Annotated in this window: 54 protein-coding genes and 2 tRNA genes (2 of these 56 running past the window's edge); 31 read left to right on the forward strand and 25 right to left on the reverse strand. The window is 74.1% G+C overall.

The genetic code is table 11. From position 1 onward, the window contains the following. Positions 1-54 (reverse strand) — tRNA-Leu (locus ACI8AP_RS01190) (it extends 27 nt beyond the left edge of the window). Between the two features lie 88 nt (positions 55-142). Between ACI8AP_RS01190 and ACI8AP_RS01195 the strand changes: the two genes are divergently transcribed. Next, the gene (locus ACI8AP_RS01195) at positions 143-436 is read left to right on the forward strand and encodes a DUF3618 domain-containing protein (RefSeq protein ID WP_456587497.1); all 294 of its coding nucleotides are present in this window, start codon (positions 143-145) and stop codon (positions 434-436) included. Positions 437-514: 78 nt separating this feature from the next. Here ACI8AP_RS01195 and ACI8AP_RS01200 read toward each other — a convergent pair whose 3' ends face one another. Further along, complete coding sequence (locus ACI8AP_RS01200) at positions 515-1,138, reverse strand: TetR/AcrR family transcriptional regulator (protein ID WP_456587498.1); 624 nt, start codon at positions 1,136-1,138, stop codon at positions 515-517. A gap of 127 nt (positions 1,139-1,265) precedes the next feature. Between ACI8AP_RS01200 and ACI8AP_RS01205 the strand changes: the two genes are divergently transcribed. After that, entirely contained in the window at positions 1,266-2,375 is a 1,110-nt protein-coding gene (locus tag ACI8AP_RS01205; RefSeq protein ID WP_456587499.1) for an EAL domain-containing protein, read from the forward strand. Between the two features lie 12 nt (positions 2,376-2,387). Here the strand turns inward: ACI8AP_RS01205 and ACI8AP_RS01210 are convergent, their stop codons facing one another. Further along, complete coding sequence (locus ACI8AP_RS01210) at positions 2,388-2,993, reverse strand: histidine phosphatase family protein (protein ID WP_456587500.1); 606 nt, start codon at positions 2,991-2,993, stop codon at positions 2,388-2,390. Positions 2,994-3,054: 61 nt separating this feature from the next. Here ACI8AP_RS01210 and ACI8AP_RS01215 point away from each other — a divergent pair, with 61 nt between their 5' ends. From ACI8AP_RS01215 to ACI8AP_RS01230, 4 genes are all read left to right on the forward strand, one after another. Next, the gene (locus ACI8AP_RS01215; protein ID WP_456587501.1) at positions 3,055-3,909 is read left to right on the forward strand and encodes an aldo/keto reductase; all 855 of its coding nucleotides are present in this window, start codon (positions 3,055-3,057) and stop codon (positions 3,907-3,909) included. Positions 3,910-4,037: 128 nt separating this feature from the next. Next, positions 4,038-5,201, forward strand: coding sequence for an acyl-CoA dehydrogenase family protein (locus ACI8AP_RS01220; protein WP_456587502.1), 1,164 nt, complete (start codon positions 4,038-4,040; stop codon positions 5,199-5,201). Continuing rightward, a complete protein-coding gene (locus ACI8AP_RS01225) occupies positions 5,194-5,877 on the forward strand; it encodes a PaaI family thioesterase (RefSeq protein WP_456587503.1) in 684 nt (227 codons plus the stop codon). The genes ACI8AP_RS01220 and ACI8AP_RS01225 overlap by 8 nt, the downstream gene beginning before the upstream one ends. 65 nt (positions 5,878-5,942) lie before the next feature. Beyond that, positions 5,943-7,418: an AAA family ATPase gene (locus ACI8AP_RS01230; RefSeq protein ID WP_456587504.1), complete on the forward strand. Its 1,476-nt coding sequence runs from the start codon at positions 5,943-5,945 to the stop codon at positions 7,416-7,418. Between the two features lies 1 nt (position 7,419). Here ACI8AP_RS01230 and ACI8AP_RS01235 read toward each other — a convergent pair whose 3' ends face one another. From ACI8AP_RS01235 to ACI8AP_RS01250, 4 genes are all read right to left on the reverse strand, one after another. Beyond that, on the reverse strand, positions 7,420-8,538 hold the full coding sequence (locus tag ACI8AP_RS01235; protein ID WP_456587505.1) for an NAD-dependent epimerase/dehydratase family protein: 1,119 nt from the start codon (positions 8,536-8,538) through the stop codon (positions 7,420-7,422). Between the two features lie 48 nt (positions 8,539-8,586). Then, the gene (locus ACI8AP_RS01240; RefSeq protein ID WP_456587506.1) at positions 8,587-9,951 is read right to left on the reverse strand and encodes an MFS transporter; all 1,365 of its coding nucleotides are present in this window, start codon (positions 9,949-9,951) and stop codon (positions 8,587-8,589) included. A gap of 91 nt (positions 9,952-10,042) precedes the next feature. Beyond that, a complete protein-coding gene (locus ACI8AP_RS01245; RefSeq protein ID WP_456587507.1) occupies positions 10,043-10,279 on the reverse strand; it encodes a hypothetical protein in 237 nt (78 codons plus the stop codon). A 129-nt stretch (positions 10,280-10,408) separates the two neighbouring features. Further along, entirely contained in the window at positions 10,409-11,236 is an 828-nt protein-coding gene (locus ACI8AP_RS01250; RefSeq protein ID WP_456587508.1) for an alpha/beta fold hydrolase, read from the reverse strand. Positions 11,237-11,320: 84 nt separating this feature from the next. On the opposite strand from ACI8AP_RS01250, the gene idi reads away from it, so the two are divergent. From idi to ACI8AP_RS01265, 3 genes are all read left to right on the forward strand, one after another. Further along, the gene (idi, locus tag ACI8AP_RS01255) at positions 11,321-11,860 is read left to right on the forward strand and encodes an isopentenyl-diphosphate Delta-isomerase (RefSeq protein ID WP_456587509.1); all 540 of its coding nucleotides are present in this window, start codon (positions 11,321-11,323) and stop codon (positions 11,858-11,860) included. 113 nt (positions 11,861-11,973) lie between these two features. Beyond that, positions 11,974-12,747 carry an SDR family NAD(P)-dependent oxidoreductase gene (locus ACI8AP_RS01260; protein ID WP_456587510.1) on the forward strand — a complete coding sequence of 258 codons (774 nt, stop codon included), beginning with the start codon at positions 11,974-11,976 and terminating at the stop codon, positions 12,745-12,747. Between the two features lie 21 nt (positions 12,748-12,768). Beyond that, positions 12,769-13,032: a hypothetical protein gene (locus tag ACI8AP_RS01265; RefSeq protein WP_456587511.1), complete on the forward strand. Its 264-nt coding sequence runs from the start codon at positions 12,769-12,771 to the stop codon at positions 13,030-13,032. A gap of 9 nt (positions 13,033-13,041) precedes the next feature. Here ACI8AP_RS01265 and ACI8AP_RS01270 read toward each other — a convergent pair whose 3' ends face one another. From ACI8AP_RS01270 to ACI8AP_RS01280, 3 genes are read right to left on the reverse strand one after another with little or no spacing between them, the layout of a single operon-like run. Further along, on the reverse strand, positions 13,042-15,408 hold the full coding sequence (locus ACI8AP_RS01270; RefSeq protein ID WP_456587512.1) for a SpoIIE family protein phosphatase: 2,367 nt from the start codon (positions 15,406-15,408) through the stop codon (positions 13,042-13,044). Continuing rightward, entirely contained in the window at positions 15,405-16,040 is a 636-nt protein-coding gene (locus ACI8AP_RS01275; protein WP_456587513.1) for a biliverdin-producing heme oxygenase, read from the reverse strand. The genes ACI8AP_RS01270 and ACI8AP_RS01275 overlap by 4 nt, the downstream gene beginning before the upstream one ends. A gap of 28 nt (positions 16,041-16,068) precedes the next feature. Next, positions 16,069-17,199, reverse strand: a complete 1,131-nt coding sequence (locus ACI8AP_RS01280) for a PucR family transcriptional regulator (protein ID WP_456587514.1) — start codon at positions 17,197-17,199, stop codon at positions 16,069-16,071. Positions 17,200-17,330: 131 nt separating this feature from the next. Here ACI8AP_RS01280 and ACI8AP_RS01285 point away from each other — a divergent pair, with 131 nt between their 5' ends. Then, entirely contained in the window at positions 17,331-18,260 is a 930-nt protein-coding gene (locus ACI8AP_RS01285) for a proline dehydrogenase family protein (RefSeq protein ID WP_456587515.1), read from the forward strand. 43 nt (positions 18,261-18,303) lie between these two features. Next, positions 18,304-19,929 carry an L-glutamate gamma-semialdehyde dehydrogenase gene (gene pruA, locus ACI8AP_RS01290; protein ID WP_456587516.1) on the forward strand — a complete coding sequence of 542 codons (1,626 nt, stop codon included), beginning with the start codon at positions 18,304-18,306 and terminating at the stop codon, positions 19,927-19,929. A gap of 95 nt (positions 19,930-20,024) precedes the next feature. Here the strand turns inward: pruA and ACI8AP_RS01295 are convergent, their stop codons facing one another. After that, complete coding sequence (locus ACI8AP_RS01295) at positions 20,025-21,035, reverse strand: hypothetical protein (RefSeq protein WP_456587517.1); 1,011 nt, start codon at positions 21,033-21,035, stop codon at positions 20,025-20,027. Between the two features lie 126 nt (positions 21,036-21,161). Next, positions 21,162-21,710, reverse strand: coding sequence for a DUF488 domain-containing protein (locus tag ACI8AP_RS01300; protein WP_456587518.1), 549 nt, complete (start codon positions 21,708-21,710; stop codon positions 21,162-21,164). 101 nt (positions 21,711-21,811) lie between these two features. Here ACI8AP_RS01300 and ACI8AP_RS01305 point away from each other — a divergent pair, with 101 nt between their 5' ends. Continuing rightward, on the forward strand, positions 21,812-22,963 hold the full coding sequence (locus ACI8AP_RS01305) for an MFS transporter (protein ID WP_456587519.1): 1,152 nt from the start codon (positions 21,812-21,814) through the stop codon (positions 22,961-22,963). Between the two features lie 2 nt (positions 22,964-22,965). Here the strand turns inward: ACI8AP_RS01305 and ACI8AP_RS01310 are convergent, their stop codons facing one another. From ACI8AP_RS01310 to ACI8AP_RS01325, 4 genes are all read right to left on the reverse strand, one after another. Further along, positions 22,966-23,301: a hypothetical protein gene (locus tag ACI8AP_RS01310; RefSeq protein WP_456587565.1), complete on the reverse strand. Its 336-nt coding sequence runs from the start codon at positions 23,299-23,301 to the stop codon at positions 22,966-22,968. Positions 23,302-23,440: 139 nt separating this feature from the next. Next, positions 23,441-24,283, reverse strand: coding sequence for an ABC transporter permease (locus ACI8AP_RS01315; RefSeq protein WP_456587520.1), 843 nt, complete (start codon positions 24,281-24,283; stop codon positions 23,441-23,443). Next, positions 24,280-25,206 carry an ABC transporter ATP-binding protein gene (locus ACI8AP_RS01320; protein WP_456587521.1) on the reverse strand — a complete coding sequence of 309 codons (927 nt, stop codon included), beginning with the start codon at positions 25,204-25,206 and terminating at the stop codon, positions 24,280-24,282. The genes ACI8AP_RS01315 and ACI8AP_RS01320 overlap by 4 nt, the downstream gene beginning before the upstream one ends. A 111-nt stretch (positions 25,207-25,317) precedes the next feature. Then, entirely contained in the window at positions 25,318-26,427 is a 1,110-nt protein-coding gene (locus ACI8AP_RS01325) for an NAD(P)-binding domain-containing protein (protein WP_456587522.1), read from the reverse strand. A gap of 141 nt (positions 26,428-26,568) precedes the next feature. Here ACI8AP_RS01325 and ACI8AP_RS01330 point away from each other — a divergent pair, with 141 nt between their 5' ends. From ACI8AP_RS01330 to ACI8AP_RS01355, 6 genes are all read left to right on the forward strand, one after another. Further along, positions 26,569-27,873, forward strand: a complete 1,305-nt coding sequence (locus ACI8AP_RS01330) for a hypothetical protein (protein WP_456587523.1) — start codon at positions 26,569-26,571, stop codon at positions 27,871-27,873. Positions 27,874-28,207: 334 nt separating this feature from the next. Then, positions 28,208-29,002, forward strand: a complete 795-nt coding sequence (locus tag ACI8AP_RS01335) for an ABC transporter ATP-binding protein (RefSeq protein WP_456587524.1) — start codon at positions 28,208-28,210, stop codon at positions 29,000-29,002. Continuing rightward, positions 28,999-29,868 (forward strand): ABC transporter ATP-binding protein, encoded by an 870-nt coding sequence (locus ACI8AP_RS01340; RefSeq protein WP_456587566.1) that lies wholly within the window; start codon positions 28,999-29,001, stop codon positions 29,866-29,868. The genes ACI8AP_RS01335 and ACI8AP_RS01340 overlap by 4 nt, the downstream gene beginning before the upstream one ends. Further along, complete coding sequence (locus ACI8AP_RS01345; RefSeq protein WP_456587525.1) at positions 29,865-30,755, forward strand: branched-chain amino acid ABC transporter permease; 891 nt, start codon at positions 29,865-29,867, stop codon at positions 30,753-30,755. Before ACI8AP_RS01340 ends, ACI8AP_RS01345 begins: the two co-directional genes overlap by 4 nt. Further along, positions 30,748-31,986 (forward strand): branched-chain amino acid ABC transporter permease, encoded by a 1,239-nt coding sequence (locus ACI8AP_RS01350; RefSeq protein ID WP_456587526.1) that lies wholly within the window; start codon positions 30,748-30,750, stop codon positions 31,984-31,986. Before ACI8AP_RS01345 ends, ACI8AP_RS01350 begins: the two co-directional genes overlap by 8 nt. Further along, a complete protein-coding gene (locus ACI8AP_RS01355; protein ID WP_456587527.1) occupies positions 31,983-33,230 on the forward strand; it encodes an ABC transporter substrate-binding protein in 1,248 nt (415 codons plus the stop codon). Before ACI8AP_RS01350 ends, ACI8AP_RS01355 begins: the two co-directional genes overlap by 4 nt. 54 nt (positions 33,231-33,284) lie before the next feature. Here ACI8AP_RS01355 and ACI8AP_RS01360 read toward each other — a convergent pair whose 3' ends face one another. Continuing rightward, entirely contained in the window at positions 33,285-34,442 is a 1,158-nt protein-coding gene (locus tag ACI8AP_RS01360; RefSeq protein ID WP_456587528.1) for an MFS transporter, read from the reverse strand. 159 nt (positions 34,443-34,601) lie between these two features. On the opposite strand from ACI8AP_RS01360, the gene ACI8AP_RS01365 reads away from it, so the two are divergent. Continuing rightward, positions 34,602-36,752: an acyltransferase family protein gene (locus ACI8AP_RS01365; RefSeq protein ID WP_456587529.1), complete on the forward strand. Its 2,151-nt coding sequence runs from the start codon at positions 34,602-34,604 to the stop codon at positions 36,750-36,752. A 140-nt stretch (positions 36,753-36,892) separates the two neighbouring features. Here ACI8AP_RS01365 and ACI8AP_RS01370 read toward each other — a convergent pair. Next, a tRNA-Lys gene (locus ACI8AP_RS01370) sits at positions 36,893-36,965 on the reverse strand. Positions 36,966-37,149: 184 nt separating this feature from the next. Here ACI8AP_RS01370 and ACI8AP_RS01375 point away from each other — a divergent pair. The 4 genes from ACI8AP_RS01375 (at position 37,150) to ACI8AP_RS01390 (ending at position 40,241) form a co-directional block, all read left to right on the forward strand. After that, positions 37,150-38,322: a L,D-transpeptidase gene (locus tag ACI8AP_RS01375; protein WP_456587530.1), complete on the forward strand. Its 1,173-nt coding sequence runs from the start codon at positions 37,150-37,152 to the stop codon at positions 38,320-38,322. A 66-nt stretch (positions 38,323-38,388) separates the two neighbouring features. Next, entirely contained in the window at positions 38,389-38,790 is a 402-nt protein-coding gene (locus ACI8AP_RS01380) for a hypothetical protein (RefSeq protein WP_456587531.1), read from the forward strand. Positions 38,791-38,859: 69 nt separating this feature from the next. Then, positions 38,860-39,933 (forward strand): exo-alpha-sialidase, encoded by a 1,074-nt coding sequence (locus tag ACI8AP_RS01385; protein ID WP_456587532.1) that lies wholly within the window; start codon positions 38,860-38,862, stop codon positions 39,931-39,933. Between the two features lie 11 nt (positions 39,934-39,944). Next, positions 39,945-40,241: a MoaD/ThiS family protein gene (locus ACI8AP_RS01390; protein WP_456587533.1), complete on the forward strand. Its 297-nt coding sequence runs from the start codon at positions 39,945-39,947 to the stop codon at positions 40,239-40,241. Positions 40,242-40,295: 54 nt separating this feature from the next. Here ACI8AP_RS01390 and ACI8AP_RS01395 read toward each other — a convergent pair whose 3' ends face one another. Continuing rightward, entirely contained in the window at positions 40,296-40,538 is a 243-nt protein-coding gene (locus ACI8AP_RS01395) for a hypothetical protein (protein WP_456587534.1), read from the reverse strand. 176 nt (positions 40,539-40,714) lie between these two features. After that, complete coding sequence (locus ACI8AP_RS01400; RefSeq protein ID WP_456587535.1) at positions 40,715-42,505, reverse strand: AMP-dependent synthetase/ligase; 1,791 nt, start codon at positions 42,503-42,505, stop codon at positions 40,715-40,717. A 128-nt stretch (positions 42,506-42,633) separates the two neighbouring features. Here ACI8AP_RS01400 and ACI8AP_RS01405 point away from each other — a divergent pair, with 128 nt between their 5' ends. From ACI8AP_RS01405 to ACI8AP_RS01435, 7 genes are all read left to right on the forward strand, one after another. Continuing rightward, the gene (locus ACI8AP_RS01405) at positions 42,634-43,776 is read left to right on the forward strand and encodes an acyl-CoA dehydrogenase family protein (protein WP_456587536.1); all 1,143 of its coding nucleotides are present in this window, start codon (positions 42,634-42,636) and stop codon (positions 43,774-43,776) included. Between the two features lie 53 nt (positions 43,777-43,829). After that, a complete protein-coding gene (locus tag ACI8AP_RS01410) occupies positions 43,830-45,044 on the forward strand; it encodes an acetyl-CoA C-acetyltransferase (RefSeq protein ID WP_456587537.1) in 1,215 nt (404 codons plus the stop codon). Positions 45,045-45,057: 13 nt separating this feature from the next. Next, the gene (locus ACI8AP_RS01415; RefSeq protein ID WP_456587538.1) at positions 45,058-47,208 is read left to right on the forward strand and encodes a 3-hydroxyacyl-CoA dehydrogenase NAD-binding domain-containing protein; all 2,151 of its coding nucleotides are present in this window, start codon (positions 45,058-45,060) and stop codon (positions 47,206-47,208) included. A gap of 67 nt (positions 47,209-47,275) precedes the next feature. Then, entirely contained in the window at positions 47,276-47,923 is a 648-nt protein-coding gene (locus ACI8AP_RS01420) for a TetR/AcrR family transcriptional regulator (protein ID WP_456587539.1), read from the forward strand. An 86-nt stretch (positions 47,924-48,009) separates the two neighbouring features. After that, positions 48,010-48,645: a trimeric intracellular cation channel family protein gene (locus tag ACI8AP_RS01425; RefSeq protein ID WP_456587540.1), complete on the forward strand. Its 636-nt coding sequence runs from the start codon at positions 48,010-48,012 to the stop codon at positions 48,643-48,645. Positions 48,646-48,764: 119 nt separating this feature from the next. Beyond that, on the forward strand, positions 48,765-50,081 hold the full coding sequence (locus tag ACI8AP_RS01430; protein ID WP_456587541.1) for a methyl-accepting chemotaxis protein: 1,317 nt from the start codon (positions 48,765-48,767) through the stop codon (positions 50,079-50,081). A gap of 204 nt (positions 50,082-50,285) precedes the next feature. Further along, positions 50,286-50,525: a hypothetical protein gene (locus tag ACI8AP_RS01435; RefSeq protein ID WP_456587542.1), complete on the forward strand. Its 240-nt coding sequence runs from the start codon at positions 50,286-50,288 to the stop codon at positions 50,523-50,525. Positions 50,526-50,538: 13 nt separating this feature from the next. Here ACI8AP_RS01435 and ACI8AP_RS01440 read toward each other — a convergent pair whose 3' ends face one another. The 3 genes from ACI8AP_RS01440 to ACI8AP_RS01450 form a co-directional block, all read right to left on the reverse strand. Next, complete coding sequence (locus ACI8AP_RS01440; RefSeq protein ID WP_456587543.1) at positions 50,539-52,047, reverse strand: alanine/glycine:cation symporter family protein; 1,509 nt, start codon at positions 52,045-52,047, stop codon at positions 50,539-50,541. After that, the gene (locus ACI8AP_RS01445) at positions 52,047-52,484 is read right to left on the reverse strand and encodes a universal stress protein (RefSeq protein WP_456587544.1); all 438 of its coding nucleotides are present in this window, start codon (positions 52,482-52,484) and stop codon (positions 52,047-52,049) included. The genes ACI8AP_RS01440 and ACI8AP_RS01445 overlap by 1 nt, the downstream gene beginning before the upstream one ends. A gap of 93 nt (positions 52,485-52,577) precedes the next feature. Then, the gene (locus ACI8AP_RS01450; RefSeq protein WP_456587545.1) at positions 52,578-53,822 is read right to left on the reverse strand and encodes an AI-2E family transporter; all 1,245 of its coding nucleotides are present in this window, start codon (positions 53,820-53,822) and stop codon (positions 52,578-52,580) included. A 222-nt stretch (positions 53,823-54,044) separates the two neighbouring features. Here ACI8AP_RS01450 and ACI8AP_RS01455 point away from each other — a divergent pair, with 222 nt between their 5' ends. Continuing rightward, positions 54,045-54,200, forward strand: a complete 156-nt coding sequence (locus ACI8AP_RS01455; RefSeq protein WP_236829151.1) for a hypothetical protein — start codon at positions 54,045-54,047, stop codon at positions 54,198-54,200. Positions 54,201-54,266: 66 nt separating this feature from the next. Here the strand turns inward: ACI8AP_RS01455 and ACI8AP_RS01460 are convergent, their stop codons facing one another. Together ACI8AP_RS01460 and ACI8AP_RS01465 are read right to left on the reverse strand one after the other, a co-directional pair. Beyond that, complete coding sequence (locus ACI8AP_RS01460; protein ID WP_456587546.1) at positions 54,267-55,754, reverse strand: mannitol dehydrogenase family protein; 1,488 nt, start codon at positions 55,752-55,754, stop codon at positions 54,267-54,269. 120 nt (positions 55,755-55,874) lie between these two features. After that, positions 55,875-56,200 carry the 3' portion of an aldo/keto reductase family protein gene (locus ACI8AP_RS01465; protein ID WP_456587547.1) on the reverse strand. The gene runs 688 nt beyond the window's last position, so 326 of the gene's 1,014 nt are visible here — the last part of the coding sequence; the start codon falls outside the window, past its right edge; it ends in the stop codon at positions 55,875-55,877.

Raw genomic sequence — 56,200 nt, forward strand, 5'->3', positions numbered from 1 at the left:
GCCCGAAGGCACCAGATCCTAAGTCTGGCGTGGCTGCCGTTACACCACTCCCGCGTGCTTCCGGAGTCTAGGAGCACCTGTGCGGGTGCTCCGGGAGGACCGTCGCCGCGCTGACCTGCGCCGCGTCTGGCAGGCTGTCGCCGTGCCCCGCGACCCACGACAGATCCAGCTCGAGATCGATGCGGCCCGCGAGTCGCTGGCCGCCACCCTGGACCAGATCGCCTACCGCAGCAGCCCCACGCGCCTGAAGGCCCAGGGCAAGGACGCCGTGCAGCGCTTCCTGCAGACGCCCGCCGGTCAGGCCACGATGGGCGCCGTCGGGCTCCTGGTCACGCTGGTGGTGGTGCAGAAGGTCCGGCACCGCAAGGCCGCGGCGCCGGCCAAGCGGAACCGTCGGCCCGTCGTGGAGAAGAAGGTCCAGTACCGCACGCGCTGATCGCCGTCCGACACGACGAGACCGGCCCGTCCCCCAGGGGGACGGGCCGGTCTCGTGGTTCTCGGGTGCTCGGCCGGGTCAGGCGCTGGTCGCCCGGTGGCGCACCAGGGGCAGGACGACGGTCTCCAGCACCTCGTCGACGAAGGCCTCGTCGACCGGGCGGTGGGTGAGCAGCCAGCGCTGCACGAGGAGCGCGCTGACGGTCTCGGCGGCGACCGAGGTGCGGAACGACGGGTCGAGCTCGCCGCGCGCCTCGGCGTTCTGCCACACCTGCTCGAAGGACTGCTGCCACACGGCCAGCGGACCCTTCTCGAACGCCTCGGCCAGCGCCGGGTGACGCGGCACGGTCGACAGCAGGGAGAGGGTGGCCGCGCCCGTCGGGCCGTTCACGACGCCGACGAGGGAGTGCATGATCTCGCGCAGGTCGCCCTCGAGGGAGCCGGTGTCGGGGCTGTGCGCCTCGGCGCGGTTGAGGTCGGAGATCGTGTCGACGACCAGGTCCTGCTTGGTGCGCCACCGTCGGTAGATCGTCGCCTTGCCCACGCCGGCCTCCGCGGCGACCGCATCCATGGTCAGCGCGCCGTAACCCACGTCGGCGAGCAGGCGGAGGATCGCCGCGCGGATCACGCCGTCCCGGCTGGGATCGCGCGGCCGGCCGCCACGACTCGGACGAGCGGCTTCTGCGGTGGGGAGAGCGGCCATGGGCGAAACCTTAGACATTCAAGTTGTGAACTAGCTGGGAGTCCCCTGCGAGTACCCCCGGAAGAGCGTTCCGATACCGCCGCGCGCCTGTCCCGTGTGCCCGTGCGCGTGAGTCACCCTGTCCTCCGTGGGAACCATCTGCGGCGGCGTCTGCGGGTGCCGCCAGAACTGGGAGGTGCCCGGGCGGGCGGGTCGTGCGCTGCTGGCGACGTCGATCGGGCACGTGCTGCCGCACGTGGCCCGCACCGCCAAGGCGCTGGGCCTCACCGTCTACTCCGCGCCCCAGCTGGTCGACGTCGTCGACGACCGGGGTGGACGGGGTCTGGAGCGGCTGTTCCAGAAGCTGGCGCGGGAGCTGACCGCCGCCGAGACCGAGGCGGTGCGGGTCGCCACCGACCCGCCGGACGACGGCGCCGCGCTGACCGCCCGGCTGCTGACCGCGCCCACGCTGGCCGTGGAGCTGGCGCGCCGCGGCGTCACGGTCGAGGTCGGCGTCCTGGCCGAGGCCGAGTTCTGGTCGGTGTACCAGCCGATCGTCTCGCTGGCCGACCGCTCCGTCGTCGCGCACGAGGCGCTGCTGCGCGGGCTGGTCGACGGCCGTGAGGTCGGCGGCGGGGACCTGTTCTTCGTGGCCGAGTCCGCCGGCTGGCTGCACCGGCTGGACCGCATCGGCCGGGAGTCCGCCATCGCCGGCGCAGTGCCGTGGCTGGGCGAGGACGACCTGTTCATCAACTTCAACCCAGCCTCGATCTACCGGCCGCAGGTCTGCCTGGCCAGCACCGAGCAGGTCGCGCACGACGCCGGCATCGCGCCGACCCAGCTGGTCTTCGAGGTGGTCGAGTCGCACGCCATCGCCGACCGCGGGCACCTGGTCTCGGTGCTGGAGCACTACCGCTCGCTGGGGTGGCGCGTCGCGCTCGACGACGTCGGCGCCGGCTGGAACAGCCTGTCGCTCCTCGCCGCGGTCCGGCCCGACGTGGTGAAGCTGGACAAGGGGCTGGTGCAGGAGCTGCCCGACGACGGTGCCCGCACGGTGCTGAAGGCGGTGACCGACCTGGCCCACCAGCTGGGGGCGGTGGTCGTGGCCGAGGGGATCGAGACCGAGCGGCTGGCCGAGGAGGTGACCGCGCTGGGGGCCGACATGGGCCAGGGCTGGCTGTTCGGCCGGCCGGTACGCCCCGAGCCGCCCGCCGAGGAGCCCGAGGGTCGCTGGCAGCCGGTGGCGCGGACCCGCTGACGCCGTCGCCGGTCAGCCCAGGGCCCAGCCGGTGAGCACCGGCCGGCCGTGCTCGTGCCCCAGGACGCCGTACCGGCCGGCGGGCAGCGCGAACAGCGCCCCGGCCTCGGGCGCCAGCCCGAGCCAGCGGGCCGTCAGCACCCGCAGCACGTGGCCGTGGGCGACGAGCGCGACGTCGCCGTCGGGAAGGCGGTCACGGACCCGGTCGAGGACCCGGTCGACCCGGGCGCCGACGTCGGCCAGCGTCTCGCCGGGGACGTCGGCGTCGACCGTGCCGTCCCGCCAGATCGACCACTCCCGGCCCAGCTCCTCGCTGATCTCGGCAGTGGTGCGGCCCTCGTAGCCGCCGTAGTCGAGCTCGACGAGGTCGCCGTCCACCGCTGTGGCGGTCAGGCCGGCCAGCTCGGCGGTCCGCCGGGCCCGCTGGAGCGGGCTGACCCGCACCTCGGCGAAGCTGCGTCGGCCCAGCGCCGCGCGCAGGGAGCGGGCCTGCTCCTCGCCCTCGGGCAGCAGCGGCAGGTCGGTGGCCCCGGTGTGCTGGCCGCTGCGGCTCCACTCGGTCTGCCCGTGCCGCAGCACCACGAGCTCTCCCAGCCGTCCACCGACGATCTCGCCCACGTCGTCCATCGAACACGCCCGTCCGGGAACACGCGCGGTGGCTGCCGCGCTGGCTCCCGGCATGACCACCGCACAGCTCAGCGACACGTTCAGCATCGGCGGAGACCTCCCCGTCCACCGGCTCGGCTACGGCGCCATGCAGCTGCCCGGCCCCGGCGTGTGGGGCGAGCCGGCCGACCGGGCCGCCGCCGTCCGCGTCGTGCAGGCCGCCGTCGAGCAGGGCGTGGACTTCATCGACACCGCCGACTCCTACGGCCCCGAGGTCAGCGAGCAGATCATCGCCGAGGCGCTGCACCCCTACCCTGAGGGCCTGGTCATCGCGACGAAGGCCGGGCTGACCCGCCAGGGCCCGGGCATCTGGACGCCGGTCGGCCGGCCCGCCTACCTCAAGCAGCAGGTCGAGCTCTCCCTGCGGCACCTGAAGGTCGACCGCATCGACCTCATCCAGCTGCACCGCATCGACGCCGAGGTGCCGCTGGCCGACCAGCTCGGCGCCTTCGCAGAGCTCAAGGAGCAGGGCAAGGTCCGGCACATCGGCGTCTCCGAGGTGTCGGTGGATGAGCTGGAGGCGGCGCGCGGGATCACCGAGATCGTCAGCGTGCAGAACCTGTACAACCTGACCACCCGCCAGAGCCAGGACGTCCTGGACTACGCCACCGCCGAGGGCATCGCCTTCATCCCGTGGTTCCCGATCGCCACGGGTGACCTGGCCGCCCCGGACAGCCCGGTGGCGGACATCGCCCGCGAGCTCGACGCCACTCCCTCGCAGGTGGCGCTGGCCTGGCTGCTGCAGAAGTCGCCGGTCATCCTGCCGATCCCGGGCACCAAGTCGGTCGACCACCTCACCGAGAACCTCGGTGCGGCTCGGCTGACCCTGTCCGACGAGGACATGGCCCGCCTGGACGCGCTGGCCTGAGCCGCCGCCCGCCCGGGCATAGGAAGCTCTACCCGCGTTCAGCCACCCCCGGATGCAGGTAGAGCTTCCTATGCCTCACCGGCGCGGCGGGACCCCCGGCGCGCCGGAGGGCTGAGGCACGCGTCACCATGGCCTGCGTGGACGCCGAGGACTTCCGCCAGGTCAAGGACGCCGTTCGACAGCTGATCCGCGAATCGGTGCTGCCCCGCGAGGAGCAGATCGAGGACGAGGACCGCATCCCCGACGACCTGCGGGCGCAGGCCGCGGAGATGGGTCTGTTCGGGTACGCGCTGCCCGAGGACTACGGCGGGCTCGGCGTCACGATGAGCGAGGACGTCGAGCTCGCGATGGAGTTCGGCTACACGACGCCCGCCTTCCGCTCCCTCTTCGGCACGAACAACGGCATCTCCGGCCAGGTGATCGCGAAGTTCGGCAGCGAGGAGCAGAAGAAGAAGTACCTGCCGCGCCTGTCGGCCGGTGAGCTCATCGGCTCCTTCGCGCTCACCGAGGCCGAGGCCGGCTCCGACCCCTCGGCACTGCGCACCAGCGCCCGCCGGGACGGCGACGAGTGGGTCATCAACGGCAGCAAGCGCTACATCACCAACGCGCCGATCGCCGACCTGTTCGTCGTCTTCGCCCGCACCGACCCGGAGCAGAAGGGCGGCCGGGGCATCTCCAGCTTCGTCGTCGAGACGACGACGCCGGGCGTCACCGTCGGCCCCAAGGACGCGAAGATGGGCCAGGCCGGCGCCTGGACCAGCGAGGTGTTCTTCGACGACGTGCGGGTGCCCGCCGACGCGCTGATCGGCGAGGAGGGCCGCGGCTACGCGAAGGCCCTCACCGTGCTCTCCCGCGGCCGGCTGCACATCGCCGCACTCTGCGTCGGCATGGCGCAGCGGGTGCTCGACGAGTCGGTCGCCTACGCCGCCACCGCCAAGCAGGGCGGGGCGCCGATCGGCCGCTTCCAGCTGGTCCAGGCGATGCTCGCCGACATGCACGCCGAGCTGCTCGCCGGCCGCAGCATGGTGCGCGACGTCGCCGCCCGCTACGACTCCGGCGAGGACACCTCCGTCGGCCCGTCGTCGGCCAAGCTCTTCTGCACCGAGATGGTGGGCCGCGCCGTCGACAAGGCCGTGCAGGTGCATGGCGGCATGGGCTACCTGCGGACGACGCCGGTGGAGCGCTTCTACCGCGACGCCCGGCTGTTCCGGCTCTACGAGGGCACCAGCGAGGTGCAGCGGGTCATCATCGGCGGCGCGCTGCTGCGTGAGGCCGGCATGGCACGTGGCTAGGCCCGAGCTCACCGACGACGAGCGCGGGGTCCGTCGCGAGGCGGCGGCGGAGCTCGGTGAGGCCCTGCGCGAGCTGGTCGACGCCGCCGTCCGCACCGAGGCGCCGGTCGACCGGCTGAGCGAGGCGACCCGGGCCGCGCGCGAGCTGACCGCGCTGCTGTCGGAGGACCTGCGCGAGGTGCACGAGATCGCTTCGGTGGACGACCCGGAGACCGGCCAGCGGTGGTACAGCCCGGTGTACGGGCCGGGCAGCCCGGTCGCGCCGCCGATGGTCGTCGAGGACCTCCCGGACGAGGGCCGCTGCGTCGGCCGGGTCACGATCGGCAAGAAGCTCGAGGGCCCGCCCGGGCTCGTGCACGGCGGGGTGGTGGCCACGCTCCTGGACCACGTGCTGGCGCGCTCCGCGCGCGGCGCCGGTCACGGCGGGCTGACGGCGACCCTCTCCGTCACCTACCGCCGGCCCGTGCACCTGGGCGTGCCGCTGGTGGTGATCGGTCAGCTGGTCTCGGTCGACGGCCGGCGGGCCACCGCGACCGCCCGGCTGGTGGCCGAGGACGACCCGGCGACGACGCTGGCCGAGGGGGAGGCGCTGCTGGTCGCCCTGCGCGCGGAGCGGGCCTCGGAGGTGTTCGCGCGCACCGGCCGCGACGTAGGTGCCTGGACCAACCGCAGCTGAAACGGGTTCGGGAACCGCCCGGTACCCGGTAGCGTCCGCCCTCCACCGATGCACCAGGAGGGCACGTGCGGCGCACGTACGTCAGCTACAGCGGCTCCTACCAGCCGCTCACCGCGGCGGCTGTCGCGGCTCCCGACGGGCTGCGGCCGGAGCTGGCCGACGTCGGCCGGCTCGCCCGGCGCGGCGTGCGGGCGCTGGTCGGCGCCGCCCGCGCGGGGGAGCGGCCGCGGCTGTCCCGGGTGCTGGCTGCGCACCTGGGCGACGCGGCCGAGGGGCTGGACGTGGTGGAGGAGACCTGGCCCGGCTACGAGCACGTCAACGTCCAGGCCGGGGTCGACGCCTGGCTGACCGGGGCGGGGCGGACGCACGAGCTGGTCGGGGTGGCCGGGTTCCAGCACACCCAGTTCGGCCTCGGCGACCTGCTCGGTCCCGACGGCGAGCACCCGCACGGACCCCGGCCGGGCAACCCGGCCACGGTCAACCTCGCCTGCGGCCCCGACGGCGAGGTCCGGGCCTGCCAGCGGTGCGCGATCTACCTGGTCACCGAGCCCGACGGCAGCCGCGCGGCGCTGCTGCTGCGGGGTGCGGCACCGGAGTACGGCGTGCCGCAGGTGTCGGTGCAGCTGGTGGGCACCGACCCGGCCGCGGTGGCCCGTGCCGCCGCCGAGATCCGCGCCGCGAGCATCGAGCACAACGTGTTCCGCGGCCAGGTTCTCTCCTTCGGTCAGGAGGTGTTCGGGCACGGGCAGACGTTGCTGCAGTTCCACCGCCGGCCGGAGCTGCGGGCCGACCAGCTGATCCTGGCGCCGGCCACTCTCGCCGAGATCCGGCGGCAGGTGGTGGACGTCGCCCGGCACAAGGAGCGCCTGCTCGCGGCCGGCCAGCACCTCAAGCGCGGGGTGCTGCTCTACGGCCCGCCCGGCGTCGGCAAGACCCACACCGTCCGGTATCTGGTGAGCAACCTGCGCGACACCACGGTCATCCAGCTCACCGGCAACGCGCTGCACCTGATCGCCGAGGCGTGCTCGGTGGCACGGGCGCTGGCGCCGGCCATGCTCGTCGTGGAGGACGTCGACCTGATCGCCGAGGACCGCGGCATGCACCCGGGCCAGCATCCGCTGCTGTTCCAGCTGCTCAACGAGATGGACGGGCTGGCCGAGGACGCCGACGTCGTCTTCGTGCTCACCACGAACCGCGCCGACCTGCTGGAGCCTGCGCTGGCCGCACGCCCGGGCCGGGTGGACCAGGCGGTGGCGCTGGAGCTGCCCGACGCGGCGGCGCGCCGGGCGCTGTTCGACCTCTACCGCGGGACGCTGGAGGTGGACACCAGCGGCCTGGACGACGTGATCGCCCGGACCGAGGGCGTGACGGCGTCCTTCCTCAAGGAGCTGCTCCGCCGGGCCGCGCTGGTGGCGGCGGCGCGGACCCCGGACGGCGGCGGGCTCACGGTGTCGGCGGGTGATCTGACCGCGGCGCTGGACGAGCTGCTCGACACCCGCAACGCGATGACCCGCACCCTGCTGGGCAGCCTGCCCGGCTGAGTCAGTTGGCCCGCGGCCCGGGCGCGTTGGCCCGGTCACCGGCCGGGTCCAGCTCCGGGCCGCCCGCCGGGCGCAGCAACGGCCCGGGCGCACCGGTGCCGGTGCCGAGCGCCGCCACGAACTGCCGCAGCACGTCGTCGCCGGCGTGGAACGGGGCCCAGTCGAGCAGCTTGCGCGCCCGGGCGGTGTTCAGCGCGGGCGCCTGTGTGCCGATGTCCACCCAGCCGGGCTCGGTGGGCACCACGTGCGCGGTGAACGCCGCGTGCAGCCCGGCGCGCACCGCGAACGCCGGGGTGGGGATCCGCACCGAGCCGAGGGCGCGGGCCAGCGCGTCGGCGTCCATCAGCGGCTCGGCCGCCAGGTTGAACGGGCCGGGGGCACGGCGGTCGAGCATCCGCTCGAGGGCGTCGGCGACGTCGTCGGCGTGCACGAACGAGAGGGCCAGCGCGGGCAGGGGGAGCGGGAGCAGCCGGGCGACCGCGCCGGGCAGCATGCGCGCGGCCCCGAACAGCAGCGGCCCCAGGAAGTAGCGGCCGATCTCGCTGCTGGCCTCCGGCTGCAGGACGAGGGTGGGGCGGACGACGGTCAGGGTGGTGTCCGGGTGTCGGGTGAACACCTCGCGGACCACCCGCTCGGCCTCGGACTTGTCGCGGCTGTACTGCGCGCTCGGGATGCCGGTCGTCGGCCAGTCCTCCGTCACCCGCTGCCCGCGCGCGCCGGCGGCGTAGGCGCCGATCGAGCTCATGTGCACGAACTGGCCGACCCCGGCGGCCGCCGCCGCGCGGGCCACCCGCCGGGTGCCCGCCACGTTCACCTCGCGCAGGCGATCGGGCTGCCGGCCCGGCTGCAGCGCCCAGGCCAGGTGCACCACCGCGTCGGCTCCCTCGACGAACTCGGCGATCTCCGCCTCGCTCGCGGCCTCCCCCAGGTCGGCGGAGTGCCAGCGGACGCCGTCGTACGGGGCCGTCGCCGGCGGCCGGCGCCGGGCCAGCCCGCGGACCTCGGCCACGCCGGCCCTCGGGTCGGTGAGCCGACGCAGGAGGGCGGTGCCGACGTTGCCGCTGGCTCCGGTGACGGCGATGGTGCGGCCGGAGAGCTGGCCGGGGGAGAGGTTCGGCATGTCCTGCGGCTACCCGTCCGCCCCCGCGCCAACCGGCGCCCCCCGCGATCAGCCGGTCGAGCGGGCGGGGTCGGGCGAGGTGGCGTCGTCGTCGAGTGACCGGCCCCGTAGCTCGGGCAGTGCCCACGCCGCGATCGCGGCCACCACGAAGAAGACGGCGAAGGTGGCGAACACCAGCCCCGTGCCCCCGGCGTCGACCAGCAGCGGCACGCACAGGGGCGCGGCGATGGAGGCCAGCCGGCCGAAGCCCGCGGCGGCGCCGGCGCCGGTCGCCCGCAGCGCGGTCGGGTAGATCTCCGGTGTCACCGCGTAGAGGGCACCCCAGGCGCCGAGGTTGAAGAACGACAGCACCATCCCGGTCACGAGCACCGCGGTGTCGCCGTCGGCGGCCGCGAACAGCCCGGCGCCCAGCGCGGAGCCCAGCAGGAAGGTGGCCAGCGTCGGGCGGCGCCCCCACTTCTCGATCAGGTAGGCCGCCAGGGCGTACCCGGGCAACTGGGCGATCGTGATGATCAGCGTGTACTGGAAGGACCTCACCAGGGAGAAGCCCTCGTTGAACAGCAGCGTCGGCAGCCAGATGAAGGCGCCGTAGTAGGCGAAGTTGATGCCGAACCAGACGATCCAGAGCGCGGCCGTCCGGCGGGCGGTGCCGGCCGCCCAGAGGGCACCGACACCCGGCGGGGTGGCCGGCGGTGCGGGGGGCGGCGACGCGACCGGCGCGACGTCCGCGGCGCGCTCGAACCGGCGCACCGTCGCCTCCGCCTCGTCGGTGCGACCGCGCAGCTCGAGGAAGCGCACCGACTCGGGCAGCCCGCGGCGGACGACGACGGCGTAGAGGGCGGGCACGGCCCCGATCGCGAGCGCCCAGCGCCAGCCGTCGTCGCCGACGGGGACGACGAAGTAGCCGATGAGCGCGGCCAGCGTCCAGCCCACCGCCCAGAACGCCTCCAGCAGCACGACCACCCGGCCGCGCACCCGCGCCGGGGCGAACTCGCTGACCAGGGTGGAGGCGACCGGCAGCTCCGCGCCCAGCCCCAGGCCGATGAGGAACCGGAAGACCAGCAGCGCACCGACCGACCACGACAGCGCCGCGGCGCCCGTGGCCACCCCGAAGACGAGCAGGGTCAGGGCGAACACCTGGCGGCGGCCGAACCGGTCGGCCAGCAGACCGCCGAGCGTGGCGCCCAGCGCCATGCCCACGAAGCCGATCGACCCGATCCACGAGACCTCGCTGTTCGACAACCCCCACTGCGCGACGAGCGCGGTCATCACGAACGAGATCAGGCCGACGTCCATGGCGTCCAGCGCCCACCCGATGCCCGAGCCGACCACCAGCCGGCCGTGCTCACGGGTGACGGGCAGCCGGTCGAGGCGCTCGGCCCGGGTGGCGGTGGTCCTCGGTTCGGCGGTCATCGCGGAGGAAACTACCCCGGCGTGCACGCGAACCGGGGCGGGGCGCCGCGGGTGCGGGCCCCGCCCCGGATCAGGACGGTCGTCGGATCGCTCAGCTGCTCAGGCGTGCCTTGAGCAGGGCCTTCCCCTGCTCGCCACCCTTGCGGCTCTCGTTCTGCGCCTTGCGGAAGAACTCCGCGAGCTCCTGGTCCCCGGCGCGCTCGGCGTCCTGGATGTAGGCCTCGAGGCGCAGCGCGTTGCTGAGGCTGGCCTCGGTGAACCAGATCAGGTTGTAGTCCTTGTCGGCGGTGCCCGTGACGCGACCGGTTTCCGTGGTCGACGTGGTCATCAGGTCGTCCCCTTCCCTCGGTGTCGGTTACCGGACGCTCCGGGGCTACCCCGCAGCCGGGGCGCCGAACAGCCCCATGCCGACTTTCGGGCCGCCGATCCGGACGGTGGCGCGGGGGCGGCGCAGCGCTCAGCCGCGCACGTGGGCGGTGACCAGCTCGGCGGTCCGCTCCGCGGCGAGCTCCGGGATCCAGTGCGTCACGTCGTCGAGGACCTCGAGCCGGTACGGCGCCTCGACGAAGCGAGCGGTGTCCTCGGTCGCGGCGCGGCCGAGGAACGCGTCCCCGGTGCTCCACACGTGCAGCGTCGGCACCCGCACCTTCCCGACCGGGTCGCGCCCGCTCCACGGCAGGGCCCGGTACCAGTTCAGGGCCGCGGTCAGCGCACCCGGTTCGCGCACCCGCTGCGCGTACCGGTCGACGGCGTCCTCGGGGAGGCCGCCGTGCCGCAGCATTCTCCGCAGCGCGGCGCCGTCGCCGGCGAGCAGCAGCCGCTCGGGCACGACGGGCAGCTGGAACAGGCCCACGTAGTAGGAGCGCAGCCCCTGGTCGCTGCTCACCACGGCGCGGGCCATCGCGCCCGGGTGCGGTACGGAGAGCGCGGTCAGGGTGCGCACGCGGTCGGGGTGCCAGGCACCCAGCGCCCAGCCGACGATGCCGCCCCAGTCGTGGCCCACCACGTGCGCGGACTCCAGGCCGGCGGCATCGAGCAGGGCGAGGACGTCCCCTGCCGTCTCGCGCAGCCGGTAGTCCGCCCGCCCGCGCGGCCGCGCCCGGGGCGAGTACCCGCGCTGGTCGGGCGCCAGGGTGCGCAGGCCGTGCTGGTGCAGCGCCGGTGCCACCCGGTCCCAGGCGGTGGAGTCCTGCGGGAAGCCGTGCAGGAGGACGACGGGGTCGCCGTCGGTCGGTCCGGCGTCCCGGACGTCGAAGGTCAGGCCGTTCCGGTCGAAGCTGTCCACACCGCGACTGTGCCCCGAAGCCCGCCCTCGCGCACCGGGGGAGTGGAGCGGGCGCGCCCCCGGTCGATCGGGGACCATGGGCCGGTGACCGCCACTCCTGTCGAGATGATCGTGCTGGTGGACGAGGAGGGTCTGGCGATCGGCACGATGCCCAAGCCACAGGTGCACCACGGCGAGACGCCGCTGCACCGCGCGTTCTCCGCCTACCTCTTCGCCGACGACGGCCGGCTGCTGATCACCCGCCGGGCCGAGGACAAGGCGACGTTCCCGGGGATGTGGACCAACACCGTCTGCGGTCACCCGGGGCCCGGTGAGGACGACGGGGCTGCGATCGCCCGACGCGCCGGCTTCGAGCTGGGCCTCTCCGTCGCCGACATCCGCCCCGCCCTCCCGGGCTACCGGTACCGGGCGGAGTTCCGCGGCGTCGTCGAGAACGAGATCTGCCCGGTCTACGTCGGGCGCTTCTCCGGGTCCCCGGCGCCGGAGCCCAGCGAGGTGGCCGAGTGGGAGCTGCTGGACTGGGCTGCGTTCCGCCGGCGGCAGGAGACCGAGGGCGACGCGTGGTCCCCGTGGTGCCGTGAGCAGGCGAGGCTCATCGAGGAAGCGGGCCTCCACCGCATCTGACCGCGGCCCCGGAAAGGCGCGGTCGGTCGCCCCTGCCGGCCCCGACCTGCGCTGCCGGCGGTTGTCGGCGAGGCTGTCGGCGACGGACGCGCACCGACGACCGAGGAGCTGCCGTGGAGGCGTCGTTGAAGGGCCGGGTCGCACTGGTGACCGGCGGGGCCAGCGGGCTCGGCCGGGCCACGGCGCTGGCGCTGGCCGAGAGCGGCGCGCACGTGGTGGTCGCCGACATCGACGCGTCGGGCAGCGAGGAGACGCGGTCGCGGGTGGTCGCTGCGGGCGGCTCGGCGGAGGTCGTCCCCCTGGACGTCACCCAGGACGAGAGCCGGCGGACCGTCGTGGCCGACCTGTTCGACCGGCACGGCGACGCGTTCGACGTCCTGGTCAACGTGGCTGGCATCGACCGGCCGGGCTACATCACCGACATCGACCTCGCCGACTACCAGCGGGTGCAGGCGGTCAACTGCGAGGGCCCGATCTTCCTGACCAGCGAGTTCACGAAGCGGGTGCAGCACCTGCCGGAGGGGCGCACCGCCGACGTCGTGCACGTGGTGTCGCTCTCGGCGATCACCTCGGGCAGCGGGGCGATCGCCTACAACGGCTCCAAGGCGGGGTTCCTCAACGCGACCCGCTGCATCCAGCGGGAGCTGCGGGAGAAGGCCGTGCGGCTGGACGACGGCACCGAGCGGCCGTTCCCGTGCCGGGTGCAGAGCGTCATCCCCGCCGCGATGGACACCCCGATGATGGAGCAGTGGGGGATCCCCGGGCACCTGATGATGCCGCCGTCGGCGGTCGCCGAGGCCATCCGCACCCTGCTGCTCCTGCACCCGGCGGCGTTCGTCCCCGAGATGCAGATCGTGCCCCGGCTCGAACCGAACTTCCCGCGCTGACCGACCATGAGGAACTGCCGCATGAACGCCCCGGACGACCCCACGCCGGACACCGCGATGGCGTCGGGCTCCGACGCGGGCAGCCCCGGCGGGCGGCTGGGCCCCGGTGACCTGGCGCCCGACGAGGAGCGCCTGCTGGCCGCGCTGGAGCAGAGCCGCACCGTCGCCCCCGAGGACCCCGTCGCCGTCGTCCGCGCGGCCGAGGACGAGCGCCCGCTGCCGTCGGACGGCGGCCCACCCGACGACGGGCTGACGCCCCGCTTCACCGCCCCGGGCGGGAGCTGAGCGGTCGGCTCAGCCCGGCGGGGGCCGGAGCCGGGCGGCGACGAGCGCGACGTCGTCCTCCCCGCCCTCGGGCAGCAGCCGGTCGATGAGCGCGTCGCACATCTCGGTCACCGGTAGGTGGCGCAACTCGGCGAGCGCGCGGCCGAGCAGCTCGACGCCGTCGTCGAAGACCTGGTCGCGGCGCTCGACCAGCCCGTCGGTGTAGAGCAGCAGCGTGGCGCCGGGGGGGACCACCGTCTGGTGCTCCGCGCGGACGGCGGAGGGGTCCACGCCGAGGAGCAGGCCGGGTCGGTCGGGCACCAGCAGCTGCTGCGTGCCGTCGGGTGCGACCAGCAGCGGCGGGAGGTGCCCGGCGCTGGCCCAGCGCAACCGGGTGCGGTCGTCGGCCGAGCCCGCCGGCCGGTCGAGCCGCCCCACGAGCACCGTGGCCAGGGCGCCCAGGTCCAGCCCCTCGATCGCCGCGTCCAGCCGGGACAGCACCTCGGCGGGACCGGCCGCGCTGTCGTAGGCGATGCCACGCAGCAGGCCGCGCAGCTGGGACATCGTCGCCGCGGCCTCGGTGTCGTGGCCCACGACGTCGCCGATGACGAGCACCGTCGAGCCGTCGGGCTGCTGGAAGACGTCGTACCAGTCGCCGCCGACCTGTGCCTCCCGCGCGGCCGGCACGTACCGCACCGCCACCGCCAGGTGGTCGGGCTCGGGCGGGTCGGAGAGCAGGCTGCGCTGCAGCGTCTCCGCGGCGCGCACGATGCGGCGCGACCGCGCGTACAGCGCCTCCAGCAGGTGGGTGCGCAGTTCGGCGGCCTCGCCCTGCTCGTGCGGCGTCCACGACTCGGAGCGGCCGCGGACGGTCTCCCGCCAGCGCTCGAAGGACTTGCGCGGGCTGAGCCGGACCTCCGCGCCCTCGCGTTCGGCGATCGCCTTGTTGCGGGGATCGCCGCCCCAGTCGATGTGCCGCACCGCCTCGCCGCGGAACCAGAGCACGTACTGGCCCTCCGGTAGCGGGATCACGAGCACGCCGCAGGCCGGGCCGACCGGGCCGAGGCCCGGCGCGGCGGCGGCCAGCGCGTCGGTGGCGACGACGTCCTCGCCGCGGGCGGCGGCCCACCCGGCGATGGCGTCGGCCAGCCCGGGCCGCAGCCCGGCGCCGGCGGTGCCCCGGGCGCCCTGCAGGTTCACCACGACCCCGTCGGCGGCCAGCAGGTCCAGCAGGCTGGGGGAGCCCAGCACCGTCTCGGTGAGCGGGCGCTCCTCGTCCATGGCGGCGGCGGTCAGCCAGGCCAGGGTGGAGCGGACCCGCAGGGCGCGGTCGAACTCGTCCTCCTGCGCCCGGTCGGTCAGCCGCAGCGAGAGGGTCGAGCCGAGGAACTCCGCGGCGGCGCGGGTGGCGTAGGGCGGGGCGTGCGGTCCGCTGTAGTGGTGGCAGGCGATGAGCCCCCACAGCCGGTCGCCGCGCAGCAGGGAGATGGACATCGAGGCGTGGACGCCCATGTTGCCCAGGTACTCGACGTGGATCGGCGAGACGCTGCGCAGGGTGGAGAACGTGAGGTCCAGCGGCCGGCCGGTGACCGGGTGGACGGTCGGACGGAGGGGGACGGGGGCGTACCCGACGTCGGAGATCAGCCGGATCCAGTTCTTCTCGTACAGCGCCCGCGCCTGGGCGGGGATGTCGCTGGCCGGGTAGTGCAGCCCGAGGAAGGAGTTGAGCTCGAGGGTCTTGGCCTCGGCCACCACCTCGCCGTTGTAGTCGGCGTCGTACCGGTAGACCATCACCCGGTCGAAGCCGGTCAGCGCCCGCACCGCCCGGGCGGTGATGTCGTAGAGCTCCTGCAGCGTCGCGGCGCGGTTGAGCTCGCCGACGGTGCCGCGCACGGCCTGGTAGGTGTTCGGGAAGGAGAACGGTCGCGGTCCGCGGGCCGGCTCCAGCTCGACGACGAGGGTGGTGACCGGCGCCGACTCCCCGGGGGTGGGGTCGGGCCCGGCGTCCACGGCGCGGACGGGCCCGGGGTCGATCTCCGTCCGGTGCAGGAGGGCGTCCACGGGCAGCGGCTCGCCGCCGACGTCGAGGGTGACCTCGACCGGGTTGCGCTCGCGCAGGTCGCCGAAGGCGCTCGCGGAGCGGATCACCGCGGCGGCCGGTGCCGCGCCGATGACCTCGGCCAGCGGCCGGCCCAGCGCGCGCCGCCAGTCCACGCCCGTGAGGTCGGCCAGGTTCTCCGACACCTGCTGCACGATCCAGTCGGGGTCGCGCACGGCGATCAGCACCCCACGCGGCTGGATGCTGCCCGGGATGTGGATCGGCTCGCGCTCGCAGTTGGTGAGGTCGACGGGGTCGCCCGGGGCCAGCAACCCGGCCCCGCGCTCGACGTCGGTCACCCCCGGGCCTGCTGTCGGGCAGCGGGGCGGCACCACGCGGCGAGCACGCGGAACGTCTCGCGCGCTGCGGCGACGACCCGGTCGGCGTCGCCGCCCGCGGCCACGTGCGCCCGCGTGACCCGGCGGTAGGCGGCCCACATCGCCCCCGTCTCCTGGCCGTAGGGCGAGAAGGCGCGGATGCGGACGCCGGCCAGGTGGGGGAGCGCCGCGAGGTGGCGGTCGATGAACGTGCCGCCGAGGGTCGACCCCTCGAGCACGTAGAGCCGGCCCAGGGCCTCGTCGGTGCTGGCAACGGCCGGCAGCTCCGGCGTCCCGGCGGGGACGGGCGTGCTCAGCGCCGCGAGGTCCGCGGCGAAGAGATCGGCCCGGCGGCGGCGGGTCCAGTCCACGGTCGCGGCGTCCGCGGGGTGCTGGGTGGCCCAGGTGTCGAGGCCCCGCTCGGCCGCCGCCCAGAAGCCGTGCATCAGGCCGAGGACGTGCGCCAGCCGCTCCCGGTCGAGCTCCGGGTCCAGCAGCTCCAGGGTGTCCTCGAGGAGCTGGTGCTCCTCCGCCGTGCCGGTGCGCAGCGCGCGTAGCACGTCGTCGTGCCCGCCGCGGGGGTCCACCGGCGCAACCATCTCTCCCGCAGCCATCGCCCCGAGCCTAGGCGACCGGCGGCCGTCACGAGCGGGCCGGCCGCGGGCCGCCGGACAGCCGGGCCGCGCGCAGCCCGGCGTGCAGCAGCAGCCGGGCATCGCCGTCGGCGAGGTCGAGACCGGTCAGCGCCCCGATCCGGCCCAGCCGGTAGTACAGCGTCTGCCGGTGGATGTGCAGCGACTCCGCCGTCCGGGAGGCGCTGCCGGCGCAGTCCAGGAAGGTCTCGGCCGTCGTGGTCAGCACCGGGTCGGCGAGCAGCGGCGCCAGCAGCGGATCGGGGCCCGGTAGTGCAGTGACCGGCCGCCACCCGCCGAGCTCGCCCCAGTGGGCGACCGGGAAGAACCGGTCGACGACGGCGGCGACCCGTGCCGCGGCGCGGGCCTCACCCCACTGGCCGGGCAGGTCGTCGGCGCCGCGGCGGGCCGACGAGACGCCCGCCGTGCTGCCCACCGGCAGGGTGGCCAGCGTCGCGGCGGCGAGCGCGCCGGCCGGCCGGAGGTCCGTGGGCGTGGGCGTGGGCACCAGGACGGCGACGCCGTCGTCGAGGACCGTCGCCACCGCACCGGCCGCCGGCAACCGCCGCTCCGGCAACGGGCCGCCGTCGGCGGAGGTGAGGGCGACCAGCACCTGGGCGCCCTCGCCGGTCAGCCGGTCGCCGAGCCGCCGGGCGGCCTGCGCCCGGGCCGCCGGGCGGCCGGTCAGCGCGTCGGCGAGCTCCGGCCCCAGGTCGTCGGCCGGGCGGCCGGCGAGCACGCGCCCCGCCGCCGCGGCCAGGTCCAGGGCCCGGCGCAGCGCCGGATCGGCGAGATCCCCGGGGTCGATCCGGCCGTCGTCCAGGAGCCAGAGGTACCCCCGGGTACGGCCCTCGTGGCGAACGGGGATCACCAGCCGGGTGAGGACGCCGGCGGCGGGATCGGCCGGCGTCCGCATGGGGCGGGTCGCCGACGCGATGCCGAAGTTCTCGAACCAGCGCCGGGTCTCGGGCGCGGAGCCGCGGGTGAGGATCGACCGGGTACGGACGGCGTCCATGGGCTCGGCACCGCTGTCGTCGTGCGCGCAGAAGGCCAGCAGCGTGAAGGCGGCGTCCTCCAGGGTGGCGGGGGCGCCGAGCACCCGGGACACGTCGTCGACCAGCTCCTGCAGCTCGTCCCGCACCGCCGTCCCTCCTCGTCGTCGTACAGCTGTATGAGAGCAGACCGGGGAAGTCCGGACATCTGTCCCTGGTCCTGAGGAGGCCGCGTGCCTAGCGTTCGGGGTGCTGGCGTCGTCCGCTCCCGGGAGGTCCCGTGCTGCTCTCCAAGGCCCTGCTGGCCGCCTCCCGACGGCCCGCCCTGCGGCGGGCGGTCACCGGCACGCCGGCCACCCGCCGGGTGGTCGACCGCTTCGTCGCCGGGGAGTCGCTGGACGACGCCCTCGCCGCCGTCCGCGCGCTGACCGCCGACGGGATCGCGGTCACCCTCGACCACCTCGGCGAGGACGTCACCACCCGCGCCGAGGCCGAGCGCTCCCGCGACGCCTACCTGGCCGCCCTCGACGGGCTGGCCGCCCTGGGCCTGGGCGACGGGGCCGAGGTGACGGTGAAGCTCTCGGCGTTCGGCCAGGCGCTGCCCGACGGGCACGAGACCGCCGTGGACCTGGTGCGGCCCGTGGTGGCGGCGGCCACCGCGATCGGCACGACCGTGACCCTCGACATGGAGGACTCCCGGACCGTCGACTCGACGCTCGCCGTCCTCGCCGAGCTGCGCAAGGAGCACCCGGGCACGGGCGTCGCGCTGCAGGCGATGCTCTTCCGCACCGAGGACGACGCCAAGGCGCTGGCCGTCACCGGCTCGCGGGTGCGCCTGGTCAAGGGCGCCTACGACGAGCCGCCCGCCGTCGCGCACCAGAAGAAGAAGGACGTCGACGCCGCCTACGCGCGCTGCCTGGAGATCCTCATGGCCGGCCCGGGGTACCCGATGGTCGGGTCGCACGACCCCGCCATGGTCGCGCTGGCGCACGAGCTGGCCGCGCAGCACTCGCGGTCGGCGGACTCCTGGGAGGTGCAGATGCTCTACGGCATCCGCCCCGACGAGCAGCGCCGGCTGGCCGCCGCCGGCACCCGCGTCCGCGCCTACGTCCCCTACGGCGCCGACTGGTACGGCTACTTCATGCGCCGGCTGGCCGAGCGCCCCGCCAACGTGGCCTTCTTCCTCCGTTCGCTGGCCACCCGCTCCTGAACCCGTTCGCCGGCCACCCGCTCCAGAACCCCGAGAGGTCCCCATGGACGCCGTCACCCAGGTCCCCCCTCCGCACAACGAGCCAGTGCTCACCTACGCCCCCGGCACGCCCGAGCGCGACGAGCTGCAGCGGCGCCTCGCCGAGCTGGCGAGCGCCCCGGTGGAGCTGACCGGCACCATCGGCGGCCGGCAGCGCATGGCGGGCGGCAACCGGTTCGACGTCGTGCAGCCGCACCGGCACGCCGCCGTGCTGGGCACGTCCGCGCACAGCACGCACGCCGACGCGCAGGACGCGATCCGTTGCGCCAAGGAGGCCGCGCCGGCCTGGCAGGACCTCTCCTTCGACGACCGCGCGGCGGTCTTCCTGCGCGCCGCCGACCTGCTGGCCGGCCCGTGGCGGCAGACGCTGAACGCCGCCACGATGCTGGGTCAGAGCAAGACGGCGCAGCAGGCCGAGATCGACAGCGCCTGCGAGCTCATCGACTTCTGGCGCTTCAACGTGCACTTCGCCCGCGAGATCCTCGCCGAGCAGCCGAAGTCCTCACCCGGCGTCTGGAACCGCACCGACCACCGCCCGCTCGAGGGCTTCGTCTACGCGATCACGCCGTTCAACTTCACCGCGATCGCCGGGAACCTGCCGACGGCGCCCGCGCTCATGGGCAGCACCGTGGTGTGGAAGCCCGCGCCCACGCAGCAGTTCGCCGCGCACTTCCTCATGCGTTTGCTGGAGGAGGCCGGCCTCCCGCCGGGTGTGATCAACATGCTGCCCGGCGACGGGGTCGCCGTCTCCGAGGTCGCCCTGGCCGACCGCGACCTCGCCGGCATCCACTTCACCGGGTCGACGCCGGTGTTCCAGCACCTGTGGCGCACGGTCGGGGAGAACATCGCGGGCTACCGCGGCTACCCGCGGATCGTGGGGGAGACCGGGGGCAAGGACTTCGTCGTCGCCCACCCGTCGGCCGACGTCGACGTGCTGCGCACCGCACTGGTCCGCGGCGCGTTCGAGTACCAGGGGCAGAAGTGCTCGGCGGCGTCCCGGGCCTACGTGCCCCGCTCGGTGTGGGCGCGGCTGAAGGACGACCTCGTGGCCACCACCGAGTCGCTGCCGATGGGCGACGTCACCGACTTCTCGAACTTCATGGGCGCCGTCATCGACCGGAAGTCGTTCTCGAAGCTCTCCGGCGTGCTGGACCGGGTGGACGACGACCCGGCGCTGTCGATCGTGGCCGGGGGCACCGCCGACGACGCCGAGGGCTTCTTCGTCCGGCCGACGATCATCGAGGGCACCGACCCGGGCCACGAGGTGTTCACCACCGAGTACTTCGGGCCGGTGCTGGCGGTGCACGTCTACGACGACGCCGACTACGACGCCGTGCTGACCCAGATGGAGTCGGTCGCGCCCTACGCGCTCACCGGTGCGGTCATCGCGCAGGACCGGGTGGCGATCGCGCACGCGCAGAAGTTCCTGCGGCACGCGGCGGGCAACTTCTACGTCAACGACAAGCCCACCGGCGCCGTCGTCGGGCAGCAGCCCTTCGGCGGGGGGCGGGCGTCGGGCACCAACGACAAGGCGGGTGCCAAGCAGAACCTCATGCGCTGGACCAGCAGCCGGTCGATCAAGGAGACGTTCGCGCCCCCGACCGACCACCGCTACCCGTACATGGGCTGACCCGTGCATGTTGATCAGGTGACCTGATCGTCAGGGGTCCTGGCTCAGCGTCGACCGTGAGCCAGGACCCCATACGGTGAGCCAGGACAGCGGGCTCAGGCGACGTCGAGCTCCGACCCCGGCTCCGGACGACGGACGACGGTGAAGCGCCGCGGCCTCGCGGGCGGCGTCGCCAGTATCCGCCGCAGGTCGGCGGTCACCCGCGGCCAAGGAGCGCCCAGGTCGGCCTTGGCGATGCGCACCACGCGGACGTCGAGGCGGCGGACGCGGTCCTCCCGGCGTTTCTCCTCCCAGAGGACGTCGTGCGGTGATCGGCCCCCGTACGGATCGCTGTACTTCACCTGGCCGTCGAACTCGATCGCCACGGCCGCCTCCTCGTACCAGGCGTCGATGCGGGCGATGAACCCGCGCTCGTCGTGCAGATCGACCTGCAGTTCGGGTCGGGGGAGCCCGGCGGCCAGCAGCGCGAGCCGGCCTTCGCTCTCCAGGGGTGACTCCGCCCGTCCGTCGCTGAGACCGACCGCCCGGGCCGCCCGGGCCGCCTGGGAAGCCCCGGTCCGGTGCCGGGCGGAGTGCACGGCGAGCTGCAACTCCGAACGGAGGACGCGGCCCTTGTGCAGAGCGGCGTCCAGAGCGATCACCGTGTCCACCAGGGACCACTCCCGGCCGCAGTCGACCAGCGTCCGGGGGACGGAGGTGGTCGCGAACGGCTCGATCCAGGGGACGACGTCCGCCTCGGGGAGCCTGGCCCGGGCGACGCGGTACCCCCGGCCGGCGCGCCACTGGTCGACCGCGGTGACCCGCACGTCTCCACCCGCGGACGCAGGCACGAGCAGCCCGTGACGGCGAGCGGCCGACGCGTGACTGAGCACCGGGCCGGGCGCGAGGCTCATCAGGACGGCGATGCCTGCCATGAGATGGCGGTCGTCAGCGTCCGCCGATCCCCGGCGTGCGGACTCGACGTAGACGCCCTTGCACAGCCGCGTCCACCGGCGGGTGCGCAGCTCCGTCTTGATGTCATCGACTGAGTAGCCGGCCGCCAACGCCTCCTGGCTCGTGAAGACTCCGAGACGCCGGTCCGCGCGGCACTGCAGCAGCGGGTGCACCGGGGGAGTCTCACCATTCCGCGAGGTCGCTGGGCCGGGAACGGGGCAGCCTGTGGACAGTCGCCGTCCTGGCTCACCTCGTGGGGTCCTGGCTCACGGTCGACGCTGAGCCAGGACCCCTAACGATCAGGTCACCTGATCAACATCGCGGGCGGCGGGCCAGTGGACGCGGCCGTCGTCGCCGAGGACCGCGCCGTCGGAGGGGCGGTGCGGACTCTGCCAGCCGTCGGGCATGAGGTGATGCACCGGCGTCGACCGGGCGAGGACGGCGACGTCGGCGACCAGCCGCCGGTGGCAGCGCCACCACACGTACTCGCTGCACATGAGCGCCACCGTCGCCCCTGTGGCCGCGGCGAGCACCTCGTCGAGCGCGGCGGCGAAGTCCGGCGTGCGGGTGTGGGCCGCGTAGGCGGCGAACTGCGCGACCGTCCACCAGTCGTCGGCGACCGGCTTGCCGGGCGGCAGCCGGCGTCGGCCGCCGAGGCGCTCCTCCCAGCGGTAGCCCATCCCTGCCGCGGGCAGCCACTCCGCCAGGGCCTCCTGCCGCACGTCGGGGTTGGTCCGGCTGCCGGGGAACCGGCGCACGTCGACGAGCAGTTCCACGCCCGCGCCGCCGAGCCGGGCCGCCAGCGCGGTGCGGTCGTCGGATCCGTGGCCCACGGTCAGCAGCGGCATGACCTCCTGCCTACCCGGGCGCGGGCGGCCGCGCCCGGCCCGGCATGCTCGTCGCGCACGGGAACGGTGGACGGAGCGGTGTGAGCGGGGAAGCAGTCGAGGTGCCGGCCCCCTTGTGGCGGTCGCGCGGGGTCCGGTCGCTGGTCGGGGTCACGGCCCTGGGGTTCGTGAGCTACTTCCTCACCCTGGCCTCGCTGCCCACGTACGCCGTGGCCGGCGGCGCCCCGGAGAGCACGGCCGGGGTGGTGACGGCGGTCTTCCTGGTCGTCACGATCGCGGTGCAGTCGGTGGTACCCGTGCTGGTCGACCGCTTCGGCACGGGGCCGGTGTTCGCCGCGGGGCTGCTCGCGCTCGGCGTGCCCGCGCCCTTCTACGTCCTCGACGACGGGGTCGCCTGGATCTCGGCCCTGTCCGCCGTGCGCGGGGCCGGCTTCGCGGTCATCACGGTCCTCGGCGCCACCCTGTCGGCCCGGGTCGCCCCGCCGGAGCGGCGCGGGGAGTCCATCGGCCTGTACGGGCTGGCCATCGCGCTGCCCAACATGGCCGCCATCCCCGCCGGGGTTGCCCTGGTGCTCGGCGGGCACGTCGGCGTGCTGTCCTGGCTGGCGGCGTCGCCGGTGCTCGGCCTGTTCTTCCTGCCCGCGCTGCTGCGGTCGGTGGTCAGCCGCGAGGAGCCCGCACCCGCCGGCAACGCCCGGGCCGCCGTGCGCGCCGCGCTGGCCCCGTCGGTGGTGCTGCTCGTGGTGACGACGGCCGGCGGTGGGTTCGTGACGTTCCTGCCCATCGACCGCCCCGACGGCCAGGTGGCCACCGGGGCCCTGCTGCTGTGGGGGTTGTTCGGCGCGGTGACCCGCTGGCGCGCCGGCGTGCTGGCCGACCGCCTGGGCACCGCGGTGCTGCTGCCCCTGGCGGTGCTGGTCGCCGCGGTGGGCCTCGCGGTGGCCGGCGCCGGGCTGTGGTGGGGCGCGGGCTGGGTGCTGCTGGGCGCGGCGCTGTTCGGTGCCGGGTTCGGCGGGGTGCAGAACCTCACCCTGCTCCGGGCGTTCGCCCGTGCCGGGGAACGCGGGACGACGGCGGCCAGCGCGCTGTGGAACGCCTCCTTCGACGCGGGGACGGCGGCCGGGGCGCTGCTGCTCGGCTTCGCGTACGGCGCCGCCGGCCTGCCCTGGACCTTCGTGCTGTCGGCCGTCGTCGTGGCCGCGGTGCTCCCGTTGGCGCGGCTGGCCGCTCGCCCGGTGCTGGTCCGCCCCTGACCTCAGCGCTGCCGGGCGGCGGCGTGCAGCGAGCGGATGAAGAGGATCTCCTCGGCCGAGCGCCGCAGCCAGGTGCGCAGACCATCGGGGTCGTCGCGGTTCGCGTCGCGGATCTGGCCGAGCCGCACCTGGCGGGTGCTGGCCTGCGCGCGCTGCGCCGTGGGCAGCGCGCGACCCTCGGCGCGGGCGACCGCGGTGAGCCCCGCCCCCACGAAGACCAGGTCGCGGACCTCGGTCAGCTCGGCGAGCAGCCGCTCGGCGGCGGCGTCGTCGCCCGCGGTCAGAGCGGTCAGCAGTTCGTCGGCGCGGCGGCGGCCCTCGGCGGCCGGGTCGGGCATGGTCACGGCACCACTGTGCCCCGGCCGGGCGGGCCGGGGCACAGCGGGGCGTGGACGACTGCCCCGTGTCCGGATGCCTAGGGCCCCCTTCCGGGTACCGCCCCGAGCCTGCGAGGGGTGGGGGGAAGGGGGTCCTTTCTCAGGCGTCGCGGCGGCGCAGCACCAGGTAGCCGGCCAGCAGCACGGCGGCCACCTCGGCGCAGAACACCCCGAAGCCGACCCAGGGGTCGAGCAGGTTCGGGTTGAACGACACCGGCGTGGCGACGACGGAGCCGGCGTTGCCCGGCATCAGCTTGGTCGCCCACTCGCCCCAGGCGCCCGGGAGGAGCACCACCATGTTGCCGACGACCAGCAGCAGGGCCAGCACGATCGACAGCGCCGCGGCGGTGTGCCGCACCAGCAGCCCGACCGCGGCCGCGAACAGCCCGATGCCGGCCATGTAGAGGCCGCTGCCCAGCAGCGAGCGGAGCACGCCGTCGTCGCTGAGCGCCAGGCCCACGCCCTCGCGCTCGAGGAACCAGTTGCCGCCGAGGTAGCCGAGGGCGGCGGTGACGGTGCCGACGACGAACAGCGTCGTGGTGAGCACGACCGCCTTGGCCGCCAGCACCCGGCCGCGGCGCGGCGTCGCGGTCAGCGTCGCGCGGATCATCCCGGTGCCGTACTCGCTCGTCACCACCAGCGCGCCGAGCACGATGGCGGTGATCTGGGCGACGGTCATGCCCCAGGTGATGAACGCACCGGCGGACTCGCCCGCCGTCCCGTCGGCGAGGTCTGCGGCGCTGACGGCACAGACCAGGACGGTCAGCCCGGCGCCGAGGGTGACCAGCGCGGCGATCGACCACGGTGTCGAGCGCACCGACCAGAACTTGATCCACTCCGCCCGCAGGGTGTCTGCCAAGCCGGGCCGGCGCACCCCGGGGACGTGCCGGTTGGGGTCGAGGACGACGGTGTCGGTCATCGGGGCACTCGCGGTCTGGGTCATCGGGGGGCTCCGGCCGGGGTCTGCTCCCGCGCGGAGTACTCCACGCTCGAGGCGGTGAGGGTCATGAACGCGTCCTCCAGCGAGGAGCGGACCAGGGTGAGCTCGTGCAGGAAGAGCCCCTGCCGGCCGACCAGCTCCCCGATGGCGGCGGCGTCGCGCCCTTGCACCCGCAGCTCGTCGTCGACGACGTCGACGTCCAGGCCGTCGCGGCGCAGCAGCTCGGCCACCTCGGCCCGCTGGGGGGTGCGCACCCGCACGTAGGAGGCCGCGTGCTCGGCGATGAAGTCGGGCATCGAGCAGTCGGCCAGCACCCGGCCGCGCCCGATGACCACGAGGTGGTCGGCGGTCAGCGCCATCTCGCTCATCAGGTGGCTGGAGAGGAAGACGGTGCGGCCCTCGGCGGCCAGCTGCCGGGTCAGCGTGCGCACCCAGCGGATGCCCTCGGGGTCCAGGCCGTTGACCGGCTCGTCGAGCACCACCACCGGCGGGTCGCCCAGCAGGGCGACGGCGATGCCGAGGCGCTGGCCCATGCCGAGGGAGAAGCGGCCGACCCGCTGCCCGGCGACGTCGGCGAGCCCGACGAGGTCGAGCACCTCGTCCACGCGACGCACCGGCAGCCCGTTGCTCGCCGCCATCCAGCGCAGGTGGTCGCGCGCGGAGCGCCCCGGGTGCAGCGCGCGGGCCTCCAGCAGCGCGCCGACCTGGCGCAGGGGCGCGGGGAAGTCGGCGTAGCTGCGGCCGTGCACGGTGATGCTGCCGGCGGTGGGCCGGTCCAGGCCCAGCAGCATGCGCATGGTCGTGGACTTGCCGGCACCGTTGGGGCCCAGGAAGCCGGTGACCCGGCCCGGGTGCACGGTGAAGGAGATGCCGTCGACGGCGGTGCGGTCGCCGTACTTCTTGGTCAGACCCCGCGCCTCGATCATCGCGGGCCTCCGGGGAGCGATCGGGAAGTCATGCCCTGGAGCCTGTCGGCGGCGCCGTCCCGGGAACATCGGGGAGCGCCCTGATCCGACCCTGAACGGTCCCCGAGCTGGTCAGGCCGAGCGGGACAGGGTGCTCCCGGGGCGCAGCTCGCGGCGCAGGGCCCGGGCGGCGGCCTGGCCCGCGCGGTTCGCGCCGATCGTGCTCGCCGAGGGGCCGTAGCCGACCAGGTGCACCCGCGGCTCGCCGACGACCTGGGTGCCGTCCAGCCGGAAGCCCTCTCCGGGGCCACGGAGCTGCAGGGGCGCCAGGTGCCCGACGGCCGCGCGGAAACCGGTGGCCCACAGGATGACGTCGGCGCGGACCAGCCGGCCCGGTCGTCCGTCGACCGGGTCCCAGGCCACCCCGTCGGGGGTGATCCGGTCGAACACCGGCAGCCGGTCGAGCACGCCCCGCTCCAGCCCGTCGCGGATGTAGGGGGTGGAGGTCACCAGCCCGGTGAGGCCGACCACGCTCCCGGGGCGGCGTCCCTCGCGCACCGCCTCCTCGACCTTCGCGACCACTTCGCGGCCCAGGTCCTCGTCGAACGGCCCCTCGCGCCACACGGGCGGGCGGCGGGTGACCCAGGTCGTGGAGGTGACCCGGGAGATCTCGACCAGCAGCTGGGTGGCCGAGGCGCCGCCGCCGACGACCACGACGTGCTGTCCGCGGAACTCCTCGGGGCTGCGGTAGTCGACGGTGTGCAGCTGACGCCCTCGGAAGGTCTCCTGCCCCGGGTAGCGGGGGACGAACGGCCGGGTCCAGGTGCCGGTGGCGTTGACGACGGCGCGCGCGGTCCAGGTGCCCCGGTCGGTCTCCACGGAGAAACGGCCGTCGTCGCTCCGGCGGACGGCGGTCACCCGGACCGGCCGCACCACGGGCAGGTCGAACCGGCGCTCGTACTCCGCGAAGTAGGCGGGCACCGACTCGACGGCGGGGGTGCGCTCGTCCGCCGGGCGGAACGCCAGACCGGGCAGGTCGTGCACCCGGTGCGTCGTGCCCAGGGTGAGCGACGGCCAGCGGTGCCGCCAGGCGCCGCCGGGGCCCGGCTCGCCGTCGAGCACCACGAACCCGGTGCGCCGCTCGAAGCCCTGGCGGGCCAGCGCCCAGGCGGTGGAGAGCCCGGCCTGCCCCGCGCCGATCACGACGACGTCGACGTCGCCCCGGAGGTGGGCAGTGGTCACACGCATGGCAACCGGCCGCCCTCGCTGCTGCTTCCCGCCCCCGGCACACCGGCCAACGGCACCCGCCGGTATCCGTTCCGCGTAAACCGACCGGCCGGTATGGTGCGCCTGCTCACACCCACCCACGACGGGAGAGTGCACATGCCCACGCCCGTGGCAGGCGACCGTTCCTCCGGTGCACCGGCCGGTGATCCGGAGCCGTGGTTCGTCTCCGTCGAGGTCCAGGTGCGGCCGTCGGCTCCCCGGCCGGAGTTCGCGGCCGGGGAGCGGTTGGACGCGGCGGGCGTGGCCCTGCTCGAGCGGGCGCGGTTCCGGGGCCTGCGGACGGCGGTGCTGACGGCGGACCGGTGCTCCTACGGGGAGGAGCTCGACTGGCTGGTGGACCGCTGGATCGACTGCGACACCGGTGACGCAGTCGCGGTCGCGGCCGCGGTGCGCTCGCTGCCCGGAGAGGCCGCCGTCGTCACCGGCTCGGCGCCCGGCGCCGTCCTGCCGGCGGCCGTCGCCGCCCGTGCGCTGGGGCTGCGGGGTCCGGACCCCGCGTCGCCCGTGGTGACCGGTGACGCGGTGGCCCTGCGCGCGGCCCTCGCCGCGGCGGGCGTCGCCGACGGGCGGTGGGCGGAGGTCCGCACCGGCGACCCGGAGCTCACGTCACCGGTGGGATACCCGTGCACGGTGGAGCCGGTGGACGGCGCCGGTGCGCGGCTCGGTCCGGTGCAGGACGACGGCGAGCTGCGGGTGCTCGCCGCCCGCGCCTGCTGCCGGCGCGGTGGGCGGTCGGCGCCCCGGCTGGTGATCGGTGAGCACGTGGCGGGGGACCGGTACGCCGCCGACGGGCACGTGGACCGCGGCGTCCCGACCGTGCACGCGTGGAGCGAGGTGCTCACCACGCCCCCGCCGCACTCCGCCGGCCTGCTGCTCACCGCGACCGCGCAGCCGCCGACGGCGGAGGCCGCCGGCTTCGTCGGCGCCGTGCTCGCCGCGGCCGGTTACGACCTCGGCCCCTTCCACCTGGAGTTCGTGCTGGGCCCGGCGGGGCCGCGGCTGGCCGGCCTGGTCCCGCGGCTCGCCGACGCGGGGGCCCACGCCTGCGTGGACCAGGTGAGCGGGATCGACGCCGCGGACCTCGTGGTCGCCGGCCTGCTCGGCCGGCCCGGGCCGGGGCGCCGGCGGGCGGTCGCGGCCAGCACCCAGTTCTTCCTCGGCTCGCACGCCACCGGGCGGGTGCGGGCGGTGTCCGGCCTGCGGGACGTCGGCTGCATCCCGGGGCTCGTCGTCGCGGAGGTGTTCGCCGACGTGGGTGGCGCGGCGGAGCCCGCGACCTGCGGCCAGGCGCACCTCGGCCACGTCGTGACCGTCGGGGACACCCCCGAGCAGTCCCGCCGCCGGGCGGCGGCCGCGCTGGACGCGATCCGCGTGGAGATCGAGGAGCTGCAGCCGGTCTAGCCGGGCCCTCCGCATCGACCGCCCCCGCCCGGCCGGTCGGCGGGCTCCGGCGGCGGGCTCCGGCTTTCCGGACGGTGCCGTACGGAGCGTGCTGTGGATCAGGGGCACGGATGCCTGGGTGGAGCCCGGCAACACGTGATCAATCCGTGACCTTTGTGGCGCCCGTCACAGACCATTGCCTGCCTAGAGTCCCGGCCTGTGTGCCAGATCACTTCTCCGCGCCTGACCTCCTGCGGTCGCGCTCCCGAACAGGCGGCCCGGTGACGGCCACCCGCCCGCCGCTCGGCCGCCCCCGCCCGATCCCGCCCGGCCGGGCCACGGCAGGGAGCCGCCCGTGCTGAGCATCGACGCCCTGCACGTCACCTACGGCGGAGCCGTCCAGGCCGTGCGGGGGGTCTCCATGGAGGTCCCCGACGGCAGGGTCGTCGCCGTCCTGGGCAGCAACGGCGCCGGGAAGACGACGTTGCTGCGGACCATCTCGGGCACGCTGCGGCTGCACCGCGGCCGGGTCGACTCCGGGTCGGTGACCTTCGACGGGACCGACCTCGTGTCGAAGGACCCGGCCCAGGCCGTCCGGCTCGGGCTCGTGCAGGTGCCCGAGGGGCGGCGCATCTTCGGCCGGCTGACGGTCGAGGAGAACCTGCGTGCCGGCGGCATGGGGAACCGGGACAAGGCGGCCAAGGCCCAGGCCCAGGACCGCGTCTACGACCTGTTCCCGGTGCTCAAGGAGCGCAGCTCCCAGCGGGGTGCGCTGCTCTCCGGCGGCGAGCAGCAGATGCTGGCCATCGGGCGCGCGTTGATGGCCAGCCCGAAGCTGCTCCTGCTCGACGAGCCGTCGCTCGGCCTGGCGCCGCGCATCATCGGCCAGATCGGCGAGGTCATCGGCGAGATCAACCGCCAGGGGACCTCCGTGCTGCTGGTCGAGCAGAACGCCACGATGGCGCTCGGGGTCGCCGATCTCGCCTACGTGCTCGACGTCGGTGAGGTCTCGCTCTCCGGTGACGCGCGGCAGCTCGCCCAGACCGACGAGGTGCAGCGGCTGTACCTCGGCCACGACGGGGGCGGCGACGGCGCGGCCCCGACCCGGCGCGTGAGCTCGGGCAAGAAGCTCTCCCGGTGGACGGCATGACCGCGGCGCCCGACGTCGGGTCGGGGACGCGGTCGGACATCCCGACGGTCGAGGTCGACGGCGTCAGCGTCCGCTTCGGGGCGATCAACGCCCTGTCGGACGTCTCGTTCACGGTCGCTCCCGGCACGATCCACGCGATCATCGGGCCCAACGGTGCGGGCAAGTCGACGATGTTCAACGTCCTGTCCGGCGTCTACCGGGCCAACGAGGGCCAGGTCCGGTTCGGTGAGCACCGGCTGGACCAGATGCGGCCGTACAAGATCGCCGGCATCGGGGTGGCCCGCGCGTTCCAGAACATCGCGCTGTCGGGCACCCAGTCGGTGGCGGAGAACCTCATGCTGGGCCGCCACCACCTGACCAAGGCCGGCTTCCTCTCGGCCGGCCTGCGGCTCCCGCGGGCCACGCGGGAGGGCAAGGTGCACGGCGCGCGCGTCGCCGAGATCGCCGAGTTCATGGATCTCGGCGAGAAGCTGCACACGCCCGTCGGGGTGCTCTCCTACGGCGACCAGAAGCGGGTGGAGGTGGCCCGGGCCCTGTGCACCGAGCCGCGGCTGCTGCTCCTGGACGAGCCGGTCGCCGGCATGAACGCCGAGGAGACCGACCGCATGGCGGAGGCGATCCTCGAGATCCGGTCGGCGCTGGGCATCTCCGTCGTCCTGGTCGAGCACGACATGGGGATGGTCATGTCCCTGGCCGACCGCGTCACCGTGCTCGACTTCGGCCGGCGCATCGCCGACGGCACACCGGCGCAGGTGCAGACCGACCCCGAGGTCATCCGTGCCTATCTCGGCTCCGGCGACGAGGAGAGCCCCTCGGAAGCCGCCGCCCACCACCACTCCTCCGACAACCCTGGGGCGACCTCGTGACCCAGTTCCTCTCCCTGCTCCTCAACGGGATCTCCCTGGGCGCCCTGTACGCCCTCATCGCCCTCGGCTTCGTGATCATCTTCAAGGCGAGCGAGGTCGTGAGCTTCACCCACGGGTCCCTGCTGCTGCTGGGCGCCTACTCCATCGCGCGGCTGTCGGACACGATCGGCTTCCTGCCGGCCGTGCTCGTGGGAATCCTGATCACGGCCGCGGCGGCGTTCGTCATCGAGCGCCTGATCATCAACCGGTTGCGCGGCGCCGCGGTGATCAGCCTGGCCATCGTGACGATCGGCGTCGACATCATCCTGCTCACCGAGCTCATCCGCCGGCTCGGCTCCGACATCCTCAACGTGCCGCACCCGTGGGGCGGGCAGTCGTTCCGGATCGGCGACGTCGGGCTCGCGCAGAACCGGCTGATCGCGTTCCTCGTGGCCGCCGTCCTCATCGCGCTCTTCTTCGTTGCGTTCAAGTACTCGAACTGGGGCATCGCGATGCGGGCCTCGGCGGAGGACGGCGAGACGGCGGCCCTGATGGGCATCCGGCAGGGTCGGGTCTCCGCGCTCGCCTGGGTGGTCGCCGGAGTGCTCGCCGCCGTCGCGGCGCTGTTCCTGGTCGGATCACCGACGCCGGGCGTCACCCCGACGGCCTACGCCGTCGCGCTGCGGGCCTTCCCGGCGGCGATCCTCGGCGGCCTGGACTCGACCGGCGGCGCCCTCGTCGGGGGCCTGCTGATCGGCATCGCCGAGGCGATGGCCGCGGGCTACCAGGACCAGCTGCTCTTCCTCGGCCGCGGGTTCAGCGCCGTCGTCCCCTTCATCGTGATGATCGCGGTCCTCATGTTCCGTCCGTCCGGCCTGTTCGGGACGAAGGAGCTGACCCGTGTCTGAGGCGACGATGACGGCGGCGACGGGGGCCCACCCGTCGGGGGCCGGCCCGGCGGAGCGGGCCGGTTCCGGCCGGTCCGGACTGCGGTCCTGGCTGCGCCCTCTGCTCCTGGTCGCCTTCCTGCTGGTGATGCTGGCGCTGCCGCTGTACGTCGAGGAGTTCTGGCTGCGCACCGGGTTCGCCGCCTTCGGCGCGATCGTGGGCGCGATCGGCCTGAACCTGCTCGTCGGCAACAGCGGCCAGCTCTCCCTCGCCCACGCCTTCTTCCTGGCGGTGGGGGCGGTCAGCTACGTCTACGTCTCGGGGGAGTCGGGCGGGCTCGGGGTGGCCGAGCTCGGCGGGCTCGGGCTCCCCCCGATCGTCGGGATGATCGTGGGCGTGCTCCTCGCGGGGCTCGCCGGGCTGATCTTCAGCCCGCTCGCGGCCCGGCTGCGCGGGATCTACCTCGGGGTCGCGTCGCTGGCGCTGGTGTTCATCGGCGTCCACGTGCTCAACAGCTGGACCGAGGTCACCGGCGGCTTCAACGGCCGGGCGGCACCGGACTTCTCGCTGTTCGGCTTCACCTTCGCCAACCGGGACCCGGAGCTGTACGTGCTCGGCGTGCCGTTCCGGGAGTCCGAGCGGCTGTGGTACCTGGGGCTCGTCCTGGCCCTCGGGGCCTACCTCTTCGCCCGCAACCTGCTGCGCAGCCGGCCGGGCCGGGCCCTGCAGACCCTGCGGGACAGCGAGGTCGCCGCGTCGGTGATGGGCGTCAACGTGCAGGGCTACAAGGCGCGGATCTTCCTGGTCAGCTCGATGTACGCCGGCCTCGCTGGGGTGATGTACGCGCTCTCCATCGGCAGCATCGCGCCGGAGTCCTTCGGCCTGGAGCTGTCCATCCTCTACCTCGCCATGATCGTGCTGGGCGGGCTCGGCTCGGTGAACGGAGCCGTGCTCGGGGCGATCTTCGTGAGCGCGCTGCCGCTGGTCTTCCAGCGGTACGCCGACCTGATCCCCTTCGTGGGCCGGGACGAGGGGCTGGCTGCCGGTGAGGCGGCCCGGTTCCTGTTCGGCGCGGCCATCGTCCTGGTGATCCTCTTCGAGCCCGCCGGCCTCGCCGGTATCGCCCGCCGCATCTCCGGCCGGGCCCGCCACAGACCGGGCGGACGGATCACCCAGCACCCACCCGACACGCCCACCCGTTCCAGCGAGCCCACCCCCTCCGACCCACCAGCCCAAGGGAGCACCACGTGAGACTCAGCAAGCGTTCGACCGGCGCCACGATGCTGGCCGCCACCGTCGTCCTGGCCGCCACCGGCTGCAGCACCAAGGCGCCGGAGGCCTCGGGTGGCGGCGGCGGGGGAGGAGCGGCCGCCGGCGACGTCGCCACCGACGTCGGGATCGAGGGCGAGACGATCAACCTCGGTGTGCTCACCGACCTGACCGGTGTCTTCGCCGCGCTGGGCAACGACATCACCAACGCCAACTCCCTGTTCTGGGAGAACAACCAGGTCTGCGACACCTACGACGTCCAGCTCGACATCCAGGACACCGGGTACGTCCCGCAGCAGGGCGTCGCGCTCTACAGCGGGATGCAGGACAACATCCTGGCGATGCAGCAGACGATCGGGTCGCCGATCAACACCGCGCTGGCACCGGAGTACGAGTCGGACCAGATCGTGAACTTCCCCTCGGCCTGGTCGAAGACGCTGACCGAGATCCCGGGCACCGGCGTGGTGGGCGCCACCTACGACGTCGAGCTCGCCAACGGCTACGACTACCTGTTCCGCGAGGGCCTGCTGAACGAGGGCGACACGGTCGGCCACATCTACTTCGAGGGCGAGTACGGCGCCAACGGGCTCGAGGGCACCCGGGCCGTCGCCGAGGAGAAGGGCCTGGAGGTGATCGAGGCGCAGATCAAGGCGACCGACCAGGACATGAGCGCACAGATCACCCAGTTCCGGTCCGCCGGGGTCGACCTGATCGCGCTCACCGTGGCCCCGGGGCAGACGGCCTCGGTCGCGACGGTCGCCGCGGCGCAGGGGCTGGACGTCCCGATCCTGGGCAGCAACCCCGTCTTCGCGCCGGGACTGCTCCAGGGCCCGGCCGCCGAGTGGCTGAAGACCCACCTCTACGTGGCCTCGCCGGTGTCCTCCTTCGACGCCCACCCGGAGCTGCTCCAGCAGTACCAGGAGGCCTACCCCGACGCCGTGCCGAGCCTCGGTGTGGTCGTCGGCTTCGGCATGAGCGAGATCATGAAGCAGGTGCTCGACCAGGCCTGCGAGGACGGCGACCTCACCCGTGAGGGCGTGCTCAACGCGTTCAACGAGCTGGAGGAGGTCGACACCGGCGGCCTCGTCGTCCCGATCCGCGGCTTCGAGGTCGGCCAGTCCCCGAGCCTGCAGAGCTTCATCCTGCAGCCGGCCGACGTGCCGGGTGGCGCCACCGTCCTGGAGGAGGCCTTCGAGGGCGAGTTCGCGGCGGGTATCGCCGGCTGACCCTCGCACTCCCGGCGGCGCCCCCTCCCTCGCGGAGGGGGCGCCGTCGCGCGCTCACAGCCGTCGCGCTCGGGCCACCGGGAGGAGGCGGAGGGCGAGCAGCGCGGTGATCGCGGCCGCCACGGTCAGCGGCAGCACCGCCGACGTCGCCCGCGCGGCCACGGCCATGACGAACGGCGCGGCGAACCCGACGTAGGCGCAGGCCAGGAACAGCGACGTCAAGGCGCCGAGGCGGGCCGGTGGGGCCAGCCGCGCGGTCAGTGTCAGACCGGCGGCGAGGCACAGCCCACCACCCGCGCCCAGCAGCGGGGCGGCGGCGACCAGCCAGGGCAGCGCGCCCGTCCCGGCGAACGACGCGGCGCAGCCGAACCCGAGCGTGCCGAGCGCCGTGCCGACGACGGCCGTCCACCGCCCCAGCCGGCGCTGCAGCCCGGCGACGACCGTGCCGGCGCCCAGCGTCACGCCCGCCAGCACGCCGGTGACCGCGACGCCGCCGTAGGGCAGTTCCACCAGCAGCGGGACGGCGTTGATGACCGTGGAGGGGAACGCGTAGACGCAGACCGCCACCGGGGCCAGCACGGTCGCCACCAGGGCGCCGTCTCCCGGCCGGATCAGCGGCGCGGCCGGCGCCGAGCCGGATCCGGTGGGGCGAGCGTCGTGCAGCTCGACCGTCTCCGGCAGCCGGAGGGCGAACGCCAGGCCCACCGCGACGAGCACGGTGTGCAGGAGGTACGGCAGCACTGTCGGCGCCGGGGCGTACTGGCCGAGCAGCCCGCTGGTCAGCGGGCCCAGCGAGAACCCGGCGGTCATGGCGAAGGCGGCCCGCCGTCCGCCGGCTCCCTCACCCGAGGCGAGCGAGAGCTCGCCCACCCACGCGCTGCCGACGCTGAAGACGATGCCGCTGACGACGCCCTGGAGGAAGCGGGCGCCGAACAGCAGCGCCAGCGAGTCGCCCGCCGCGGCGAAGGCGAGCGACGCCAGCGCGGAGAGCACGATGCCGGGGATCGCGACCCGGCGGCGGCCCAGCCGGTCCGACAGCGGCCCGGCCAGCAGGAGGGCGGGAACGAGGCCGGCCGCGTAGCAGCCGAACAGCGCGGTGAGGACCTCGGCCGAGAGGCCGAGCCGTTCCTGGTAGACCAGCAGCAGCGGGGTGGGGACGTTCGTGCCCGCGGCCACGGCGAAGAGCGCGAAGACGGCGCGCTTCCAGATCACCGGGCGACCCTACGACCCGCTCGAGGCCCCGCCGTCCCACGTCCGGCTCGGGTACCGGTCGCTGTCTGCTGCCGCTACGCCGCCGGGAACCTGCCCAACCGGGGGAGTCGCGCAACGTGGTGACGCCAGGAACCCGGCGGCGCCAGTACGTTCGTGCCCATGACCGCGGGAGATCAGGCGGCAATCCGGACCACGCCGCGGCCGCCCGGCGGTCCGCTGCGCTTCCGTGCGGACATCCAGGGTCTGCGCGCCGTGGCGGTGGCGCTGGTCGTCGCCGACCACATCCTCGGCTGGCCCCACGGTGGCTTCGTCGGCGTCGACGTCTTCTTCGTCATCTCCGGGTACCTGATCACCGCGCTGCTCCTCCGCGAGCTCGCCTCGACGGGCACCGTCTCCTTCCGGGCCTTCTACCTCCGGCGCGCCAAGCGGATCCTGCCGGCGGCCATGGCCGTGCTGGCGGTGACCGTGGCCGTCGGGTACGTCGTCTGGTTCCTGCCGCGGGCGAACCAGACCGCGCTCGACGCGTTGGCCGCGGCCTTCTTCGTCGAGAACTGGCACCTGGTGGCCGTCGGGGCCGACTACCTGCAGGCGCAGGGGCCGGTGTCGCCGGTGCAGCACTACTGGTCGCTGTCGATCGAGGAGCAGTTCTACGCGCTCTGGCCGCTGCTCCTGCTCGGTGGCTTCGCGCTGTTCGACCTCCGTCGCCGACCGGGGCGGCTGGTGTGGTTCCTCACCGCGGGGATCGCCCTCTCCCTGGCCTGGGCGGCCTACCGGACGAGCACCGCTCCCACGGCCGCCTACTTCGACACCCTCGCGCGTGCGTGCGAGTTGCTGGCCGGAGCGCTCGTCGCCGTCGTCGGCGGTCGGCTGGTTCTCGCCGACCGGTTCCGCGCGGCGCTGAGCCTGGGCGGGCTGGGAGTCATCCTCGGCTCCGCCGTGGTCATCTCGCCGTCGTCGCCGTTCCCCTTCCCGTGGGTGCTGGCGCCGGTGCTCGGCGCGGCGCTGGTGCTCCTGGCCGACCCGCCCCCGTCCGCGGCCACCGCCGTGCTGACCAACCCGGTGGCGCGACGGCTCGGGCAGTGGTCGTACTCGATCTACCTGTGGCACTTCCCGGTGGTGGTGTTCGGGGTCGGCGCCTTCGGGAGCTCCGTCGCGGTGCAGCTGGCCCTCGTGGCCCTCACGGTGCTCCTGTCGGCCGCCTCGTACCGGTGGATCGAGCAGCCCGTGCTGGCCATCCGTCCCCGTCCCCGCTACGTCTCCGGCTGGGAGCGACGCCGCCGCGAGGGGGTCGGGCTCCCCGTCACCGTGGCCGCCGTGCTGCTCGTGGTGGGCGCAGCCCAGTTCCTGGTGCCCGGGTGGAGGGGGGTCGCCGACCCCGACAGCGGGGGCCCGGCACGATCCACCGGTGACGAGCGGCCGTCGGCGACCGAGCTCGCGGACCAGGTGGAGGCCGCCCTGTCCGCCGAGTCCTGGCCGGCCGACCTGACGCCCTCCCTCGACGGGCTCGGGCCCGAGCACCAGCCGGTGGAGATGGGCACCACCGCTCCGGGGTGCCGCAACACGGTGGCCGCCGGAGATGACCCGCTGGTCTGCCGGCACGGGCCCGCGGATGCGCCCAGGACGGCGCTCCTGGTCGGCGATTCGGTCGCGATGAGCTGGGGGCCCACGGTCAACGGGGTCTTCGAGGGCGACGACTGGCAGGTGCTCGCGCTGGGTTACGCCTCCTGCCCGTTCGTCGACGTCGCCGTGGCGCCGCCGGCCGAGCCACCCGGTTTCCCGGAGGAGTGCGCGGCCGCGCGCGAGCGCACGCTGCGGTTCATCGAGGAGACGGCACCCGACGTGCTGGTCCTCTCGGCCGGCCAGGGGTACTTCGGCAACTTCGTCAGCGGGGCCGGCAGCGAGGGCGACAGCGGCGCCGCCATCGACGAGTGGCAGCGCGGCCTGGAGTCGACCCTCGAGGCGGTGGCGCCGTTCGTCGGCTCCGTCGTGGTCCTGGGCAACCCGCCGCTGGGCGCCGATCCCCGCGAGTGCGGGGGGCGCCTGAGCGGTCCCGAGGACTGCGTCAGGCCGATCAGCCGCGGCTTCCTGGACAAGACCGAGGCCGAGCGGGCCGCGGTCGACGCGCAGCAGGCGGCCGGCGCGGACGTGACCTACGTGGACACCCAGGAGATGTTCTGCGCGGACGGCCGCTGCCCCGCCTTCGCCGGCGACGTGCTGCTGCGCACGGACGAGACCCACCTGACGGCGGCAGCCGCGGACATGCTGGCCGCCGCCGTGCGGGAGCAGGTGCCGTCCGAGGTGCTGTCGTGATCGCGAGGCCGCCGGACGGGAGTGATAGCCCGAGATCGACAGGCAGGTGACCGACCGACGCATCGGAGTGAGTGCGTGGTGGATCAGCCACCACGCACGAAACCCCCTCCGACACGGGCACAGGTCGGAGAGGGTTGCGGTGCGCCATCAGGGACTCGAACCCCGAACCCGCTGATTAAGAGTCAGCTGCTCTGCCAATTGAGCTAATGGCGCGGTGCGCCCGGCCGGCGGGCACGAGAGAGAACGATACCAGCGCCGGGCGGTCGCCCGGTGGTGGGGGCAGGTGCTCTTCGCCACGCCCGTGTCCGACACCACGCTCCGCTGTCGTCCCGCCGTGGACACTGGAGGGGATTGCTCCCGTCCGGACCGGGTGGGAGGGCGAGAGGAGCCGGGACGGGTGCGACGGACAGCCACGATGATCGCCGCTGGGGCGCTGGTCGCCCTGGCCGGGTGCAGCGGGTCGGACGCCGGCGCTGCCGGTGAGCCGACCGCCGCGGCCGAGCCGGCGACGGTCGAGCTCGCGGTCGCCGACGGGGCCGTGGACCTCTCGCCCGTGGTCCCGCTCGAGATCTCGGTGAGCGGTGGCGAGCTCGCCGAGGTCGCCGTCACCGACGCGACCGGGGCACCCGTGCCGGGCGTCGTCGCCGAGGAGGAGGACGGCACCGCCGTCTGGGAGCCGGCGACGCCGCTGGCCTACGACACCGCCTACACGCTGACCGCGACGGCCACCAACGCCGACGAGGAACCGACGCGGGCGACGTCGACGTTCACCACCGTGGACCCGCAGGCGGTCGTGACGCCGGGGATCGGCCCGCTGGACGGCCAGACCGTCGGCGTCGGCATGCCGATCCGCGTGTACTTCTCCGAGCCGGTGACCGACAAGGCCGCCGTCGAGCGCAACCTGGTGGTCACGAGCACGACGCCCACCGACGGAGTGTGGAGCTGGTTCGGTGACAGCGAGGTGCACTTCCGCCCGTCCACCTACTGGCCCGAGAACATCGAGGTCACCCTCGACGCGAACCTGTACGGCGTCGACTTCGGCGACGGCGTCTGGGGGGAGAAGGACCGCAGCATCACCTTCTCCATCGGCGAGCGGCACGTCTCGGTCGCCGACGCCGCGACGCACACGATGGAGGTCTACGACGGCGACCAGCTGGTGCAGACCTTCCCGATGAGCGCCGGGGGCCCGGGCTTCCCGAGCCGCAACGGGCCGCACGTGGTCACCGAGCTCAACCGGAACCGGGTCATGGACTCCAGCACGTACGGCACGCCGGTCGACAGCCCGGACGGCTACCGGACGCCCGTGGAGTACGCGGTCCGGCTCTCGGACAACGGGGAGTTCGTGCACGCGGCGCCCTGGTCGGTGGCCCAGCAGGGGCGGGAGAACGTCTCGCACGGGTGCATCAACCTCTCCACCGAGCGCGCCGCGTGGTTCTTCCACTTCTCCCAGCCCGGCGACGTCGTGGAGATCAGGAACTCGATCGGCCCCACGCTCTCGGCCGCCGACGGCGCCATCTACGACTGGGCCATCCCCTGGGAGGAGTGGCGGGCCGGTAGCGCGCTGAAGTAGCGGCCACCGCGTTTCCCCCACACCCGCCGGGGGCACGAGGACGGCGCGTCCGAGGAGGGGATCGTCGTGGAGCCGTGGCAGATCGTGGTGCTGGTCGTCGTCGTGCTGCTGGTGCTGGCGCTGGTGGCGTTCGCGTTCACCCGGCGGTCGCGGACCACCGGGGCGCGCAAGCGGGCGGAGCAGCGCGAGGAGGCCCGCGACCACCTGCGGGAGGCCGAGATCCGCGGCGCCCGCGCCGAGAAGGAGCAGGCGCTGGCCGAGGAGCAGGCGGCCCGCGCCCGCCGGGAGCTCGCCGAGGTGCAGGAGCGGGCCGCGCTCGCCGAGCAGGAGGCCCGGCAGCGGGCGGCCCGCGCCGACGAGGACCGGGCCGCCGCCGAGCAGCTGCGCGCGCAGGCGCAGCGCCTCTCGCCCGACGTCGTCTCCGACGGGCAGCAGCGACACCCCGAGGGCGGCGCCACGCGCCGCTGAGCGCCGGCCGCTCAGTTCCCGCCCCGTCGGCGGTCCATCCTCCGAGGACCGTCGAACCGGAGGGGCGCCATGACCGACCTGCTGGCCATCGGAACGCGCAAGGGGCTGTGGCTGGCCCGCAGTGACGACGACCGGCGGACGTGGAGCCTGGACGGGCCACACCTGCTGGCCCAGGAGGTGGCGGCGGTGTCCGTGGACATCCGCCGCCCGGCGCCGCGGCTGCTGGCGGGGGTCCAGTACGGCCACTGGGGCCCCACCGTCACCTGGTCGGACGACCTGGGGGGCAGCTGGCAGGAGACCGAGCACGGGGCCATCCGGTTCCCGGGCGACGCCGGCGCCGCGCTCGGCCGGGTGTGGCAGCTGCGGCCCGACTCCGCCGCCCGCCCCGACGTCGTCTGGGCCGGCTGCGAGCCGCATTCGTTGTGGCGCAGCGACGACGGCGGCTGCAGCTTCTCGCTGGTGCGCGGGCTGTGGGACCACCCGCACCGGCCCACCTGGGAACCCGGGGCGGGCGGCGGCGCGGTGCACACGGTCCTGCCGGACCCGGGAACCGACCGGGTGACCGTCGCCATGAGCACCGGCGGGGTGTACGTCAGCGACGACGGCGCGACCGGGTGGACGCCGCGCAACCGAGGGATCAGCGCAGTCTTCCTGCCCGAGCCACCCGAGTACGGCCAGTGCGTGCACAAGGTGGCGCTCGACGCCGGGAGCCCGGCGCGGATGTACGCGCAGAACCACTTCGGGGTGTTCCGCACCGACGACGGCGGCGGGTCGTGGACCTCCATCGCCGAGGGCCTGCCGGCCGACTTCGGCTTCCCGATCGCCGCCTCGCCCACCGTGCCCGGCACCGCCTGGGTCGTCCCGCTGGTGGCCGACGTGCAGCGCGTGCCGCCGGACGGCCGGCTGCGGGTGCACCGCACCCGGGACGCCGGCGCGAGCTGGACCGAGGTCGGCGCCGGGCTCCCCGAGGGCGCCTGGACCGCGGTGCTGCGCGACGCCTTCTGCACCGACGACCGGGGCGGCCTCTACCTGGGCACGCGCGACGGCTGCGTGTACGCCAGCAGCGACGAGGGGGACACCTTCTCCCTGGTGGCCGAGCACCTGCCCGACGTGCTCGTCGTGCGGGCGGCCCGGCTGCCGTGACGGGAGGCGGCGTGCGCGTGGAGGTGGTGCTGCCCGGGTCGCTGGCCGACCTCGCCGGGGGGACGCGGCACGTGACGGTCGATCCGGGTGGCGGTGCGGACGGCACCACGCTGCGGGCGGTGCTCGACGCGCTGGCGGCGCGTCACCCGGTGCTCGGCCGGCGGATCCGGGACGAGGCCGGGGCGCTGCGGCGGTTCGTCAACGTCTACGTCGACGGCGAGGACGTGCGCTGGCAGGGCGGCCTGGCGGCGGCGGTCGGCGACGGCGCGATCGTGCAGGTGCTGCCGTCGGTCGCGGGCGGCTGTTGAAGGACCCCCTGCCCCCACCACTCGCAAGCTCGTGGCGGGACCCTGCAGGGGGCCTCAGAGGGCGGCGAGGGCGGCGCAGTTCGGGCAGAGCTGCGTCTCCTCGTACCCCTCGGGTGGCCAGGGCAGCTGCTCGTCGATGGAGACGTAGGCGCCGCAGAGGGCCTTGCGGCTCTGCCCGCTGACCCGGCCGATGGTCGCGTGCGCCGGGCCGATCTGCCGCGGGGTGAGCCCTTCGGCGCCGAAGGAGCCGACCATGACGACCGCGTGTGCCGTGCCGTACGCGTAGACGCTCGTCATGCGCCCAGAGTCCGAGCCCGCCGCCCGTTGCGCCACCACCGCCGGGCACGTGTCGGCCGCACGCGTCACACCGGTCCCATCCGTTCCGGATTCAGCGGCGCGGCCGGTCCGGCCGGCCCGCCGGAGGTGCGCGCGTGCCCCCGGACCGCCCGACCGGGGGCACGCGGGCGGCCGGCTCAGGAGGCGTAGATCCTCTCGATCTCGTCGGCGTTCTCCTGCATGACCACCGAGCGCTTGAGCTTCAGCGAGGGGGTCAGCTGGCCGCCCTCCACCGTCCACTCCACGGGGAGGACGGCGAACGAGCGGATCGACTCGGCCTTCGACACCTGCCTGTTGGCGGCGTCCACGGCGGCCTGGAGCTCCGCCCGGACCTCCGGGTCGTCGACCAGCTCGGCCAGCGGGGTGCCGCCGGGGCGGCCCTTGCTCTCCAGCCACCCGGGCAGCGCCTCGGCGTCCAGCGTGATCAGGCAGCCGATGAACGGCCGGTTGTCGCCGACGACGATGCACTGGCTGACCAGCGGGTGCGCGCGGATCTTGTCCTCGAGGACGGCGGGGGAGACGTTCTTCCCGGCCGAGGTCACGATCAGCTCCTTGATCCGTCCGGTGATCGTCACGTACCCCTCGGGGTCGAGCACCCCGATGTCGCCGGTGCGGAACCAGCCGTCGCGCATCGCCTCGGCCGTCGCCTCCGGGTTGTGCCAGTAGCCGCGGAACACCTGCGGCCCGCGGACGAGGATCTCGCCGAGGTCGTCGATGCGCACCGCCGTGCCGGGGGCCGGCCGGCCGACGGTGCCGACCTTGAGGGTGTCCGGGCCGCTGACGGTCGCCGGGCCGGTGGTCTCGGTGAGGCCGTAGCCCTCGAGGATGGTGACGCCGATGCCCCGGAAGAAGTGGCCGAGGCGTTCGCCCAGCGGGGCGCCGCCGGAGAGGGCGTACTCCACCTGGCCGCCCATCGCCGCCCGCAGCTTGCCGTAGACCAGCCGGTCGAACAGTGCGTGCTGGAGCCTGACCGCGAGGGCGGGGCCCCCGGTGTCCTGACCCTTCGACCAGGCGACGGCGACCCGCTCGGCGCGGTCGAAGATCGCGCCCTTGCCGCCGGCGTGGGCCTTCTGCCGCGCACCGTTGTAGACCTTCTCGAACACTCGGGGCACCGCGACGAGGAACGTCGGCTGGAACGTGTCGAGGTCGGCCAGCAGCGAGGCGAGGTCGGGAGTGTGGCCCAGCCGGGCGCCGTGCTGGATGCAGCCGACCTCGATGATCCGGGCGAAGACGTGCGCCAGCGGCAGGAAGAGCAACGAGCTGGCGTTCTCGGCCGCCATCGCCGGGATGACCGCCGGTGCGAGTTCGGCGACGTAGAGCAGGTTCCCGTGCGTCAGCTCGCAGCCCTTGGGGCGCCCGGTGGTCCCCGAGGTGTAGATGATCGTGGCGAGCGAGTCGGTGGTCAGGCCGGCCCGACGCGCCGCCAGCTCCTCCTCCGGCACCTCCCCGGCCCGCGCGGCCACGGCGTCCAGGTCCCCGGTCTCGACAGTCCAGACCTCGCGGAGCTCGTGCAGGTCGCTGCGCACCGACTCGACCAGGGTCCGGTGCGCGGCGGTCTCCACCACGACGGCGACCGCGCCGGAGTCCGCCAGGATCCACTGCGCCTGCTCGGCCGACGAGGTCTCGTAGATGGGTACGCCCACGCCGCCGGCGGTCCAGATGGCGTAGTCGGCCAGGGTCCACTCGTAGCTGGTCCGGCCCAGGATCCCGACCCGGTCGCCCGGCCCGACCCCGGCCGCGATCATGCCGCGCGCCAGGGCAGACACCTGCTGGGCGAACTCGCGGCTGGTGACCGGCACCCAGCTGCCGCCCACGTTGCGGCTCAGCGCGATGCGGTCCGGGTTCTCGCGCGCGTGGGTGGCCACCGCATCGGGCAGCGCGGCGGTGGCGGGGATCTCGAAGGTGCTGGGGCTGGCGTACTCCTGCACGGGTGGGCTCCTCGGGACGACGACACGACGCTGTGACGTGGACCGCGAAGATACAGAACGGGTGGTCTGTATGTTCGGGTTCCCGGCGCGGTGATCGCCGGTGGTCGGCGAACGTCCCGGAGGTTGCTGTGCAGTCCGCTCTCTACGAGGCCGAGCACGAGTCGTTCCGCGCGATGGTGCGGGACTTCCTGGCCAAGGAGGTCGTCCCCCACCACGACGAGTGGGAGAAGGCCGGCGTCGTCGACCGCGCGGTGTGGCTCCGCGCCGGCGAGCAGGGCCTGCTCGGCATGGACGTGCCCGAGGAGTACGGCGGCGGCGGGGTCCGGGACTTCCGCTACAACGCCATCCTCTCCGCCGAGGTCAGCCGGGTGGGGGCCAGCGGCCTGGGCTTCACCTTGCAGAACGACGTCGTCGCGCCGTACCTGACCGGGCTCGCCACCGAGGAGCAGAAGCGGCGCTGGCTGCCCGGTGTCGTCAGCGGGGAGATCATCACCGCGATCGCCATGACCGAGCCGGGCGCCGGCTCCGACCTGCAGGGCCTGCGGACCACGGCCCGCCGGGACGGCGACGAGTGGGTGCTCAACGGGAGCAAGACGTTCATCACCAACGGCATCAACGCCGACCTGGTCATCGTGGTCGCCCGCACCGACCCGGAGGCCGGTGCCCGCGGGTTCACGCTGCTGGTCGTCGAGCGCGGCATGCCGGGCTTCGAGCGCGGGCGGAACCTGGACAAGGTCGGCCTCAAGGCGCAGGACACGGCCGAGCTGTTCTTCGAGGACGTGCGGGTGCCGGCCGCCAACCTGCTCGGCACCGAGGGGCACGGCTTCTTCCACCTCATGGCGAACCTGCCGCAGGAGCGCCTGTCGATCGCCGCCGGCGCCGTCGCCTCCGCCCGCATCGTGCTCGACCTGACCGTCCAGTACTGCAAGGACCGCACCGCCTTCGGCAGACCGATCGGGGCGTTCCAGAACACCCGCTTCGAGCTCGCCGAGATGCACACCGAGGTCTCGGTCGCCGAGACCTACCTCGAGAAGGCCGTCCTCGAGCACAACGCCGGCCGGTTCACCGCCGAGGACGCGGCCATGGCCAAGTGGTGGACCACCGAGTTGCAGAAGCGGGTGATCGACCGGTGCCTGCAGCTGCACGGCGGCTACGGCTACATGCTCGAGTACCCGGTCGCGAAGGCCTACCTCGACAGCCGCATCCAGACCATCTACGGCGGGACGACCGAGATCATGAAGGAGATCGTCGGCCGCTCCCTCGGCGTCTGAACCCGTTCCCCGTACGCACCCGAGAGGACTCGCATGGCCACCGAGGCACGAGCATGAGCACCGAGGCGTTCATCTACGACGCCGTGCGCACCCCGCGCGGCAAGGGCAAGAAGACCGGCGGGCTGCACTCGGTCAAGCCGATCAGCCTGACCACCGGTCTCATCGACGCGGTCCGCGACCGCAACCCCGGGCTCGACCCGGCGCTGGTCGACGACATCGTCCTCGGCGTCGTCTCCCCGGTGGGGGAGCAGGGTGCGGTGATCGCCCGGACGGCGGCGCTGGCGGCCGGGCTGCCCGACACCGTGGCCGGCGTCCAGATCAACCGGTTCTGCGCCAGCGGCCTGGAGGCGGTCAACCTGGCCGCGCAGAAGGTCCGGTCCGGCTTCGAGGACCTGGTGCTCGCCGGCGGTGTCGAGTCGATGTCGCGGGTGCCCATGGGCTCCGACGGCGGCGCCTGGCCCATGGACCCCGAGACCGCCGCGCGCACCGGCTTCGTGCCGCAGGGCATCGGTGCCGACCTGATCGCGACCCTCGCCGGCTGGAGCCGGGAGGACGTCGACGCCTACGCCGCCGAGTCCCACGCCCGCGCGGCCAAGGCGTGGTCCAACGGCTACTTCGAGCGGTCCGTCGTCCCGGTGACGGACAAGAACGGCACCGTCGTCCTCGACGCCGACGAGCTGGTGCGACCCGGCACCACCGTCGAGTCGCTGGCCGCGCTGCCCTCGGCGTTCGCCGGCATCGGCGACCTGGGCGGCTTCGACGCCGTCGCGCTGAACAAGTACCACTGGGTCGAGCGGATCGACCACGTGCACACCGCCGGCAACTCCAGCGGCATCGTCGACGGCGCCGCGCTGGTCGTCGTCGGCACCGAGGAGGCGGGCAGCCGCAACGGGCTGACCCCGCGCGCCCGCATCGTGAGCACCGCCGTCTCCGGTGCCGACCCGGTGATCATGCTGACCGGTCCGGCGCCGGCCACGCACAAGGCGCTGGCCAAGGCGGGTCTCACCGTCGACGACATCGATCTGGTCGAGATGAACGAGGCGTTCGCCGCCGTCGTGCTGCGGTTCATGGCCGACACCGGCTTCGCCCACGAGCAGGTCAACGTCAACGGTGGCGCCATCTCGATGGGGCACCCGCTGGGCGCGACCGGCGCGATGATCCTGGGCTCGCTCGTCGACGAGCTCGAGCGGCGCGACCTGCGCTACGGCCTGGCCACCCTGTGCGTCGGCGGCGGGATGGGCATCGCCACCGTCGTCGAGCGAGTCTGAGGAGCGACACCCGATGAGTGAGAGCACCATCCGCTGGGAGTCCGACGCCGACGGCGTCGTCGTCCTCACCCTCGACGACCCGTCGTCGTCGGCGAACACCATGAACGACGCGTACGTGGCCTCGATGGGCGAGACGATCGACCGGCTCGAGGCCGAGAAGGACTCGATCCGGGGCGTCGTCCTGACCAGCGCGAAGAAGACCTTCTTCGCCGGCGGCAACCTGGGCAGCCTGATCCAGGCCACGCCCGAGAGCAAGGACGCCGTCCTGGCTCAGGTGACGCTGGTGAAGGGCCAGCTGCGCCGGCTGGAGACGCTCGGCATCCCGGTCGCGTCGGCGATCAACGGCGCCGCGCTGGGTGGCGGGCTGGAGATCGCCCTGGCCACCCACCACCGCGTCGTCCTCGACGACCCGAAGGTCAAGCTCGGCTTCCCCGAGGTCACGCTCGGCCTGCTGCCCGGCGGCGGCGGCATCGTCCGCTCGGTCCGCCTGCTCGGCCTGACGACGGCGCTGCTCGAGCTGCTGCTCCAGGGCCAGCAGGTCCGTCCCCAGAAGGCGCTGGAGCTGGGGCTGGTCCACGAGACGGCTACCGACCGCGACGAGCTGCTCGCCAAGGCCCGCGCCTGGGTGCTGGCGAATCCCGGTGCCGCGCAGCTGTGGGACACCAAGGGCTACAAGGTGCCCGGCGGGACCCCGTCGTCGCCGTCGCTGGCCGCCAACCTGCCGGCGTTCCCGGCGAACCTGACCAAGCAGCTCAAGGGCGCGCCCTACCCGGCGCCCTACGCCATCCTGTCGGCGGCGGTGGAGAGCCTGCAGGTGGACGTCGACACCGCGTTCACCGTGGAGGGCCGGTACTTCGTCGACCTGGTCGTCGGCCAGATCTCGACCAACATGATCCAGGCGCTGTGGTTCGACCTGAACCGGATCAACGGCGGGGGCTCGCGGCCGTCGGTCGAGCAGACGTTCTCGGCGTCGAAGGTCGGCATCCTGGGCGCCGGGATGATGGGCGCCGGCATCGCGCACGCGTTCGCCAAGGTGGGCGTCGACGTCGTCCTCAAGGACGTCAGCGCGGAGGCCGCCGACAAGGGGAAGGCGCACGTCGCCGGGCTGGTCGGGAAGCAGGTGTCGCGCGGGCGCATGAGCCAGGCGAAGGCCGACGCGTTCCTCGCCCGGATCACCCCGACCGGCGACGCGGCGGACCTGGCCGGCTGTGACGTGATCGTGGAGGCGGTCTTCGAGGACACCGCGCTCAAGCACCGGGTGCTGAGCGAGGCGGAGGCGAACGCCGCGCCGGGTGCGCTGCTGGCCTCCAACACCTCGACCCTGCCGATCACCGGGCTGGCCGAGGGCGTGCAGCGGCAGGCCGACGTGGTCGGCATGCACTTCTTCTCGCCGGTGGACAAGATGCCGCTGGTCGAGCTGATCGTGGGGGAGCGGACCTCCGACGAGGCGCTGGCGCGGGCCTACGACGTCGTCCGGCAGATCGGCAAGACCCCGATCGTCGTCGCCGACAGCCGGGGGTTCTTCACCAGCCGGGTGTTCGGCACCCTGGTCATGGAGGGCGCGGCGCTGCTGGCCGAGGGGCTGGCGCCGATGAGCGTCGAGCGCGCCGCCCTGCAGGCCGGCTTCCCCGCCGGGCCGCTCACCCTGCTCGACGAGGTCACCCTGACCCTGCCGCTGAAGATCCGCGACGAGGCGGCGAAGGCCGGGGCCGCCGACGACCACCCGGGCGTGGCCGTCCTGCGGACGATGGTCGAGCACGGCCGCACGGGCAAGGCCGCGGGCGCCGGGTTCTTCGACTGGCAGCCGGAGAAGCGGGTGTGGCCCGGGCTGGCCGAGCTCTTCCCGGCGAGCGACGGGGTGTCCTTCCGCGACGCCCAGGAGCGCCTGCTGTTCGCCATGGCCGTCGAGACGGCGCGCTGCCTCGAGGAGCAGGTGCTGCGCACCGTCGAGGACGCCAACATCGGGTCGATCATGGGGATCGGCTTCCCGCCGCTCTACGGCGGCGTCCTGCAGTACGTCGACCAGTACGCCGGCGGGGTGGCCGGCTTCGTGGCCCGGGCCGACGAGCTGGCCGACCGCTACGGCGAGCGGTTCCGGCCACCGGCGATCCTGCTGGAGCGGGCCGTCCCGGCGGGTAGCCTGCGGGCCGCCGCCGCGGCCTGAGCACCGGTAGCGGGGCGTCGCCGCAAGGCGGCGCCCCGTTCCCCGGCGTCCTTCCTAGGATCAGCGCGTGGCGCGGGGGAGCGAGCATGCCGAGGTGACCGCCGCCCCGAGCGTGCGACGCACCCAGGCCGAACGGCGGGCCAGCACCCGCGCGGCGCTGGTGCGGGCCACCGTGGAGTCGCTGGTCGAGCTCGGCTACGCCCGGACCACCACCCAGGAGGTGCAGCGCCGGGCCGGGGTCTCCCGAGGGGCCCTGACCCACCAGTTCACGGCCAAGGCCGACCTCGTGCTGGCCGCGGTCGACCACCTCTACGAGGAGTTCAGCGCCAGCGTCCGCCAGGCCGCCGCCGACCTGCCGGCGGACCCCACCGCGCGCGCCCGGCTCGGCGTGGAGCTGATCTGGGAGCGGTTCCACGGCGAGCTGTTCGTCGCCGCGATGGAGCTGTGGGGCGCCGCCCGCACGGACGCCGAGCTGCGGGCCGCGCTGCTGCCGCACGAGCGGCGGCTGGGCGTGCAGCTGCGGTCGCTGACGATGGAGGTGTTCGGCGAACGGGTGGCGCGGCACCCCCAGGCCGAGGCCGTCTACCAGGTGCTGCTCACCTCGATGCGCGGGCAGGCGCTCACCTACGCGCTGCAGCCCGACGCGCCGCGCACCGGCCCGCACGTCGAGCACTGGCAGTCGATCATCGAGGCCTTCACCCGCCGGGGAGACTGACCCGGCACGGTGCCGGGACGGCGGGCAGGAGCCGCCGTCCCGGTCACGCCGGTCGGTGAGCCCCGCAGTGAGGAGCAGGACATCCCATGGCGACCACGGCGCTGCTCGTGCTCGACCTCGTCGGCACGTTCGCCTTCGCGCTCAACGGCGCCCTGACCGCCCTGCGCGCGACCCGGTTGGACATCGTCGGCGTGGTGACCCTCGGCATGATCACCGCCCTGGGTGGCGGCACCATCCGCGACGTCTTCCTCGACGCCCTGCCGCCGGCGACCTTCCTCGACTGGCGCTACCTGGCCGTGGCGGCCGGGGGCGGACTGATCGCCTTCTTCTCCTGGTCCCACCTGGATCGGATCAACGGGACGATCAACGTCCTGGACGCTGCCGGGCTGAGCCTCTTCGCCGTCACCGGGGCGCTCAAGGCGGTCGACCTCGGGTTCGGTCCCGCGCAAGCCGTCATCGTGGGCGTTCTCACCGGAGTGGGGGGCGGCACGCTTCGCGACGTCCTCGTCCGGCAGGTGCCCACGGTGCTCAGCAGCGGGCTCTACGCCGTACCGGCGCTGGTCGGCGCCACCGCGGTCGTCGTCGCCGAGCTGCTCGACGTCCGGAACGCCGCCGCCTCGATCGTCGCCGCCGCGGTGTGCTTCACGATCCGCATGGTCGGTGTCCTCTTCGACGTCCACGCACCCGTCCCCCCGGGTACCCGCGGCAGCGCGGAGGAGTGACCGCCTCCGCCGGGGGCAGTCGATCCGGCGTCCGGGCGTGGAGCCGGCTCGGCGCCAAAACCGCAGGGTCCGTTCTTATTGTGCTCGATATTGTGGCTGCACCTGCCGATAGTCGCGTCGTGACCACCCTCACCGATGTCCCGCGCCGCAACGGGCTCTGGGCAGCCATCCCGCGCGGTGCGCGCCTGGACGAGGCCGGCTTCCTCCGGCGGCACCGCATCATCTGCTGGGTCCTGGCCCTCCACCCGCCCGCGCTGGTGGCCATCCCGCTCGTGCGCGACGTGACCGGCTGGGCGCTCTGGGGGCAGCTGGCCGCGCTCGTCACCATGCTCGCCGCCGCCCTGGTGCTGCGCGGCATGCTCGCGCGGGCCGGCGCGGCCAGCGTCGGGCTGATGTTCGGCGCCGACCTGCTGGTGCACGTCGGCGGCGGCCTCACCGACCTGCACATCTGGTTCTACGTCCTGCTGGCGCTGGTCGCGCTCTACCAGCTGTGGACGCCGTTCCTGCTGGCCGTCGTCTTCGTCGCGGTCCACCACGCGCTGACCAGCCTCGTCGCGCCCGAGGCGGTGTACTCGACCGAGCAGGCGCAGGAGAACCCGCTCCTGTTCGCGTTGCTGCACGCGGTCTTCCTGCTGGCCGAGGCGTTCTTCCTCGCCTACACGTGGAAGTTCACCGAGGAGGCCGAGCGCGGTCGCCGGGCCGAGACCCGCCGGGCCGAGGCCCAGGCGGTCGCCCAGGCCCAGGCGCAGACCGAGCTCGCCGCCGAGCGGGCGCGGGCCGCGGAGGAGGCGGCCGCTGCCCTGGCCCAGCGCGAGCTCCGGGCGAGCGGCCTGGAGGAGCAGCTCGCCGAGCTGGTGCAGGCGGGTCAGCGGCTGGACGAGAACGTGGGCACGGCGACCGACGTCATGACCGGGCTGCGCTCGGCCATCGCCGAGATCGCGGCGGCGGCCAGCCACGCCACCACCACGGCCACCCAGGCCAGCGACGGGTCGCGGGAGAGCGCCGAGACCGTGGCGCGCCTGGCCGCGACCATGGCCGAGATCGACCAGATCGCCGGCAGCATCTCGGCCATCGCCGACCAGACCAACCTGCTGGCGCTCAACGCGACCATCGAGTCGGCCCGCGCCGGGGAGGCGGGCAAGGGGTTCGCCGTCGTCGCCGGGGAGGTCAAAGACCTGGCCTCGGAGACGGCGAGGGCCACCGAGCGGATCCGGGGCGTGGTCGAGGCGGTCCGCGGTGACGTCGAAGCCGCGGGCGCCGCACTCGGCAACGTCCAGGAGGTCATCCGGGGCGTCGTGGAGGCGCAGACCACGATCGCCGCGGCGGTCGAGGAGCAGAACGCGTCGACGGCCCAGGCCCAGGACGCCATCGCGGGCGCCTCCCGGGAGGCGACGCGGGTGGCCGACGACCTGCGGCGCATCGTCAGCGGCATGTAGCCGCCCGGCCGGGTGGCTCCTCCCCCCGCGCTGCTCGGACGGCCCCCGGAGCCGCCTCCCTGGGTACCCGGTGGTCCCACAGGTGCGCCCGCCGCTCGCGTGGACGGTGCGCCAGCGGGTAGGGGGACGCCGTGGCCACCGGGTGACCTGCACCGGCCGGTCGCGTCCGACGATGTCCGTGCCGACCTCGAGGAGGAACAGCACATGCGCGCGGAGGATCTGTCCGGGGACGACGCAGCGGTGTACCGGGCCGTGGCCGAGCGGGAGGGGACCGACGGCGCGCCGCACCTGCAGGACCTGGCGCGGCAGACCGGGCTGGACCTCGAGCGGACCCGGGCCGCGGTCCACCGGCTGCAGCAGGCGGACCCGAAGCTCGTGCACGAGGTACCCGACACCGGCACCACCGATCTCGGCCCCACCTACGAGCTGGCCCCCCGCACCTGATCGGCGGGGCGGCTCAGCCGCGGTCGGCGACGGGGCGGATCTCGCCGCTGGCCAGGCGGGTGCGGTAACCCTCGATCTCCCCCTTGACCACGCGGGACAGGACGTAGAGGCCGATGATGTTGGGCAAGGACATCAGGAAGATCATGCTGTCGGAGAAGCCGATGACCGCCTCCAGCGTCGACGAGGCGCCGATGACCACGAAGATGCAGAAGATGAGCTTCCAGGTGCGGTCGACGATCATCGACTCGCCGAAGAGGTAGGTCGCCGCCTTCAGCCCGTAGTAGCTCCAGGCCAGCATCGTCGAGTAGGCGAACAGGACCACCGCGACCGCGAGCACGATCGGGAACCAGCCGACCACCGACCCGAAGGCGGCCGACGTCGTCTGCACGCCGGCGTCGCTGGCGTCGTCGGCGTAGGTGCCGGTGATGACGATGGCGAGCGCCGTCATGGTGCAGATGACGACGGTGTCGATGAACGGCTCGAGGACGGCGACGTGCCCCTCGGTCGCCGGCTCGTTCGTCTTGACCGCCGAGTGCGCGATCGCCGCCGAGCCCAGCCCCGCCTCGTTGCTGAAGGCCGCTCGCCGGAAGCCCTGGATGAGGACGCCGACGATGCCGCCGAACCCGGCCTCGGGGCTGAACGCCTGCGACACGATCGCCCACATCGCCTCGGGGATCTCCGTGAGGTTGGCGAACAGCACGGTGAGGCAGGCGATGACGTAGAAGACGGCCATGAACGGCACGAGCTTGTCGGTGACCCGGGCGATGCTGCGGATCCCGCCGATGATGACCGCGCCGACGAACAGGGCGAGCACGAGACCGAAGATCGCGCCCGCGGCGCCGCCGCCGAGGGGCCCGTCCGCGCCGCCGGTGACCGACTGCGCCTGGCTGAACGCCTGGTTGGCCTGGAACATGTTGCCGCCACCCACGGCGCCACCGAGCGTGAAGATGCAGAAGAGGACGGCGAGGACCTTGCCGAGCGTGCCCAGCCTCGGGCTCTTCTCCTTCAGCCCCTTGGTCAGGTAGTACATCGGGCCGCCCGAGACCCGGCCGTCGGCGTAGACGTTGCGGTACTTCACGCCGAGCGTGCACTCCACGCCCTTGGTGCACATGCCGACCAGCCCGGCGATGATCATCCACAGCGTGGCACCCGGCCCGCCCAGCGAGATCGCCACCGCGACCCCGGCGATGTTCCCGAGTCCGACCGTGCCCGACACGGCGGTCGCCAGCGCCTGGAAGTGGGTCACCTCGCCGGCATCTCGCGGATCGTTGTAGTCCCCGCGCGCCAGCTGGATGGCGTGCTTGAACGCCCGGAACTGGAACCCCCGCAGGTAGATGGTGAAGAAGACGCCGGCGATGACGAGCCAGACGACGATGAGCGGCAGCTCGACGCCCTCGTCGATGAAGTCCAGGGGCACGGCGAAGAAGACGACCGTGGTGATCCACTCGGAGACCGGTGCGAAGAAGCCGTCGACCTGTTCGTCGAACGTGGCGGCCAGCAGGGAGTCGGACGGCGAGGGCATCACGGCACCACCAGGACAGGGACGGGGGAGAGCTGGATGAGGCTGCTCGGCGTCGACCCGAAGAGCAGGGTGCGCACCCGGCTCTGCCCGATGCGGCCGACGGTGATCCAGGCGGCATCGTGCTCGCGGGCCAGGCGCACCAGCGTCTCGGCGGGGTGCCCGTGCCGGACGACCCCCTCGACCACGAGGTCCCCGGGCTCGGAGAGCCGCGCGACGACCGGGTCCAGCACGCGCTCGCGGGCGGCCGCGGCCTCCCGCGCCTTCTCCACGGAGCGGCGTTCGTTCTCCTCCGCGGTGGTGAAGGAGTAGGGCGACCAGGGGACGACGCAGGCGAGGACCAGGCGCAGACCGTGGTGGCGGGCGGCGTCGGCGGCTGCGTCCGCGGCGCGGTTGCTCGACTCGCTCCCGTCGAGACCCACGACGATGGACTCGGGCACGGGCACACCTCCGGCGGAGACGATGTGGGCCGAACCGTAACCGGGATCACACCGCTCGTCAGGTCGAGCGGTGGCGGGGCGGGGGGGCGCCGGTCAGGCCGGAGGGGCGCCGGCGTGCGCCCGCGGTGCGTGGCCGTCGTCCTCGGCGTCCTCCGGGTCTTCCGTGGCGGGGCTGCCCGCCTGCCCCTCCACGGAGCGGCGCACCGCCCGCCGCCAGCCCTGGACCGCGGCGGCGAGCACACCGGCGACCGGCACCGCCACGAACAGGCCCAGGAGGCCGAAGGCGGAGGCAGCCCCGGTCGTGAGCAGCAGGATGACCAGGGGGTGGAAGCTGATCGCGCGGGACAGGAGCAGGGGGGCCAGGACGTTCCCCTCGATCTGCTGCACCACGATGACGACGAGGAGTGCCCACAGCGCGGTGGTCCAGCCGTTGGTGACGCCGGCGACCGCGACCGCGACCGCTCCCGCGATCGTCGCGCCCACCAGCGGCACGTAGCCGAGCAGGAAGGTCAGCGCGCCGATGGGCAGGGCCAGCGGGACGTCGAGCAGCCACAGCCCGAGACCGATGAGGATGCCGTCGATCAGCCCGGTCGCGGTGGCCGCGTAGAACCACGCGCCGGCGGTGCGCATCCCGGCGCGGAAGGCGGCGTCGGTCGGGGCTCGGTCCACCACGGGCAGGACCCCGAGGAACTGCCGCCACAGCCGGTCGCCGCTGGTCAGCGCGAACAGGGTGAAGAACAGGGCGATGATCAGGACGGTGGCGACGTTGCCCGCCGCGTTCAGCCCCTGCGCGGCCGCGTTGCCCAACCCGCTCATCGCGGAGCCGACCGAGGTCTCCAGCTGGTCGATGACCTGGTTCAGCCCGGCGTTGTTCAGGTCGTCGGTCCGGTCCTGGACCCAGGTGCTGGTCGCCTCCACGGCATCGGTGCCCGCGGCGATCAGGCCGGGCCAGGCGCCGATGATCTGGAGCACGAGGAAGGTCAGGACGCTCACGAAGAAGGCCAGGTAGGCGACGACGCAGAGGATCGCGGCCAGCGCGGCCGGGACCCCTTGCCCCCGCAGCCACCGGGCGATGGGCCAGAGCATCGCGACCTGCGCCAGCCCGAGCATCGCCGCGGCCGCGACGAACTGGACCTGCAGCACCAGCCAGACGGCGCCCAGCACGGCCAGCCCGATGACCAGGAACCGCCCGGCGATCACCGCCTCGCGCTGCAGCAGCGACGCGCGGCCGACCGCCGGGGGCGGGGTCGCGGCGTGCGCGCCGGGCGCGGTCGCCGGCGCGGGGCCGGGCCCGGGGGAGGGGCGGTCCCGGGGGAGGGCCGACGTCGGCTCGGTCATGCGCACCTCCCCTCGCAGCGTTCACCGGTGGCCGCTGCCGCCCGGCCCGGGACTCCTCGTCGCGCGCTCATCCTGGCGTGTCCGTCACCCGTGTGCGTGGAACGGTCGCACGACCGTCCCGTCGAGGCGTGACCGACCCGGCGATCGGGTAGCGATTCCGATCAAGGTCACATCGAGGTGCGCGCGGGCCGGAGCGCCCGTGCGCGGACAGAGGAGGAACCCGTGCTCGGACTCATCGGACTGCTGCTGGTCGTCTGGCTGGTGCTCGCCGTCGTCGGCGCGGTGGTCGAGGGGCTCTTCTGGCTGCTGATCATCGGTGTGGTGCTCTTCCTGGCCACCGCAGCCTGGGGCTGGACGAAGCGCAACACCCGGGTCTGACGTTCCCTGCGGGCCGGCCCGGTGCGGCCGGTGTGCGGTGACGGCGTCACCGCCCGCCGGCGGTTCTCAAGCCGATGCGTTCGGCGCATCGACGAGTGCCGCCAAGGTGGCGCGGGCGCCGCGCTCGCGCAGGAGGGAGAGGGCCCGGCGGTAGGCCGCCACGAAGCGCTCGTCGTCCACCAGGTCCCCGAAGATGCTGCGGTCCGCGATGAAGGCGACCGGGTCCTCGTCGAGCCGGCTCGCGTTGGCGCGTACCCGGTCGGCCTGCCGGTCGACCAGCGGCAGGGGGCGCCCGGCGTCGTCCCGGCCCTCCGCGGACCGGGCCCAGCTGGCGACGACAGCGGCTGCGCGGCGCACGTCTCCGCCCCTGGCCAGGCCGTCGCGCACGACGGGCAGCACGTACTTGGGGATCAGCGCCGAGGTCTGCGCGCAGAGCCGGGCCACGGTGTCGCCCACGGAGGGGCTCGCGAAACGGGCGAGGAGTGTCCGCTTGTAGTCGTCCAGGTCGATCCCGGGCACGTCCGCGAGCGTGGGGGACACCTCGCGATCCATGTAATCCCGCAGGAAGGCGGTCCAAAGCGGGTCCCGGCAGGCGTCGTGGACGTGCTCGTAGCCCGCCAGCCGGGCGAAGTGGGCCAGCGCCTGGTGGCTGCCGTTGAGCAACCGCAGCTTCATCGCCTCGTAGGGGGCGACGTCCTGCACGAACTGGACACCGGCCTCCTCCCACGGTGGGCGGCCGGCGGGGAAGCGATCCTCGACCACCCACTGGGCGAACGGTTCGCACACGACCGGCCACGCGTCCTCCACCCCGAAGCGCTCACGGAGACCCGCGATGTCCGCGGCGGTGGTCAGCGGGGTGATCCGGTCGACCATGCTGTTGGGGAACGACACCTCGCGGCCGACCCAGTCCCCGAGATCGGCGTCCCGCATCGTCGCGAACGCACCGAACGCGCGCCTCGCGACGTCGCCGTTGTTCTGCAGGTTGTCGCAGGAGAGCACGGTGAACGGTGTCAGCCCCCGCTCGCGACGGCGGGCCAGCGCCTCGGTCACGAGCCCGAACGTGGTGCGCAGGGCGGCGTCAGGCCGGAGGTCGTCCCGGATTCCCGGGGCGTCGACGTCGAAGGCTCCGGTCACGGGGTCGGTGTTGTACCCGCGCTCGGTGATGGTCAGCGACACGATCCGCGTGTCGGGGTCCGCCATCCGCTCGACCACCGCCTCCGGGTCGTCGGGCGCGAGGAGGTAGTCGACGATCGATCCGACGACCCGGGGCTCGAAGGCGCCGTCCGGGTGCTTGACGACGAGGGTGTACAGGCCGTCCTGGGCAGCCATGACCTCCTGCATGCGGTGGTCGGACGGGAGGACGCCGACTCCGCAGATCCCCCACTCCGGAGCCAGCCCGCCGTCCATGAGCCGGTCGAGGTACATGGCCTGGTGCGCACGGTGGAAGCCGCCGACCCCGATGTGCACGATGCCGGTGCGGATCCGCCGGCGGTCGTAGCGCGGCACCTCCACCCGCTCGGCGAGGGGGGGCAGGGCGCCGGCGTGGACGCGCACGATTCGTTCGGTTCCGGGCGGGGCGGAGCGAGTGAGCACTCCCTACCCTAACGTAAGGGTAGAGCCCTGTCGTGCCGACCCTGGCGCGCGGGGGAGTGACGGGCGGCCGGAGCCGGTCCGCTACGCGGCGGTACCCCTCGCCGCCTTGTCCGCGGGCAGGAAGACCTTGGCGGGATCACGCTCGACCACACCGTCGAGCACCTCGTCGACACGGGCCATGACGTCGGCGTCGAGCCGCACGCCGACCGCCTTGACGTTGTCACGGACCTGCTCCGGTCGGCTGGCGCCGATGATCGCGGCGGCCACGTTCGGGTTCTGCAGCACCCAGGCCAGCGCGAGCTGCGCCATCGTCAGCCCGAGGTCGTCGGCGACCGGGCGCAGCCCCTGCACCTTGGCCAGCACCTCGTCGGCGAGGAACCCCTCGATCTGGAAACCGACGGCCGAGT

The organism is Blastococcus sp. SYSU DS1021 (assembly GCF_054050995.1).

Bases quoted from the DNA above. Each gene is read 5' to 3' on its own strand.
- ACI8AP_RS01200 (WP_456587498.1), bottom strand. From the start codon at position 1,138: ATGGCCGCTCTCCCCACCGCAGAAGCCGCTCGTCCGAGTCGTGGCGGC.
- ACI8AP_RS01410 (WP_456587537.1), top strand. From the start codon at position 43,830: ATGAGCACCGAGGCGTTCATCTACGACGCCGTGCGCACCCCGCGCGGC.
- ACI8AP_RS01320 (WP_456587521.1), bottom strand. From the start codon at position 25,206: ATGATCGAGGCGCGGGGTCTGACCAAGAAGTACGGCGACCGCACCGCC.
- ACI8AP_RS01435 (WP_456587542.1), top strand. From the start codon at position 50,286: ATGCGCGCGGAGGATCTGTCCGGGGACGACGCAGCGGTGTACCGGGCC.
- ACI8AP_RS01310 (WP_456587565.1), bottom strand. From the start codon at position 23,301: ATGCCCGACCCGGCCGCCGAGGGCCGCCGCCGCGCCGACGAACTGCTG.
- ACI8AP_RS01425 (WP_456587540.1), top strand. From the start codon at position 48,010: ATGGCGACCACGGCGCTGCTCGTGCTCGACCTCGTCGGCACGTTCGCC.
- ACI8AP_RS01415 (WP_456587538.1), top strand. From the start codon at position 45,058: ATGAGTGAGAGCACCATCCGCTGGGAGTCCGACGCCGACGGCGTCGTC.
- ACI8AP_RS01235 (WP_456587505.1), bottom strand. From the start codon at position 8,538: ATGCCGAACCTCTCCCCCGGCCAGCTCTCCGGCCGCACCATCGCCGTC.
- ACI8AP_RS01245 (WP_456587507.1), bottom strand. From the start codon at position 10,279: ATGACCACGTCGACCACGGAAACCGGTCGCGTCACGGGCACCGCCGAC.
- ACI8AP_RS01240 (WP_456587506.1), bottom strand. From the start codon at position 9,951: ATGACCGCCGAACCGAGGACCACCGCCACCCGGGCCGAGCGCCTCGAC.
- ACI8AP_RS01300 (WP_456587518.1), bottom strand. From the start codon at position 21,710: ATGCCGCTGCTGACCGTGGGCCACGGATCCGACGACCGCACCGCGCTG.
- ACI8AP_RS01365 (WP_456587529.1), top strand. From the start codon at position 34,602: ATGACCGCGGGAGATCAGGCGGCAATCCGGACCACGCCGCGGCCGCCC.
- ACI8AP_RS01215 (WP_456587501.1), top strand. From the start codon at position 3,055: ATGACCACCGCACAGCTCAGCGACACGTTCAGCATCGGCGGAGACCTC.
- ACI8AP_RS01275 (WP_456587513.1), bottom strand. From the start codon at position 16,040: ATGGCTGCGGGAGAGATGGTTGCGCCGGTGGACCCCCGCGGCGGGCAC.
- ACI8AP_RS01220 (WP_456587502.1), top strand. From the start codon at position 4,038: ATGGCCTGCGTGGACGCCGAGGACTTCCGCCAGGTCAAGGACGCCGTT.
- ACI8AP_RS01315 (WP_456587520.1), bottom strand. From the start codon at position 24,283: ATGACCCAGACCGCGAGTGCCCCGATGACCGACACCGTCGTCCTCGAC.
- pruA (WP_456587516.1), top strand. From the start codon at position 18,304: ATGGACGCCGTCACCCAGGTCCCCCCTCCGCACAACGAGCCAGTGCTC.
- ACI8AP_RS01330 (WP_456587523.1), top strand. From the start codon at position 26,569: ATGCCCACGCCCGTGGCAGGCGACCGTTCCTCCGGTGCACCGGCCGGT.
- ACI8AP_RS01265 (WP_456587511.1), top strand. From the start codon at position 12,769: ATGAACGCCCCGGACGACCCCACGCCGGACACCGCGATGGCGTCGGGC.
- ACI8AP_RS01450 (WP_456587545.1), bottom strand. From the start codon at position 53,822: ATGACCGAGCCGACGTCGGCCCTCCCCCGGGACCGCCCCTCCCCCGGG.
- ACI8AP_RS01440 (WP_456587543.1), bottom strand. From the start codon at position 52,047: ATGCCCTCGCCGTCCGACTCCCTGCTGGCCGCCACGTTCGACGAACAG.
- ACI8AP_RS01385 (WP_456587532.1), top strand. From the start codon at position 38,860: ATGACCGACCTGCTGGCCATCGGAACGCGCAAGGGGCTGTGGCTGGCC.
- ACI8AP_RS01395 (WP_456587534.1), bottom strand. From the start codon at position 40,538: ATGACGAGCGTCTACGCGTACGGCACGGCACACGCGGTCGTCATGGTC.
- ACI8AP_RS01340 (WP_456587566.1), top strand. From the start codon at position 28,999: ATGACCGCGGCGCCCGACGTCGGGTCGGGGACGCGGTCGGACATCCCG.